Annotated in this window: 54 protein-coding genes and 1 tRNA gene (2 of these 55 running past the window's edge); 29 read left to right on the top strand and 26 right to left on the bottom strand. The window is 58.3% G+C overall.

Features of this window, described 5'->3' with window-relative positions; genetic code table 11:
• Positions 1 to 23, bottom strand: the beginning of a protein-coding gene (locus J7394_RS02465) for a MoxR family ATPase (RefSeq protein WP_170483861.1). Its footprint begins 886 nt before the window's first position; only the first 23 of its 909 coding nucleotides appear in the window; its start codon is at positions 21 to 23; the stop codon falls past the left edge of the window.
• A 135-nt stretch (positions 24 to 158) separates the two neighbouring features.
• Here J7394_RS02465 and pyrC point away from each other — a divergent pair, with 135 nt between their 5' ends.
• The gene (gene pyrC / locus J7394_RS02460; protein WP_209250677.1) at positions 159 to 1,196 is read left to right on the top strand and encodes a dihydroorotase; all 1,038 of its coding nucleotides are present in this window, start codon (positions 159 to 161) and stop codon (positions 1,194 to 1,196) included.
• Here pyrC and J7394_RS02455 read toward each other — a convergent pair.
• Positions 1,193 to 2,488: an MmgE/PrpD family protein gene (locus J7394_RS02455; protein ID WP_209250675.1), complete on the bottom strand. Its 1,296-nt coding sequence runs from the start codon at positions 2,486 to 2,488 to the stop codon at positions 1,193 to 1,195. The two genes, pyrC and J7394_RS02455, sit on opposite strands and share 4 nt — an antisense overlap.
• A 38-nt stretch (positions 2,489 to 2,526) precedes the next feature.
• Positions 2,527 to 2,973: a type II toxin-antitoxin system RatA family toxin gene (locus tag J7394_RS02450; protein ID WP_170458056.1), complete on the bottom strand. Its 447-nt coding sequence runs from the start codon at positions 2,971 to 2,973 to the stop codon at positions 2,527 to 2,529.
• A gap of 73 nt (positions 2,974 to 3,046) precedes the next feature.
• On the opposite strand from J7394_RS02450, the gene hpt reads away from it, so the two are divergent.
• The gene (gene hpt, locus J7394_RS02445) at positions 3,047 to 3,583 is read left to right on the top strand and encodes a hypoxanthine phosphoribosyltransferase (RefSeq protein ID WP_170642023.1); all 537 of its coding nucleotides are present in this window, start codon (positions 3,047 to 3,049) and stop codon (positions 3,581 to 3,583) included.
• Positions 3,584 to 3,591: 8 nt separating this feature from the next.
• On the opposite strand, the gene J7394_RS02440 is transcribed toward hpt, so the two are convergent.
• Positions 3,592 to 4,734: an amidohydrolase gene (locus J7394_RS02440; protein WP_209250673.1), complete on the bottom strand. Its 1,143-nt coding sequence runs from the start codon at positions 4,732 to 4,734 to the stop codon at positions 3,592 to 3,594.
• Positions 4,731 to 5,681 carry a lipoyl synthase gene (gene lipA / locus J7394_RS02435; protein ID WP_209250671.1) on the bottom strand — a complete coding sequence of 317 codons (951 nt, stop codon included), beginning with the start codon at positions 5,679 to 5,681 and terminating at the stop codon, positions 4,731 to 4,733. Before lipA ends, J7394_RS02440 begins: the two co-directional genes overlap by 4 nt.
• 262 nt (positions 5,682 to 5,943) lie before the next feature.
• Between lipA and J7394_RS02430 the strand changes: the two genes are divergently transcribed.
• Entirely contained in the window at positions 5,944 to 6,492 is a 549-nt protein-coding gene (locus J7394_RS02430; protein ID WP_209250669.1) for a peroxiredoxin, read from the top strand.
• A 47-nt stretch (positions 6,493 to 6,539) separates the two neighbouring features.
• On the opposite strand, the gene J7394_RS02425 is transcribed toward J7394_RS02430, so the two are convergent.
• Positions 6,540 to 7,463 (bottom strand): LysR substrate-binding domain-containing protein, encoded by a 924-nt coding sequence (locus J7394_RS02425; RefSeq protein WP_209250667.1) that lies wholly within the window; start codon positions 7,461 to 7,463, stop codon positions 6,540 to 6,542.
• A gap of 47 nt (positions 7,464 to 7,510) precedes the next feature.
• Positions 7,511 to 8,593, bottom strand: coding sequence for a DUF6456 domain-containing protein (locus J7394_RS02420; protein ID WP_209250720.1), 1,083 nt, complete (start codon positions 8,591 to 8,593; stop codon positions 7,511 to 7,513).
• A 241-nt stretch (positions 8,594 to 8,834) separates the two neighbouring features.
• Between J7394_RS02420 and J7394_RS02415 the strand changes: the two genes are divergently transcribed.
• Entirely contained in the window at positions 8,835 to 9,134 is a 300-nt protein-coding gene (locus tag J7394_RS02415) for a DUF6477 family protein (protein WP_209250666.1), read from the top strand.
• Here J7394_RS02415 and J7394_RS02410 read toward each other — a convergent pair whose 3' ends face one another.
• A complete protein-coding gene (locus J7394_RS02410) occupies positions 9,135 to 10,679 on the bottom strand; it encodes a trimethylamine methyltransferase family protein (protein ID WP_209250665.1) in 1,545 nt (514 codons plus the stop codon).
• A 135-nt stretch (positions 10,680 to 10,814) separates the two neighbouring features.
• On the bottom strand, positions 10,815 to 11,513 hold the full coding sequence (locus J7394_RS02405; RefSeq protein WP_247747991.1) for an MgtC/SapB family protein: 699 nt from the start codon (positions 11,511 to 11,513) through the stop codon (positions 10,815 to 10,817).
• Positions 11,514 to 11,683: 170 nt separating this feature from the next.
• Here J7394_RS02405 and guaA point away from each other — a divergent pair, with 170 nt between their 5' ends.
• The 10 genes from guaA (at position 11,684) to J7394_RS02355 (ending at position 21,646) form a co-directional block, all read left to right on the top strand.
• Complete coding sequence (gene guaA / locus J7394_RS02400; RefSeq protein ID WP_209250663.1) at positions 11,684 to 13,243, top strand: glutamine-hydrolyzing GMP synthase; 1,560 nt, start codon at positions 11,684 to 11,686, stop codon at positions 13,241 to 13,243.
• Positions 13,244 to 13,332: 89 nt separating this feature from the next.
• Positions 13,333 to 14,004 carry a methyltransferase domain-containing protein gene (locus J7394_RS02395; protein ID WP_209250662.1) on the top strand — a complete coding sequence of 224 codons (672 nt, stop codon included), beginning with the start codon at positions 13,333 to 13,335 and terminating at the stop codon, positions 14,002 to 14,004.
• 29 nt (positions 14,005 to 14,033) lie between these two features.
• Positions 14,034 to 14,939, top strand: a complete 906-nt coding sequence (locus tag J7394_RS02390; RefSeq protein WP_256439768.1) for a DMT family transporter — start codon at positions 14,034 to 14,036, stop codon at positions 14,937 to 14,939.
• A 127-nt stretch (positions 14,940 to 15,066) separates the two neighbouring features.
• A complete protein-coding gene (locus J7394_RS02385) occupies positions 15,067 to 16,179 on the top strand; it encodes an OmpP1/FadL family transporter (protein WP_209250661.1) in 1,113 nt (370 codons plus the stop codon).
• Between the two features lie 103 nt (positions 16,180 to 16,282).
• The gene (locus tag J7394_RS02380) at positions 16,283 to 17,179 is read left to right on the top strand and encodes a DMT family transporter (RefSeq protein WP_209250659.1); all 897 of its coding nucleotides are present in this window, start codon (positions 16,283 to 16,285) and stop codon (positions 17,177 to 17,179) included.
• A 50-nt stretch (positions 17,180 to 17,229) separates the two neighbouring features.
• Positions 17,230 to 18,102: an ATPase gene (locus J7394_RS02375; RefSeq protein ID WP_209250658.1), complete on the top strand. Its 873-nt coding sequence runs from the start codon at positions 17,230 to 17,232 to the stop codon at positions 18,100 to 18,102.
• A gap of 35 nt (positions 18,103 to 18,137) precedes the next feature.
• Entirely contained in the window at positions 18,138 to 19,055 is a 918-nt protein-coding gene (gene metA, locus J7394_RS02370; protein WP_209250657.1) for a homoserine O-succinyltransferase, read from the top strand.
• Entirely contained in the window at positions 19,045 to 19,998 is a 954-nt protein-coding gene (locus tag J7394_RS02365; RefSeq protein WP_209250656.1) for an alpha/beta fold hydrolase, read from the top strand. The genes metA and J7394_RS02365 overlap by 11 nt, the downstream gene beginning before the upstream one ends.
• A 49-nt stretch (positions 19,999 to 20,047) precedes the next feature.
• Entirely contained in the window at positions 20,048 to 20,917 is an 870-nt protein-coding gene (gene ppk2 / locus J7394_RS02360) for a polyphosphate kinase 2 (protein WP_209250655.1), read from the top strand.
• A gap of 111 nt (positions 20,918 to 21,028) precedes the next feature.
• Positions 21,029 to 21,646, top strand: a complete 618-nt coding sequence (locus tag J7394_RS02355; protein WP_170487400.1) for a TetR/AcrR family transcriptional regulator — start codon at positions 21,029 to 21,031, stop codon at positions 21,644 to 21,646.
• A 3-nt stretch (positions 21,647 to 21,649) separates the two neighbouring features.
• On the opposite strand, the gene J7394_RS02350 is transcribed toward J7394_RS02355, so the two are convergent.
• From J7394_RS02350 to pyrH, 14 genes are all read right to left on the bottom strand, one after another.
• Entirely contained in the window at positions 21,650 to 22,708 is a 1,059-nt protein-coding gene (locus J7394_RS02350; protein ID WP_209250654.1) for an adenylate/guanylate cyclase domain-containing protein, read from the bottom strand.
• Positions 22,705 to 23,073 carry a group 1 truncated hemoglobin gene (locus J7394_RS02345; protein ID WP_170376778.1) on the bottom strand — a complete coding sequence of 123 codons (369 nt, stop codon included), beginning with the start codon at positions 23,071 to 23,073 and terminating at the stop codon, positions 22,705 to 22,707. Before J7394_RS02345 ends, J7394_RS02350 begins: the two co-directional genes overlap by 4 nt.
• A gap of 125 nt (positions 23,074 to 23,198) precedes the next feature.
• On the bottom strand, positions 23,199 to 24,038 hold the full coding sequence (locus J7394_RS02340; RefSeq protein ID WP_209250653.1) for a glycosyltransferase family 25 protein: 840 nt from the start codon (positions 24,036 to 24,038) through the stop codon (positions 23,199 to 23,201).
• A gap of 21 nt (positions 24,039 to 24,059) precedes the next feature.
• On the bottom strand, positions 24,060 to 24,923 hold the full coding sequence (locus J7394_RS02335; RefSeq protein ID WP_209250651.1) for a DUF1989 domain-containing protein: 864 nt from the start codon (positions 24,921 to 24,923) through the stop codon (positions 24,060 to 24,062).
• A 102-nt stretch (positions 24,924 to 25,025) separates the two neighbouring features.
• A complete protein-coding gene (locus tag J7394_RS02330) occupies positions 25,026 to 25,616 on the bottom strand; it encodes a YrbL family protein (RefSeq protein WP_209250648.1) in 591 nt (196 codons plus the stop codon).
• 137 nt (positions 25,617 to 25,753) lie between these two features.
• Positions 25,754 to 25,843: transfer RNA gene (locus tag J7394_RS02325), tRNA-Ser, on the bottom strand.
• A 108-nt stretch (positions 25,844 to 25,951) separates the two neighbouring features.
• Positions 25,952 to 28,366: a DUF3772 domain-containing protein gene (locus J7394_RS02320; RefSeq protein WP_209250646.1), complete on the bottom strand. Its 2,415-nt coding sequence runs from the start codon at positions 28,364 to 28,366 to the stop codon at positions 25,952 to 25,954.
• Entirely contained in the window at positions 28,366 to 29,400 is a 1,035-nt protein-coding gene (locus J7394_RS02315) for a cysteine synthase A (RefSeq protein ID WP_170478711.1), read from the bottom strand. The genes J7394_RS02320 and J7394_RS02315 overlap by 1 nt, the downstream gene beginning before the upstream one ends.
• Before the next feature lie 68 nt (positions 29,401 to 29,468).
• Complete coding sequence (locus tag J7394_RS02310) at positions 29,469 to 30,584, bottom strand: NUDIX domain-containing protein (RefSeq protein WP_209250644.1); 1,116 nt, start codon at positions 30,582 to 30,584, stop codon at positions 29,469 to 29,471.
• Positions 30,585 to 30,615: 31 nt separating this feature from the next.
• Positions 30,616 to 31,056 (bottom strand): TrgA family protein, encoded by a 441-nt coding sequence (locus J7394_RS02305; protein WP_209250642.1) that lies wholly within the window; start codon positions 31,054 to 31,056, stop codon positions 30,616 to 30,618.
• Between the two features lie 16 nt (positions 31,057 to 31,072).
• Positions 31,073 to 32,281, bottom strand: coding sequence for a cyclopropane-fatty-acyl-phospholipid synthase family protein (locus tag J7394_RS02300; RefSeq protein WP_209250640.1), 1,209 nt, complete (start codon positions 32,279 to 32,281; stop codon positions 31,073 to 31,075).
• Between the two features lie 69 nt (positions 32,282 to 32,350).
• Positions 32,351 to 33,775: a deoxyribodipyrimidine photo-lyase gene (locus J7394_RS02295; protein WP_209250638.1), complete on the bottom strand. Its 1,425-nt coding sequence runs from the start codon at positions 33,773 to 33,775 to the stop codon at positions 32,351 to 32,353.
• Between the two features lie 48 nt (positions 33,776 to 33,823).
• A complete protein-coding gene (locus tag J7394_RS02290; RefSeq protein WP_209250635.1) occupies positions 33,824 to 35,050 on the bottom strand; it encodes an aminotransferase class V-fold PLP-dependent enzyme in 1,227 nt (408 codons plus the stop codon).
• 48 nt (positions 35,051 to 35,098) lie between these two features.
• Positions 35,099 to 35,842 carry a UMP kinase gene (pyrH, locus tag J7394_RS02285; protein WP_170458028.1) on the bottom strand — a complete coding sequence of 248 codons (744 nt, stop codon included), beginning with the start codon at positions 35,840 to 35,842 and terminating at the stop codon, positions 35,099 to 35,101.
• 85 nt (positions 35,843 to 35,927) lie between these two features.
• Between pyrH and miaA the strand changes: the two genes are divergently transcribed.
• From miaA to J7394_RS02260, 5 genes are all read left to right on the top strand, one after another.
• Complete coding sequence (gene miaA / locus J7394_RS02280; RefSeq protein ID WP_209250633.1) at positions 35,928 to 36,821, top strand: tRNA (adenosine(37)-N6)-dimethylallyltransferase MiaA; 894 nt, start codon at positions 35,928 to 35,930, stop codon at positions 36,819 to 36,821.
• Between the two features lie 350 nt (positions 36,822 to 37,171).
• Positions 37,172 to 38,842 (top strand): ABC transporter substrate-binding protein, encoded by a 1,671-nt coding sequence (locus tag J7394_RS02275; RefSeq protein WP_209250631.1) that lies wholly within the window; start codon positions 37,172 to 37,174, stop codon positions 38,840 to 38,842.
• A 122-nt stretch (positions 38,843 to 38,964) separates the two neighbouring features.
• Complete coding sequence (locus J7394_RS02270; RefSeq protein WP_170376750.1) at positions 38,965 to 40,011, top strand: ABC transporter permease; 1,047 nt, start codon at positions 38,965 to 38,967, stop codon at positions 40,009 to 40,011.
• Positions 40,012 to 40,025: 14 nt separating this feature from the next.
• On the top strand, positions 40,026 to 41,489 hold the full coding sequence (locus J7394_RS02265) for an ABC transporter permease (protein ID WP_209250630.1): 1,464 nt from the start codon (positions 40,026 to 40,028) through the stop codon (positions 41,487 to 41,489).
• Positions 41,490 to 41,581: 92 nt separating this feature from the next.
• Entirely contained in the window at positions 41,582 to 43,669 is a 2,088-nt protein-coding gene (locus J7394_RS02260; protein ID WP_209250628.1) for an ABC transporter ATP-binding protein, read from the top strand.
• Between the two features lie 72 nt (positions 43,670 to 43,741).
• Here the strand turns inward: J7394_RS02260 and J7394_RS02255 are convergent, their stop codons facing one another.
• On the bottom strand, positions 43,742 to 44,320 hold the full coding sequence (locus J7394_RS02255; protein WP_209250627.1) for a lytic transglycosylase domain-containing protein: 579 nt from the start codon (positions 44,318 to 44,320) through the stop codon (positions 43,742 to 43,744).
• Between the two features lie 203 nt (positions 44,321 to 44,523).
• Here J7394_RS02255 and ssb point away from each other — a divergent pair, with 203 nt between their 5' ends.
• Together ssb and J7394_RS02245 are read left to right on the top strand one after the other, a co-directional pair.
• On the top strand, positions 44,524 to 45,030 hold the full coding sequence (gene ssb / locus J7394_RS02250) for a single-stranded DNA-binding protein (RefSeq protein ID WP_170700753.1): 507 nt from the start codon (positions 44,524 to 44,526) through the stop codon (positions 45,028 to 45,030).
• An 18-nt stretch (positions 45,031 to 45,048) separates the two neighbouring features.
• Entirely contained in the window at positions 45,049 to 46,119 is a 1,071-nt protein-coding gene (locus J7394_RS02245) for a site-2 protease family protein (protein WP_209250626.1), read from the top strand.
• An 8-nt stretch (positions 46,120 to 46,127) separates the two neighbouring features.
• Here J7394_RS02245 and aroB read toward each other — a convergent pair whose 3' ends face one another.
• Entirely contained in the window at positions 46,128 to 47,240 is a 1,113-nt protein-coding gene (gene aroB, locus J7394_RS02240; RefSeq protein WP_209250625.1) for a 3-dehydroquinate synthase, read from the bottom strand.
• Complete coding sequence (locus tag J7394_RS02235) at positions 47,241 to 47,828, bottom strand: shikimate kinase (RefSeq protein ID WP_209250624.1); 588 nt, start codon at positions 47,826 to 47,828, stop codon at positions 47,241 to 47,243.
• Positions 47,829 to 47,907: 79 nt separating this feature from the next.
• Between J7394_RS02235 and J7394_RS02230 the strand changes: the two genes are divergently transcribed.
• The 8 genes from J7394_RS02230 to J7394_RS02195 all read left to right on the top strand — a co-directional run.
• Positions 47,908 to 48,057, top strand: a complete 150-nt coding sequence (locus J7394_RS02230) for a hypothetical protein (protein ID WP_170376734.1) — start codon at positions 47,908 to 47,910, stop codon at positions 48,055 to 48,057.
• Entirely contained in the window at positions 48,047 to 49,570 is a 1,524-nt protein-coding gene (locus J7394_RS02225; RefSeq protein WP_209250623.1) for a hypothetical protein, read from the top strand. The genes J7394_RS02230 and J7394_RS02225 overlap by 11 nt, the downstream gene beginning before the upstream one ends.
• Complete coding sequence (locus J7394_RS02220; protein ID WP_209250622.1) at positions 49,570 to 50,523, top strand: tyrosine recombinase; 954 nt, start codon at positions 49,570 to 49,572, stop codon at positions 50,521 to 50,523. The genes J7394_RS02225 and J7394_RS02220 overlap by 1 nt, the downstream gene beginning before the upstream one ends.
• 63 nt (positions 50,524 to 50,586) lie before the next feature.
• Positions 50,587 to 51,894: an HlyC/CorC family transporter gene (locus J7394_RS02215; protein WP_170376728.1), complete on the top strand. Its 1,308-nt coding sequence runs from the start codon at positions 50,587 to 50,589 to the stop codon at positions 51,892 to 51,894.
• 92 nt (positions 51,895 to 51,986) lie between these two features.
• Complete coding sequence (locus tag J7394_RS02210; protein ID WP_209250621.1) at positions 51,987 to 54,404, top strand: FAD-dependent oxidoreductase; 2,418 nt, start codon at positions 51,987 to 51,989, stop codon at positions 54,402 to 54,404.
• A gap of 31 nt (positions 54,405 to 54,435) precedes the next feature.
• Positions 54,436 to 55,035 carry an NTP transferase domain-containing protein gene (locus tag J7394_RS02205; RefSeq protein WP_209250620.1) on the top strand — a complete coding sequence of 200 codons (600 nt, stop codon included), beginning with the start codon at positions 54,436 to 54,438 and terminating at the stop codon, positions 55,033 to 55,035.
• Positions 55,036 to 55,784: 749 nt separating this feature from the next.
• On the top strand, positions 55,785 to 57,221 hold the full coding sequence (locus J7394_RS02200; protein WP_209250619.1) for a DegQ family serine endoprotease: 1,437 nt from the start codon (positions 55,785 to 55,787) through the stop codon (positions 57,219 to 57,221).
• Between the two features lie 180 nt (positions 57,222 to 57,401).
• Positions 57,402 to 57,671 carry the 5' end (the start) of a response regulator transcription factor gene (locus J7394_RS02195; protein ID WP_209250618.1) on the top strand. The gene runs 411 nt beyond the window's last position, so 270 of the gene's 681 nt are visible here — the first part of the coding sequence; its start codon is at positions 57,402 to 57,404; its stop codon lies beyond the right edge, outside the window.

Raw genomic sequence — 57,671 nt, 5'->3', positions numbered from 1 at the left:
TCTATGGAATCTGGCTGTGTCATGTGCTGAATTCTCCCTTGCCACAAAAGGTCATGGCCGCGCCTGTGCGTCAAGGCCATCACCCGTTTCTGAGCTACGACGTTCGAACGAGTTGACAAGGGCTTTTACGGCGGCGGCCTCTGTGTTAGCGGAGGCGCATGACCGATAGCATCACGATCCGCCGCCCCGACGACTGGCATCTGCACCTGCGCGATGGCGCGATGTTGCAGGCCGTCCTTCCCGAAACCGCCCGCCATTTTGGCCGTGCGATCATCATGCCCAATCTGGTGCCCCCGGTGGTGACCGGCGCGCACGCCGCCGCCTATCGCGAGCGTATCATGGCTGCGCTGCCCGAAGGGATGACGTTCGAGCCGCTGATGACCCTGTATCTGACCGAAGATACGGATCCAGAAGACCTCGCCGCTGCGCATGCAAGTGGTTTGGTCAAGGCGGTCAAGCTCTACCCGGCAGGTGCAACGACCAATTCGCATTCGGGTGTTCGGAATTTCGACAATGTGCGCCCGGTGCTGGAGAGGATGGCCGAGATCGGCCTGCCCCTGTGTGTTCATGGCGAGGTCACCGATTCCGAGATCGACATCTTCGACCGTGAGGCTGTGTTCATCGACCGCGTTCTGGATCCGATCCGTATGGCAACCCCCGGCCTGCGCGTTGTGATGGAGCATATTACGACCCGCGACGGGGTTCAGTATGTTGCGGCCAACGAGACCGATCTGGGCGCAACGATCACCGCGCACCATCTGATCATCAACCGCAACCACATTCTGGTCGGCGGGATCAAACCGCACTACTACTGCCTGCCCGTCGCCAAGCGTGAAGAGCATCGGTTGGAGCTGCTGAAGGCCGCGACCTCGGGCGATCCGCGCTATTTCCTGGGCACGGACAGCGCGCCTCATACGGATGACAACAAGGAAATGGCCTGTGGCTGTGCGGGATGTTTCACGGCAACAAACACCATGTCCTTGGTAGCCGAGATGTTCGACCGCGAAGGTGCCCTAGACAAGCTGGAAGGGTTCGTGTCGTTGAATGGTCCGGCCTTCTATCGCCTCCCGGTGAACGAAAGTTCGATCACGCTGATCAAGGGTGACCCGGTCGAATACCCGTCGAAGATCGAAAGTGGCGACGGCCCCGTCACCGTATTCGACCCCGGCTTCCCCCTGCACTGGCGCGTGGTTTAACCCGCCAGTTTTGCAGCCAGATCGCGGGCGCGACCTCCGGTGCGCAGCATTGACCAGATCGCGTCCGCCTCTGCCCCTCCAATCAGTTTCGACGCTTTGGCCCGGACACGGTCTTCCCGATCCGCCAGAGACATCGGAGCCATCAGATCATGGGTAACCTCGCGTCGCACGCCGTCGCGCCGCAGAAGCTCTAGGCGGGCCTGGGTCTCGGTGCGGGTTTCATCCGCCTCGACCGTGATGCGGTCTCGCAAAGAGCGAATGCGAGGATCAGCGCAGACCTTTTCGGTGTAACTGCTTGGCAAAGTGGTGTCGTAGCCGAGCGCCTGCATGGTGATCACCGTGCGATAGGAAAACTTCGCCCCCAACCCCGTGGTCGGAGACATCTGGTTGCAGACACTCATCCAGCGCGGATGGGTTTTGACCTTGATTTCAGCCACTTCAGGTTCGGCAATATCAAGACGCAGAGCAGCCTCAAGCGCGGCGTGCAAACCGTGGCAGCACGCGTGGAACTTGTGACTGACCGATTCGAACAGCCACTCCTCCCCCAACCCGTCCAGCGCTGCTGATGTATCCGCCACGCCCTGATGGGTTGCACCAAAGCCATACGGGCCCTCTAACGCACTTGCATTGGGCTCAAAGCCCCGTTTAATCAGCAACGCGGCCTCGATCCCGGCTGATGCGGTCAATCCTGCATTGTAGGGTTTACCCATGGTACCGAACTGAGCTTTCAGACCGGCCGCGCGCGTGGCCGTCAAGCCCAGAACTTGCTGCATCTGGTTGGCATCGAACCCAAGCACCCGACCCGCTGCTACCGCCGCCCCAAAGGCCCCCGCAGTCGCCGTTTGGTGAAACCCGGCCTGATAGTGATCTCGGCCGAGCCAGAGGCCGATCCGGATCGAAACCTCCATCCCGATCAGGGCCGCCTCCAGCAGATCAACGAGGATACGGTCATCCCATTCCGAAACCGCCAAGGCCGCAGGAAGGATGGCAACGGACGGATGTCCGATATGGGCGAAATGGGTGTCGTCATAGTCCAGCGCGTGAGACACCGTTCCATTGACCAGCGCCGCCGCGCGCAAGGGCGCTGCCCCGCCGCCGAAAAGATGGGCCTGCGCTGCTCCGCCCTCCTCCTGCACCATGTCCCGAACGGCGACCGACACGGGCTCGGACACACCGGCACGACCCACGGCAATCCAGTCGAGAACAGACAAAGACGTAACGGCCCGCGCCTGCGCGGTTGTGTTGACGGGGCTGGCGGCAAAACTCGCAAGCGTTGAGGTGAATCCAGACATAGCGCGCAGTCTAGCGCGCGTCGGTCGTTGGTAAAGCCTTAGCTGTAAAGCTCGGCGGCGCGGGCCTCGAATGCGCGCACGATGCGCTGCATGGCCTCGTTGAAGACGACACCAATGATCCCTTGCAGGATGGCGTTCTTGAACTCGAAATCGACGTGGAACGAAACGTTGCACCCACCTTCGGGGGCGTCTTCAAACTGCCAGTCCGATTTCATGTATTTGAACGGGCCGTCCAGATATTCAGTGTCTATCTTCTTTTGACCGGCAAACAAGGTCACCCGACTTCCGAACCGTTCGCGAAACACCTTGAACGAGATCACCAGATCCGCCTCCATCACCTCGGCCTCGCCAGCCGCATAGGTCCGACGGATACGCGCGGCAGCACACCAAGGCAGGAACTTGGGATAGCTCGCCACGTCAGCAACCAGATCATACATCTGCTGGGCCGTATAAGGCAGGTGACGGGTTTCCGAGTGGATAGGCATGGCAATCCGGCATTAGAAGGTGACAATGGCGCGTCATGTCGTATGTTGCGCGCCAAAGATCAAGGGGGCTGCGATGACTGACCGCGCTTATGTGATAGATGAGATGATCTCGGCCAAGGCAATTGCAGCCAGAATCGAAGAGCTTTGCCGCGAAATTACCGAAGAATTCGGCAATACTGACAAGCTGGTCGTCGTTGGCCTGCTGCGTGGCTCTTTCGTGTTCATCGCTGATCTGGTCCGCGAGCTGGACCTGCCGATCGAGGTCGATTTCCTCGAGGCTTCCTCTTACGGTGACGCGATGGAGAGCAGCCGGGAAGTTCGTATTCTCAAAGACTTGCGCGGCGCGATTGAAGGTCGCGATGTGCTGGTGGTCGAAGATATCGTCGATACGGGCCATACGCTGAACCACGTCACCAACCTGCTGCGCAGTCGTGAGCCGAAACGGCTCAAGTCCATTGCACTGCTGGACAAACCCAGCCGACGCGAGGTTGATTTTCGTTCAGATTGGATCGGGTTCGAAATCCCTGACGAGTTCGTCGTGGGCTACGGAATCGACTACGCACAGCGCAATCGCAACTTGCCGTTCATCGGCAAGGTTCGGTTTACCTGAACGCGGCCTCAGCCCAATACCTGCCGGATCGCCGCCAAAAAGACGCCCGTACCAATTGGGATCAGCTCGTCTGGGAAATCATAGTCGGGATTGTGAAGTTGGGGGTGATCTTGCCCTGCTCCCAACCAGAACATCGCCGATTTTGCGCTTTTGCCGAACTGGCCGAAGTCTTCTGAGAACCTCTGCGGCTCATTGGTCAACTTGCATGGAACGGCTTGATCCGCACAGGCCTCGGCCAGAATAGTCACCGCTTCAGCGTTATTGGTGCAGGCCTCGAAGACATCCTCATAGGTGATCTCGGCACTCAAGTTTTCGGACTTGGCGACCTGCTGAACCAAGGCTTCAGAATCGGCAATGAGCTTTGCCATCCGGTCGTCTGACACGGTGCGCAATGTCACCCACAGCTCAGCCTGTCCGGGGGCGACGCCAAAGGTCTGCTCTCCGAGGCTGGCATGTGTAATCGTGGTCAACGCGTAGTCGGCGTTCAGCGCGCCTGCCGTGCCAAGCCGGGTGAGTTCCGGGATCAATGCGGACAAAGCGCCCGCCGGAGAAACCCCATCCTGCGGCGCGGCGGCATGAGAGGTCTTTCCGGTCAATGCAATCCGCATACCGCGAGAGGCGCAGTTGGTTGGCCCCTGACACAGCTCAACCTCGCCCAGTTCCAGCCCCGGCAAATTGTGCAAGGAGAAAACAAAGTCCGGGGCAAGATGCGCGAATTGGGGATCGTCGCGGACCGCCTTGGCCCCCTGCCCGGTTTCTTCGGCAGGTTGGAAAATCAGAACCACCCGTCCGCGCGTTGGGCGCTGTTCCTGCAACGCAAGCGCGACGCCGAAAACCATAGACATATGGCCATCATGCCCGCACAGATGCCCTTTACCCGGCACGGTCGACACATACGGCAGGTCCGAGAGTTCGTTGATCGGCAAGCCATCCAGCTCGCACCGAATGGCGACGATGGGACCGGTTGTACCGCTGTCGAATACCGCCGCGACTCCGTGCCCGCCGAGGTCGGTCAGTACGGTATCCGCCCCTGCGCGACGCAGCTCATCAGCCATGCGCGCGGCGGTTTCACGCTCTTGCCCAGAAAGTTCGGGATGTTGATGCAAACTGTGGCGCAGCGCTGTCAGCTGCGCCAATCTATCAGGCGTCACGCCTGCCCCAGCTTCGCCTGCCGTGCCGCACGCAAACGCGCGAAATCATCCCCCGCGTGGTAGGACGAACGCGTCAGCGGAGTGGCCGAGACCATCAGGAAGCCCTTGCCATAAGCCGCTTTTTCATAGGAAGCGAACTCCTCCGGCGTCACGAAACGGTCCACCGCGTGGTGCTTGGGCGTCGGTTGCAGATACTGACCAATGGTCAGGAAATCTATGTCAGCGGCGCGCATATCATCCATGACCTGGCCGACTTGCTGCTTGTCCTCACCCAGACCGACCATGATGCCGGATTTGGTGAAAATCGACGGGTCCAGTTCCTTCACGCGCTGCAACAGGCGCAGAGAATGGAAATAGCGCGCGCCGGGGCGAACCTCGGGATAGAGGCCCGGTACGGTTTCGAGATTGTGGTTGAATACATCCGGCTTGGCCTCGACTACGGTCTCAAGCACTTCGGGTTCACATTTCAGGAAGTCCGGCGTCAGAATCTCGATCGTGGTCTTCGGCGAGCGGTGGCGAACGGCGCGTATGGTCTGCGCGAAATGCTCTGCCCCGCCATCTTTCAAATCATCCCGGTCAACCGAGGTGATCACAACGTGGTTCAGACCCAATTTTTGCACCGCATGCGCCACACGACCCGGTTCAAACGCGTCCAGCGAGTCCGGACGTCCCGTGGCGATGTTGCAGAAGGTACAGCCGCGAGTACAAATCTCGCCCATGATCATCATGGTGGCGTGACCCTGGCTCCAGCACTCGCCCACGTTGGGGCATCCGGCCTCTTCGCAAACCGTCACCAAATTGTTTTCACGCATGATCTTATGCGTCTCGGCATAGCCCTTGCCGCCGGGCGCCTTCACCCTGATCCATTTTGGCTTCTTAGGCTGGGCGTTGTCCGGGCGATGCGCCTTTTCGGGGTGACGTTGTTCTGGGATTTTCAGATCGCGCACGGGCAGTTTTCCTAACTTTGGGTCAACTTTGTGTACCCATAACATAAAACACTCACGCCTGTTACACCAGCGACGCATAGCCGCTATGCACATATCTCGCGAATGTCAAATTAGTTTAACATTAAACTATATTTTTCACCCGAAAAATCAACCACCAAATCCACCAAACCTATCTTGCAGATGCAGCATTTCATGGATTGCAGGCAATTTAGAACTGATTTAAATCGCCAGAAAGTCACAACTGAATCACAGGAACTTGAACATGAAGACCGGAGCAAAACTGCCCGATGTGACCTTTCACACGCGCGTCCGCGACGAGGCCGTCGAAGGCCCCAACCCGTTCCGCTGGGAAGACAAGACAACCGCCGACTACTTCGCTGGCAAACGGGTTATCCTGTTCTCGCTGCCCGGCGCTTTCACCCCCACATGTTCGACCTACCAGCTGCCCGGATTTGAAAACGGCTACTCCGATTTCACCGCCAAGGGTATCGACGAGATCTACTGCATGTCCGTCAATGACAGCTTTGTCATGAACAAATGGGCGCAGGATCAAGGCCTGAAAAACGTCAAGGTCATCCCTGATGGTTCGGGTGAGTTCACCCGCAAGATGGGCATGCTGGTCGACAAGGACAACCTGGGCTTTGGCATGCGCTCGTGGCGTTATGCAGCCATCATCAATGACGGCGTCGTCGAAGCCTGGTTCGAAGAGCCCGGCCTGATGGATAACTGCCCCGAAGACCCGTATGGCGTGTCCTCGCCCGAAACTTTGATCCAGCATCTGGAAGCTGCTGCCGAACCGGCGTTGGCGTAAGTCCGGTGCATAGGCGCTGAAAACCGGCCCGCCACTGGCGGGCCTTTTCATGTCCGCGTGGCCGAAACGATCTGCTCCCCCACGTCCCGGATCACCTGGGCCAAACGATCCACCCAGCCATCATCCGTTGTTGACGCACGCCGGACCAACCCCACCGTGCGCGCCGGTTGCGGGGCACCAAAACGCAAGAGCTTCATGCCCGGAACCGCCTCTGATTCCGATTTCGCGGCCAGCTCGGGCATCAGGGTTAGGCCGAACCCCTCGGCAACCAGCCGGGAGAGCGTCGCAAGCGAGGAGGCCCCCATGTTGATCTGCCCACTGCCCCGATCCTGCCCGCAGACCTCCAACGCTTGATCCGTCAGGCAGTGGCCATCCTCCAACAACATCAACTGTGCCGATTGCAGATCCAGAGGACGCAGCATTTCGGGGCTGGTGTTCACACGTTGCAGCCGCGCGGCGCTGCCTGCCAGCAGGAAGTGATCCTGGAACAATGGCGTTTCGCGGAATTCCGAGCCGCCCGCCGGCAGGGCCAGAACTGCAGCGTCGATCTCACCTTCGCGGAGCAAAGACAGCAACCGTTCGGTCCTCGCCTCGCGGATCTGCACACGCAGCGAAACATCCGCGGCGCGTAGCCCCCCCAGAACGCCGGGCAGAAGGTACGGTGCAATTGTCGGGATGATCCCGATCGACAACGACCGATGCCCGCCAGAGTGATCCCGCGCGAACTGGTCCAGCCGCACAGCTGCCCCCAGCACCTGACGCGCATGTTCAAGAACGTCTCGCCCCAGTGGCGTCAGCAGGATATCCCGCGCCTGACGCTCGAACAGAATACCGCCCAGCGTTTCCTCAAGCGATTTTATCTGAACAGACAGCGCAGGTTGCGACACATTGCAAACCTGCGCAGCGCGGCCGAAATTGCGCTGCTCGGCCACGGCCTGAAAGTACTGCAACTGTTTGAGTGTGAAATTCATAGCCCTTGATTATCACCAAGGGCTGAAACCACAAGAGAGACTTATCCCTAGCCAATCATGCGATCTTGCCCAGAGAGGTCCTCATAGTGTCGTTTCAGGCGCTGCAACGCGATACGCAGAACGATCTTGCCCGAACGCGCCGACCAGCCCATGCGCTTTTCGGCCAGCTCCAGCCCCTCAAGATAGCAACAACAGCGCAGCGCAACGTCGCTGAGCCCCGGACCAAGGTCCGACAACGCGCGCGCCACACGGTCTTTCGCGTCCGAGGCCCCGCGCCCTCCGTGAGATTCACTGTCGAAATTGCCGCGCCCGCCCCCGGTCAGAAAGCGATCCCAGTTCTGCGCAACTTGCGGACCGATCTGCGCAAGTTCAAAGTCTTCGCGCAAACGTTCCCCTGCACGGACAAGCGTTTCATCGAGAAAGGGTTTGCCGTCTCGGTCCCGCCGCCGCGCCAAGGCGATCAAAGGGCTTTCCGCAGCACTGTAGCGCATACGTCGGGCGCGTTCCGGGACGTCTCCGTTCGACTTCGGCTGAAACGCTGCCTGTGCTTCGGCCATGCCGAATTCATTGCGCGACCGCGCCTTGTTTTCCGCCTCGGCCACCAATCGGTTGAGCGCCGCGCGCCCCGATGTCGAGATCCGGTATCGGGAAATACGGCCCGGATTGTCGCAAGTAATCCAGTCCTGCAAGGCAAGCGCCTGTGCGATCTTGCAATCAACAACGGCCGTCCTTGTCGTTCCGGCCTCGCCGGTGTCACGCACGACCACGGCCTTGTCCATATCCTCGGCCACCGCCAGAACCGATCCGGTCTCACACAGTCGCCGCAGCACACGCAGCGCTTCGCCCTCGAATGAGCCGTCCTCTTGCTCGTCCTGTCCGCTTACGTCAAAGCGGCGCGTCCGATCCGAGACCGAGAAATGCGTCTCGGCCAGCGATTGCAGGGCGGCATCTACCAAGGGGTCATCGCGGCGCATTTCGACCCGTCGGATTTGTCTGAGAATGGTCGAGGCATGGCAACCGGCCGATCTTGCGATATCACGGATCGACTGACCGGTTTCCGTGTGCGCAAGGTAGCGCTGCGCCCCCTCGGGAACCCATGCCGGAATAGAGAATGCCACGTTGTTTTCCATGTTCATTTGCCCTCGTCGACAAAACAGACTGCCACTTTTGCCCCCCGAAATTAAAGTTAACCAAATCTAACTAGAGGTGGTTTCGTTACTCGTTCGTTAACCCCGAAGCGCAGCAACCAGATTTGATTCAAAAAGATAAACAGTCGTGAAACCAACGTTCGGGGCGACCTTGAAGAGCGCAACACCCGCTTAGGTTGTGTGACAAACAGGGCGTCAATTATCCGAACAAGAGGCACCTGAAATGCAAGACCTGATGACCATGATCACGACCCTGCGCCGCCCTCGTCTACTAGCGCGCGCTGCAAAATTCGGAGCTCAGGATTACAACCGTGACCGGCATCTTCAACGCATCCTGGGCTATGGTCGACTGCCCGGAAACGGGGCCGCTCTGATGCGGCTTATGGATATGGAGAGAGAGCAAAATATGCTGCGAAAAGAAGAGGATGCCGCCTATTCTCTGGTCAGGCACCTTGATCTTCTTATTGCGCTTTTGGGTGAGGCGCAGCTGTATCAAGCCAGCCGCGCCGCACAGTTTGAGTGATCAGGTAAATGCGTCCGGCATCGAGGCTTTCTTGTCGGCAATATAAGCCTCGAGCGCCTCTTTGGTGGCCGGGTCCATCTGCGGCTGCTGGTAATTGGCCAGCAGATGCTCGACCCGTGACGAAGCCAGCTGACGCGTATCGCGCGAACCTTCGTCCTGCCAGGTCTCGAACGGTTTGTAGTCCAGCACCTCGGTCTTCCAGAAGGCTTCCTTGAAGTTGGCCTGCGTGTGCTCGCAGCCAAGATAGTGACCGCCCGGCCCCACTTCGCGGATCGCACCCATCGCCTGCGCGTTCTCATCATAGGCGACGCCTTTGGCCAGCCCGTGCAGAACACCAAGTTGATCGGCATCCATCACGAACTTTTCAAAGTCGGCAACCAGACCGCCTTCGAGCCAGCCGCACGAGTGCAGCATGAAGTTCACACCCGACATCAGCCCCATATTCAGCGAGTTCGCGGTCTCATAAGCCGCCTGAGCGTCCGGCAGTTTCGAACCACAGAACGAGCCTGCAGAACGGAAAGGCAGATTCAGGCGGCGGGCCAGCTGACCTGCGCCATATGTGATATGCGCAGCCTCAGGTGTACCAAAGGTCGGCGCGCCCGAGTTCATGTCGATCGAAGTCACAAACGCACCAAAAATCACAGGTGCACCCGGACGGATGATCTGGCTATAGGCGATACCCGCCAGAACCTCGGCCAGAACCTGCGTGAGCGTCCCTGCAACCGACACCGGCGCCATCGCACCGCCGACGATGAATGGCGAGACAATGCAAGCCTGATTGTTCTTCGCGTAGACTTCCAGCGCGCCCATCATCACATCGTCGAAGGTCATCGGCGAGTTGATGTTGGTCAGCGAGGTCATCACGGTGTTGTTCTGAACGAAGTCCTTGCCGAACAGAATCTCGCACATCTCGACCGAATCCTGCGCCCGGCTGGGGTCGGTCACGGAACCCATGAAGGGTTTGTCAGACAGCGTCATGTGCGCCATCAGCATATCGAGGTGGCGTTTGTTCACCGGGATATCGGTCGGTTCGCAAACGGTACCGCCCGAGTGGTGCAGCCACTTGGACATGTAGGCCAGCTTCACGAACTTGTTGAAGTCATCCATGGTCGCATAGCGACGACCACCCTGCGCATCACGCACAAACGGAGGGCCATAGACAGGCGCCAGAACCAGGTTACGGCCACCGATCACCACCGATTTCTCAGGGTTGCGGGCGTGCTGAGTGAACTGGCTTGGGGCTGTTTTGATCAGCTGACGCGCCAGACCACGCGGAATGCGCACGCGTTCGCCATCAACATCTGCACCTGCATTGCGCCAACGCTCCAGCGCGGCGGGATTGTCGACAAAGTTGACGCCAACCTCTTCCAGAATCGTTTCCGCGTTGTACTCGATGATCTCCAACGCTTCTTCGTTGAGGACCTCAAAGTTCGGAATGTTCCGCTCAATGTACTTTGCGGTGTCGATCCGAACCGCAGTGCGTTCTGCCCGGCGGGCGGCTCCGCCACCACCGCGACCTCGACGACGTGCTGATGCTTCAGCCATTTTTCCTCACCATACTTTGGATGTCTTGATTGGGTCTCTATCTAGCCCGCCAACACTCGCTACTATTGGAAGATAACGGCTATTGGCACATAAAAGCGACATTACGCCGCGACGGGACCCTTTAAAACAGCGGGTTCAAGTCTCGTTCGCGTCTTCCCATTCGACACTCAGAATCCCCGGCTCAAGAATAAGGGGCGCCGCAATTTTGTGTTGCACATTTTCTGGATGATCTTCGGTGGAAACGAGAATTTCCAGTGTTTGCAGACCTTTGTCGTCTGCATCTCCCTTTTGAAACCCGACAATGCGCACCCCGTTTTGCGCCAAAGCCTGTAGTGCCGCCGCACGGACCTCTGCCTGCGCATCTGCTGCGCACTGAACGAGGATGCGGAATTCCTGCGTCAAGGGAACCCCAGCGCGTGTCGTTTTTTTTAACCACTTCACCAATGGCCGCAGCCCCAGATTCACAAAAATGACGAAACCCGTCATCATGATTGCAAAGATCCAGGCTCCACTTCCGGCCATCATCCCCACAGCCGCCGAACACCACAAGGTCGCCGCCGTGTTCAAGCCGTGAATGGTGAACCCGTGCCGAAAGATGATGCCTGCCCCAAGAAACCCGATCCCCGAAACGACCTGAGCGGCCACGCGTGTCGGACTCACCTCATCCGGATAGAGCGCCGAGAACACCACAAAAGCTGCGGCGCTCAGGGCTACCAGCGGATTGGTTCGCAAACCTGCCATGCGTTGGCGTACCTGACGCTCGGACCCGATCAGCGCCCCGCAGAACATGGCCAAAGCCAGATTCAAAGCGGCAAGTTCAACAGCTATGGGCAAACGCATCTCTCCTATTCGGGTGTCCGCATGATGCAGACGGAAAGATCGTCATATTTTTGTTACAAAACTTTTACAATAGCCGAAACACAGTTTCCCTGAAATGCGGGTATCCGCCCTTCAGCAAAGACCTTTCTCTTGCGAATTTGTCACGCTTGGCCTATGGCCCGCACATGAGTGATACATCCCACGACCGCCTTCTGATCATCGACTTCGGCAGCCAGGTGACGCAGCTGATTGCACGCCGTCTGCGCGAGCTGAATGTCTATTGCGAAATCCACCCCTACCAGAATGTCACCATGGAATTTGTGCGCGAAATGGCGCCCAAAGCGGTGATCTTTTCGGGTGGGCCGGACAGTGTCACGCGCGAGGGTTCTCCGCGCGCACCGCAAGAGATTTTCGACTATGGCGTTCCGATCCTTGGTATCTGTTATGGCCAGCAAGTGATGATGCACCAACTGGGCGGCAAGGTCGAAAGTGGCCATGGCACTGCCGAGTTTGGCCGCGCCTTTGTTACTCCGAAAGGTCAGTTGGATATCCTGAAAGACTGGTTCTCGGATGGTGATGAACAGGTCTGGATGAGCCACGGCGACCATGTCAGCGAAATCGCTCCGGGGTTTGAGGTTTACGGCACCTCCCCCAACGCGCCGTTTGCCATCACGGCTGACAGCAAGCGCCATTTCTACGCTGTGCAGTTCCACCCCGAGGTGCATCACACCCCCAAGGGCGCGAAACTATACGAAAATTTTGTGAAGCTCGCCGGGTTCAGCGGCGACTGGACCATGGGTGCCTATCGCGAGCAGATGATCGAGAAGATCCGCGAACAGGTCGGTGACAAGAAGGTCATCTGCGGCCTGTCCGGCGGCGTCGACAGCTCGGTCGCAGCGATCCTGATCCATGAGGCGATCGGCGATCAGCTCACCTGTGTCTTTGTCGACCACGGTCTGCTGCGCAAGAACGAGGCGCAGGAAGTCGTCGGCATGTTCCGCGACAACTACAACATTCAGCTGATCCACGCGGATGAGAGCGATCTGTTCCTGGGCGAGTTGGACGGTCAAAGCGACCCCGAGACCAAGCGCAAGATCATCGGCAAACTGTTCATCGACGTGTTCCAGAAACACGCCGATACCATCGACGGGGCCGAATTCCTGGCCCAAGGCACGCTCTACCCTGACGTCATCGAGTCCGTCTCGATCAGCGGAGGCCCTTCGGTCACGATCAAATCGCACCACAATGTTGGTGGCCTGCCCGAGAAGATGGGTCTGAAGCTGGTCGAACCTCTGCGTGAGCTGTTCAAGGATGAAGTCCGCGCGCTGGGTCGCGAACTGGGCCTGCCCGACAGCTTCATCGGCCGCCACCCCTTCCCCGGACCAGGCCTCGCCATTCGCTGCCCAGGTGAGATCACCCGCGAGAAGCTGGAAATCCTGCGCGAAGCCGATGCGGTTTACATCGACCAGATTCGCAAACACGGCCTCTATGACGAAATCTGGCAGGCTTTCGTGGCGATTCTCCCCGTCCGCACCGTCGGAGTCATGGGCGATGGCCGCACATACGACTACGCCTGCGCACTGCGTGCCGTGACGTCAGTTGATGGCATGACCGCCGACTATTACCCTTTCAGCCACGAGTTCCTGGGCGAAACCGCCACGCGGATCATCAATGAGGTCAAGGGTATCAACCGATGCACCTACGATATCACCTCGAAACCTCCGGGAACGATCGAGTGGGAATAGTCCGATTGAGCGGATGCCTGTGGGCTTTGAATACGTAAACATATAAATCAAGTGGTCAGTCGCGGGATTCGCGACGCGCCGCTAGAACAATGAAATGGTTGCTAAAAATGTCAAATTCCGACTCCCAGTATTCGCAGAGTTTTCGGATAACAACGCGCATGATTTCCTGGAATAAGCCTAGGATCGGCAAGACAATTGCGTCCTGGAAGCAATGGCGGGCCTTAAAGCAACAAAGAGACATCAAACTGGAATTGGGTTCCGGAGAGAAAAACGGAACAAATGGTTGGACAACCGTAGATACCGCGCCCTGCGACTTTCGCTATGATTTGCGCAATGGCATCCCGCTTCCAGACAACTCAGTTTCTGCGCTCTATGCGTCTCACTTCCTGGAACACCTGAGCTACAAAGATCTCTGCACGTTCATTCCCGAATGCCACCGCGTTCTGAAATCCGGAGGTACTTTCTCGGTCTGCGTTCCCAATTTCCGCCTCTTCATCGAGGCCTACATGGAGAACCGGGAGTTTGAGCCCAAAGAAGGTCAGTTTCAGCCTGCCGTCGTCTCAACAGGGTCCAACATGGATCAGATAAACTACATTGCTTACATGAACGACGAACATAAGTATATGTTTGATCAGGAAAACCTATTGGCTATCCTCAAGAAAGGCGGTTTCGAAACTGTCGAAAAACGGGGGTTCGATCCAGAGCTTGATCTTGCCGAAAGGGACTATCAGTCCATCTACGCCCTCGCCACAAAAGCCTAAGATGTCCGTCGTAAATAGAAGGAAAGAGATTGAGGGAAGCGTCTGGCTCGATTGGGAAAGCCGCCCTGTGGATGACCGGCGCTATTGCCTCATTTTCCTCAATGGCCGTCGCCGGGCGAGAGCTGAGCCTGCATCACGATACGTTCGAGATCATGATGTATCGCAGTTTTGTCGGCGTGATCATCGTGGCGCTGGTACTGACGGCGACCCGCAAATGGCATCAGGTCACGACCGAGCGTCTTGGTTTGCACGCGATCCGCAACACGTTCCATTTCACCGGCCAAAACCTCTGGTTCTATGCGGTCGGAGTGGCTCCTCTGGCACAGGTTTTCGCGCTTGAATTCACCCAGCCGATCTGGGTAATCCTGCTCTCTCCGCTTCTGCTAAAAGAGCGCCTGACCGCGATCCGCATGACCTCTGCACTGATTGCGTTTGCCGGTGTTCTGATGGTGACAAGACCCGGAACCTCAAGCCTATCTCTGGGTATTGTCATGGCGGCTGGAAGTGCGATTTTCTTTGCATTTACAACGATCACGACGAAACAACTCACGCGTCATGCCAGCATCGGTTGTATCGTATTCTGGCTAACCGTGATGCAAGCTGTTCTGGGCACGATAGCGGCAGGGATAGACCAGCAAATCGCTTTGCCAACGCTGCAAACGGCACCCTTTTTGTTGCTGGTTGGTTTGGCCGGTCTTCTGGCGCATTTCTGTATCACAAACGCACTGGCAATCGCCCCCGCGACCGTGGTGGTACCATTCGACTTTGCCCGCCTGCCGACGATCGCAGTCGTCGGTATGCTTCTTTACCATGAACCACTGGATCATTGGACGCTGCTCGGAGCAGCCGTGATCTTTTCAGGTATCTTTCTAAATGTTTGGTCCGAAAATCGTAACAGTTTAGCAACAGTTCGCGCTGACACTCACAAGAAGTAACGCACGGTCACTAGTTGACGATAAAACTGTCACCAAGCCAGTATCGGGCATCATTAACGAGCGGGTCAGCATCTTACACTCACACAGATGCAATACAGGCCTTCGAGGGACAGTAAGGGAGGAATACATGAAGAAAGCGCTACTATCAGCGTGCGCAGTTTGCGTGGGGGCAACGGCTGGCTACGCTGGCGGTCTGGACCGCAGCGGTCAGGGGATCAACCTGATTTTCGAAGAAGGATCGGTTGTGCAATTTCGTCTCGGGTACACGGACCCGAGCGTCAGCGGAACAATGCCAAACATATTCGGGTCGTTGGAGCCGATAGACTCCGGAAACGTCGCAAATGACTTCTTTACCCCTCACTTGGGGTACAAAACGTCGCTGACCGATCAGCTTGATTTCGCGATTATGTATGACCAGCCGTTTGGTGCAGATATCGCGTACTCGCCTGATTACCCGCTATCTCAGGGTGGTACAGCGAACGACGTATTGAGAGCGACAGCGGACACTGACGCAATAACCGCTTTGTTTCGATACAAGTTCGACAACGGTTTCAGTGCTATTGGCGGGGTCAGGGCACAACGGGTAGAGGCAAATGTTGGAGTACCCATCGCAGGTAACTACACTGTCAGTACTGATGCCGAGATTGATTTCGGCTATGTTGTTGGCGTTGCGTGGGAAAAGCCTGAGATTGCTGCGCGGGTGGCACTGACTTACAACTCAAAGATTTCCCACGATCTTTCCCAGACTGAAACCATCGGCGGAACAGCGGTTGAATCCTCGTCAGAGATTGAAACACCTCAATCTGTAAACTTGGATTTTCAAACCGGCGTGGCCCCAAAGACTCTGTTGTTTGGCTCGATTCGCTGGGTTGACTGGCCGCAACTGGTCTACAATCCGCCAAACTACCCTCCGACTTCGCCGCTCGTAGACTACGACAACGCCACTTACACGTACACGCTGGGACTGGGCTACCAATTTTCGGAAGAATTTTCTGGTGCTGTAACTCTCGGCTACGAGACTGACGAAGGCGAACCAGTTTCCAATTTGGGACCGACTGATGGTTTTTGGAGCATTGGGGTCGGCGGGACATACTCGCTTGAAAAAGCCAAAATCTCAGCTGGTGTTCGATACACTGATATTGGGGATGCTACCGCAGATGGCGCTGGTGGTGTGACTGCTGACTTCACCGGCAACAGCGCTTGGAGCGTCGGCTTCCAGATCACCTACGCTCTGGACTAATCGCCCCACACAAAAACCAAACAGACCCCGCCGTTTCGGTGGGGTCTTTTGTTTCCGCATCTTTCGGGTCGCCGCATGAACTCAAAGCTGCCACAACCTGTTCATGGAACACCAAAAACACCTATCCCCCCGCGCATGGGCTGAGCTTTCGTTGCTGGGCATCATCTGGGGTGCTTCATTCGTTTCAATTCGGATTGCGCTGGACACGATACCAGTGATGACCTCGGTGCTGCATCGAACATTCTGGGCAATGCTGGCCTTGTGGTTGGTGGTTTGGCTCAGGGGTCTGAGCGTCCCGAGCTCACCTCGCCTCTGGTTGGGTTTTCTGGTCATGGGACTGCTCAACAACGTGATTCCGTTCTCGCTGATGGCGTGGGGGCAGTTATACATTGACACAGGCCTTACGGCGATTTTGAACGCGGCAACGGCTATCTTCGGCGTTCTCGTTGCTGCCCTCTTCTTTTCCGACGAGAGGTTGACATCACCGCGCCTTCTCGGCGCTGGACTGGGCTTTTTTGGCGTTTCAATCGCGATCGGGGTCGGCAACCTCACCAGCTTCAGCCTGCAAAACACAGCTCAACTTGCCATCCTCGCGGGCACTATCTCCTACGCATTTGCCGGCGTTTGGGCGCGCAAACATCTAAGCTCCCTCCCGCCGATTGTCGCCGCCGCCGGGATGCTGACCGGCTCGACCCTGTTCATGATCCCGATTGCCCTTATGACGGACGGCATCCCAAGCCTCAGCCTGCCCGCGGTCACATGGGCGGCAATCGCGTATTATTCCCTGATCGCGACGGCGGGTGCATATCTTCTCTACTACCGGGTCCTTTCGATGGCGGGCAGTGGCAATCTATTGCTCGTGACCCTCATCATCCCACCTGTCGCAATCGTTTTGGGCGCTTTGCTGCGAGACGAGGCACTGGATCCTCGCGCCTATATAGGCTTTGCCGTGCTGGCCGCGGGACTATTGATCCTCAACCGAGCCGCCCCACGCGATTGACGCCGCCGCCTGCCCGATTTAGCAAAGGCAAAAACAAGGGACAGCGCAAGATGATCTACAGCTCGGCAAGAGATTGGCGTGGGGCTGCACGCAAGAAGGTGCTGTTTTTCGGCATGTCGGGGCTTGGCAAGACCTATGTATCCAACATCCTGCGGGACAGCGGCGGCTGGTTTCACTACTCCGTCGACTATCGGATCGGCACCCGCTACATGGGCGAATACATTGCCGATAACGCCAAGGCCGAGGCGATGAAAGTCCCATTTCTGAGGGACCTGCTGTTGTCGGATTCGATCTATATCGGCTCGAACATCTCGTTCGAGAACCTGACCCCTGTTGCATCCTACCTTGGCAAACCCGGCAATCCGGCGCTTGGCGGTTTGGAGATGTCCGAGTATCGCCGTCGGCAGGAACAATTCCGACTGGCCGAGATTCACGCCCTTCTGGACACCGAATATTTCGTGGACCGGGCAGAGCGTCTCTATGGCTATCCGCATTTCATCTGCGACACCGGCGGGTCGATTTGCGAGTGGGTCGACCCGGATGACCCAGCGGATCAACTGATGTCTGAGCTATCAAAACAGGCGCTGATGATCTGGCTGCAGGGTGATGAAGACCACACGGCCGAGCTGGTCCGACGCTTTGACAAGGCCCCAAAGCCGATGTCCTATCAGGCTGAATTCCTGACCCGCGTCTGGACCGAATATCTGGATCAAAACGGCTGTTCTGAGGCTGACGTGAACCCGGACGCGTTCATCCGATGGACCTACGCTCAGGCGCTTGCCCATCGTCAGCCCCGATACGAAGCGATGGCGAAAAACTGGGGCGTTACGATAACGGCCAAAGACATCGGAGAAGTGCGCGATGCGGCCGATTTCGATGAGTTGATCGAACGCACCCTTGAGACCGGGCGCGATCGCGCCTAACTACCTCCTCCTAACCTATTCAGAAGTCTGACCCGATGCCGATCAAAATCCCATCCGAACTGCCCGCCTTTGACGTCCTGACCCAGGAAGGCGTCATGGTCATGGCTGCGGATCAGGCAATGCGTCAGGATATTCGCCCCCTGCGGATCGGGCTGCTGAACCTGATGCCCAAGAAGATCCAGACCGAGAACCAGTTCGCGCGTCTGATCGGGGCAACTCCGCTGCAGATTGACCTGTCTCTGATCCGCATGACCGAGCATCGGACCAAGAACACCGCCGCTGCGCATATGGCCGAGTTCTATCAGCCGTTCAAGGTCGTGAAGGACCAGAAGTTCGACGGCCTGATCATCACCGGTGCGCCGATCGAGCATCTGGAATTCGATGATGTCACCTATTGGGAAGAACTCCGAGAGGTGTTTGAGTGGACCCAGACCAACGTCCATTCCACCTTCGGGGTCTGCTGGGGCGGCATGGCGATGATCAATCACTTCCACGGCGTGAAAAAACACATGCTGGACGCCAAGGCCTTTGGCTGTTTCCGGCATCGGAATCTGCTCCCGTCGTCTCCGTTTTTGCGGGGATTCTCGGATGATTGCGTTATTCCCGTCAGCCGCTGGACCGAGATGAAGCAGGCCGAGATTGACGCCGCGGACGGCCTTGTCACGTTGCTTGGCAGCGATGAAGCAGGTCCTTGCCTTGTCGAGGACCCGGCGCATCGTGCGCTCTATATCTTCAACCATTTCGAATATGACAGCGATACGTTGAAGCAGGAATATGATCGGGACATCGCCAATGGCACACCGATCAATGTGCCAATGAATTATTATCCGGATGACGATCCGACACAGGTGCCGCAGAACCGGTGGCGCAGCCATGCGCATCTGCTCTATGGTAACTGGATCAATGAAATCTATCAGTCCACCCCCTTTGATATGAGTGAAATTGGCCGCTAAGATCTGGATACTCCTGACGCTGGGCCTGATCGGCTTTGCAGCGTTTACCCTGTGGCGCGCCGCCCAGAGCGAGGCCCGCGCCGAGCAGGTGTTTCCGCCCGAAGGTCAGATACTCGATGTGGATGGGATTGCCGTGCATGCGGTTGTCATGGGGGATGGCCCTGACGTGGTCTTGATCCATGGCTCCAGCGGCAATACCCGCGACATGACCTTCGCCTTGGCCCCTATTCTGGCCGAAAACTACCGCGTGATCGTGTTTGACCGTCCCGGCCTTGGCTATTCGGACAGCTTCAATCCCGATGGTGAAACCATTCAAGAGCAGGCGGATATTCTGCAGCGTGCAGCCGCCCAACTTGGCGCAGAGAAACCCATCGTCGCGGGACAAAGCCTTGGAGGGTCGGTGGCGCTGGCCTGGGCCGTAACCCGTCCCAACAATCTCTCGGCCCTTGTGCTGATCGCTCCGGCCGCGATCCCGTGGGAGACGCCGCTGGACAATTTCAACCGATTGGCCGCGACCGGGCTTGGCAATGCGCTTGCCCTGCCCCTGATCACCTCTTACGTGCCGGAATCTTATGTCGAAACCGCCCTCGACAAGGTATTCGCGCCACAAACTGCGCCCGAAGGCTATGCCGAGCATTTCGGCCCCGCCCTGACAATGCGCCGCGCCTCGATGCATGCCAACGCAAAACAACGGGTTCGGCTGCTGGAAGAGGTTGAGCGTCTGCAGCCCCGATACGGTGAGATCTCTGTACCCACCGAAATCATTCACGGCACGGCAGACACGACGGTCAAGCTGGATTGGCATTCGACCCGCTTGATCGAACAGATCCCCGGTGCCGAGCTGATCGAACTGCCGGGCATCGGCCATATGCCCCAGGTCGTTGCAGCCGATGAAGTCGCCGCCGCCATCGACCGCGCCGCGCAACGGGCGGGTTTGCGTTAGGCCAGCACCTAATTCATAGTAAGATATGGATTTTATCGCGAGGTAGCGCATGGCCCGGTCAGAAAAAGGTTCCATCGAACAGTACTTTCAAAAGAAAGCGCCCGGCGACGTGCGCAAAATGATCGAAAAGGCAAACAAGGGCGACATCCTGAACCCGAGCTATCCTTACGCCGAAAAAATGAAGACCAAGGAATATGAGACGCAGATCGAGGCGCTGCAAATCGAACTGGTTAAAATGCAATCCTGGGTCAAAGAAACCGGCCAACGGGTCGCGATCATCTTTGAAGGCAGAGATGCGGCGGGAAAAGGTGGCACCATCAAGCGGTTCCGCGAGAACCTGAACCCACGCGGAGCGCGGAATGTCGCGCTCAGTAAGCCCTCGGATTCCGAGCGCAGCCAGTGGTATTTCCAACGCTACATCCAGCACCTTCCCTCGGCCGGTGAGATCGTGTTTTTCGACCGCAGCTGGTACAATCGAGGTGTCGTAGAAAACGTCTTTGGGTTCTGTAATCAGGAGGAACGCGAACGGTTCTTCCGTCAGGTGTTGCCGCTGGAAACCGGGTTCGTGAACGACGGGATAAGTCTGTTCAAGTTCTGGCTGAATGTCGGCCGGGCGGAACAGCTGAACCGCTTTTTGGCGCGTGAGACGGATCCGCTCAAACAGTGGAAACTCAGCCCAATCGATATCGCCGGATTGGAAAAATGGGATGAATACACTCAGTCGATTTCTGAAACTCTGACCCGATCACATTCGGAAAACTGTCCTTGGACCATCGTGCGGTCTGACGACAAGAAACGCGCGCGCCTTGCAGCGATCCGAACGGTGCTGCTGGCTTTGGATTACGATGAAAAAGACGAAAAAGCCATCGGCGAGAATGATCCGAATATCTGCGGTGGACCGGATGTTTGGGAGTCCTGACGTAAATAGAAGGGTGGCCAAGAATTGATCGCCTGGGCGTTGGACCATTGGCTGAAATTGGACTATCTCTTGGCATCCGAACACGTGAAAAACCAATAACCTGAGGCCGGAATGACGAAGCGCGGGTATCACCACGGAAACCTGAAGCAGGCCTTGATCGAGGCCGCGCTGTCGTTGATCGAAGAGAAAGGCCCCACCGGTTTTACCCTGTCCGAGGCCGCCAAGACCGCCGGGGTGACTCCGGCTGCTGTCTACCGGCACTATCACGGGCGTGAGGACCTGATCGCCGAAGCTGCCCGCCAAGGGTTTGAGATGTTCGCCGACCTGATGCAATATGCCTATGACGAGGGCCAGCCATCCGCTTTGGCCGCGTTTGAGGCCACCGGGCGCGCCTATCTGGCCTTTGCCCGCAAGCATCCCGGCCACTACATCGCCATGTTCGAAAGTGGGATTTCCCCGAACCGCACGCCCGAGCTGTCGTTAGCGTCAAACCGGGCCAAAACGGTTCTGGAGAAGGCAGCTGCGGACCTGTCGCAACATATCCCACCGGAAAAGCGGCCTCCCGCGTCCATGTTCTCGGCCCATATTTGGGCAATGAGTCACGGTGTGGTCGAACTCTATGCGCGTAACGCGACCGGTGCGACCTCGCCCTTTTCGCCCGAGGACCTTCTCGAAAGCGGGATTGGGATTTACCTGCGCGGGCTGGGTCTGGTGCCGCAGGATGACTGATCCTCAGAACAATCGGCTTCCCTGATTAGCGCTGAGGCCTGACGAGACGTTGATCAGATCCATCTCCCCCATCCCCTTGATCTCGACCCGTCCCAGATCCGAGACCTGAAACTCGTCGATTAACGCATATTTCATCGCCTCCGGCGCGACGATGTTCATCGGGTTTGCAAAGACTTGCAGGCGCGCGGCGATGTTCACGGCTGGGCCAAACACGTCATACACATATTTCTGAATGCCCACGACCGACCCGACAGCCGGCCCCATGCCCAAGCCGATCCGGGCCTGCCATTTGTGCGGGTGGCTTTCGTTACGCCGCTCGAGATACCGCAGGAAGCGCACTGCGCAATGGGCGACCGCCGTGGCATGGTCGGGCGTCGCATCCGGCATGCCAGAGACGGCCAGATAGGCGTCCCCAATCGTTTTGATCCGCTCGCAACCGTATTGCTCGACGATCCGGTCGAAGGCCGTGAAGATATCATTCAACTCGCTCAAGGTGACCGTCGGGTCGGTTTTGGCAGCAAAATCCGTGAACCCGACGAAATCCAACATCACCACCGAGACTTCGTCGAACAGCTGAGGGGTCACGACGCCAAACGTCTTGAACTCTTCATACACCGCGCGGGGCATCACGTTCAGCAGAAGACGTTCAACCCGCTCTTTCTCGCGCTCCAGTTCGCGCGTGTTGCGCTCGACCATGGTCGAGTAGCTATCGATCATGCTCTCAAGCTCGCGAATGCGCGTGATATTCTGGCATTCCACGATCAGCACCTGTTCCGACAACCCACTGGCCAGTGAGACGGTGACCGCAAAGATCAGCGTCCGGCGCTTGGGTTTGATCTGAAGCTCGACCGAATACCGCAGGCCGGATTGCTTGACGTCCTCCAGCTCTTTGATGTCGAGATCCGGCAAGATATCCAACAGAGACTGCTTTTTCTCAGGCTTGCCAAACCATTCGGCGAAGGGGCTGTTATGAAAGACGAATTTCAGATCCGAGGCCCGCACAACGGCAACACCAACGCCGATGGCCCGCAGAAGTTGTTCGTTGATGGCAAGGATGCTCATGCCGCGTCACGGCTGACGATGATCGAGCGTTTGCCTTCAATCGCGCCAAGGGCCGTTTTGATATCGCGCTCGGACATGCCATGCATCTCGAGCGCTTCGCCGAATAGCTCTGCCATGACATCGAAATGATCATGTGAAATGCCTAGGTGCCGATGAACGGCTTCGATCCTATCGTCGCTGAACGCCGCAGGACCACCAACCAAAGACGAGACAAACTTGGTCTGATGGTCAATCAGGCGCGGCATGTCGATATCTTCAAAGAAATGCCCGATCTCGTCGGACTCAAGCGCTATTTCGTAGAAACTCATCACCACACGGCTGATGGTTTTGAAGCCGCCGTATTTCTCGTAAAGCGTTTGTGACACCCCAACACCCAGTCAATAACTAGAAATAACGTCACAAGCTTATATCAAATTGGTATTTTTGTTAATGCTTTTGAAAACTTGAGGTCTTAGGCGCCGGTTTACCTCTGCGCGGGTCGAAACAGGCGTCAGACCCGAAGGTCCGTGTCAACCGGAATGAACCCAACAAACCCACCCTGATCGAGCAGTTTCTTCTGACCTCCAAAGCGCCAACCAAGCTTGCGTTTTGCTGCCAATAGCTCACGTCGCGCGCGGAACCAGAACGGGCCTTTGTCCAAGCTGGTATTGGTGGATTGATCCCCTTCCCGCTCACTGGTCTTGACCTGTTCAAGATCGTGCTGTTGCTTCGACCAGATCATCTGCACACCCACGGCCGGGAAGGCCTGGAACATTCGCCAGTCTGGCCGGGGGATCGATACGAAATCATCCAGATGGTCGGAATACTGCTGAGACCATGCCAGCAGTTTGCGACACCCTTCCTGCGACAGAACATAGGCCGCGGCACTTGGGGCCATTTCCAGCATTGGGCGAACTGTGACGCCGCCTATCTCCGCCTCCGCTCCAAAGCGCAGGCTGCGCGGCGAGTAGTCCATCTTGGCAAAATCGAACCTGTCCGCATTCTGTGCAAGGCTGTCAATCACCTGCCCCAGTCGAGACGACATCTCGACATCATCTTCGAAAATCGCCACCGCCTTCAGGTCTTGATCCACCACTTGCTGCCAGACGGCGCGATGACTCTCAAAACAGGCGATCTCGCTTTGTTTCAAACCCCAGCGAGAGCCAACGCCCGGCACATACCCATTCCCCTCCAAAGCATCCGCCTGACGCGCATCAACCGCGCTGAAACGGATCGGGTCGGTCACGCCAGCTTTTGCGAACTGCGCCTCCATAAACGCGCGGCGTTCGGGAACCCGGTCAAGGTTTATGTAGAATACAGCTGTCTCCAGCTGCTTGTCCGCTTGCGTCACGCGTTTTCCTTTCGCTGCCTTCTATGCGCCATGCGACCGGTCATAGGCCGAAACACTGGGCTGAACATGCGACTGCCGCACGGCCTCGCCCGGATCGAAGACCTCGATCAGCAACGGATAGCATGCAGCGGTGTCCGAGGAATGCTCAGAGGAGCAGTCCCCACCCGGACAGGCTGAGAGGCCGACGATCAGGTCGATCTCGGCGTGGAATTCAAGATAGTCACCCGGACGCACCGGGCTGGCCTTCATAAAATACTGGCCGGTATCGCACGTGAACCCGGTACACATGAAGACATTCAGAACGTCATGCACATGGGTCTCCGCCTCGTGCAGAGGCAGATCGCAATGCTGCGCCAAGGCTCGGGTCAGGTTCGAATGACAGCAATAGTGGTAATCATCCCCCGACAGCAACCGTCCGGTATACGGGTCGCAGCGGGTGCCGATCACGTCATGAACGGAGCCCCCAAAGGCGTCAAAGCCGTACCAGTCCAGCGTATCAGCCGTGATCGTCGCCATTGGCCGCATATTTGGGAAACTCGACCACATGCGGTCTCCGGTCGAAAGATGCGTTCCGTGCAGGGCGCGGGTTTTACCGGAGTAGAACCGTTCAGTCAGATCGTGTTTGTTCCACAGGTTCAGATCGCCAACCTGCGCGCCTTCGACGGATGTGATGCGGAAGAAAGCACCGGCTGGCACGTCAATACAGGAGGCGTCTCGCGGCGCAGCGGTGACCTCGGCAGTTTTCACGGACGCACCTCGCAAGCGAGTCAGCCCATCCAGATCGGGGCTGGGCAGAGTCTCTGGCGGGTAGCAGATAACAGGGCGGATGGCCTTGCGGTCCTCGGCATCAGTTGGGGCCGGGAAATTTGGGGTTGAGAGTTTCACTTAGCACCTCCGCCAATTTGGGCTGTCTTGCACCTAACATCGCCAGACATAAAGCAAATACAAGACGGCGGCCAATGCTCAAATCGGTCCATTCTGACGTAACTAACTCGCCATGCGCGCACGCCGCCGCGCCATGGATTTGCGAAACGCCCAATCGCTGAACAGTGTCAGAGGCAACAGGACCCTCTCACCCAACCCGTCAATGACAACTAGTCTGCCACCACGCTCCTGCGCGCGCACGATGTTTCCGATCCCCATGTCACCAACGATGATGCGTCCGCGCTCCAGATCATCCAGCAACTCCAGCAAGTCGCCCCGCAGCTTCTGAAGCACATCTGGGTCACCATTCGCAGCAACCATCTCGGCATGCAGGGACGGCGCGAGATCCCCATCCGGGCCGGTCATTTTTTCCACCACGATTGCAGGCCCCCGCGAAGTTGGTGCATAGCCCATGAACTTCGCAAGACGCTTGATCTCGGGGCAGCCGCGGTGCAGCGCCGCAAGGTATTCGTTTGCCTCGCGGTTCCACTGTCGCAAATTACCGTATCGCCATTCCGCATAGCGCGGGATGAGGTGGTTTCGCTTCGGCTCATCCACGCGGACTTTCAGCAGGGCGCCATCCATTTCTGGGTGCTGGAAGATTTCATAATTCTGGCTTGTACGCAGAGGCACCCGCCCGGTCAGGTCTATCATGTTCGTCCGTCTGTTCTGTGCAGAAAATTCGCGTCGACCGGCACTATATGGCTGTCATGGAACTGATACAATGCAACCAGATCTCGCCACACAGAACGCTCATATCTAGGTGCGACATAGACTGATCGGGGGGATTGTGGCGGAGAGACAGGGATTCGAACCCTGGAGACGGTTTCCCGCCTACACACTTTCCAGGCGTGCGCCTTCGACCACTCGGCCACCTCTCCGTGAGCGCGATATGTGACGCAATGCAAAAGGATTTGCAAGGCCCCAATTCCGTGAATTCACACCCGTTTGCACATTAGTTTGCGGACCATTCCCTACGCGAGCAAAGGTCAGACTTCGTCGCCTCCGTCGCCGTCCAGATCTCCCTCGGTCATGGCTGCGGGTTCGGTGCTGGGTGCTCGTTGCTCCGAGGCTGTCGCGGTTGGGTCTTGTGCTTCAGAGCGCAGAGCCTCTGGATTGCGAAGCCAAACGTCGCGTTGTGCGAACGGGATCTCGATCCCCTCTTCCACGAACCGGCGATTGATTTCGTGGTTCATATCGGACTTGACCGACAGAACCCAATTGACGTCGCGCAGAATACCCCGAATTTCAAAGTCCAGCGAATCCGCGCCAAAGCCCTGAAACACGACGCTGGGGGCTGGGTTCGCCAAGACCATGGGATGAGAATTCGCGATCTCGCCTAGAATAGCCTCGACCTTGCGCGTGTCGGTTCCGTATGCCACGCCCACAGGCACGATCACCCGGCCAATCGTGTTGCCTCGGGTATAGTTGGTGACCACGCCGCTGATCAGATCCGAGTTCGGAACAATGACATCCGTCCGGTCAAACGTCTCAATCCGCGTGGATCGGACCGAGATATCGCGGACATAGCCCATCATTCCGTTCACATCGATCCAATCCCCTTTCGAGATCGGCCTCTCGACCAGAAGAATGATCCCCGAAACGAAATTTGAAACGATGGTCTGCAGACCAAAACCGATCCCGACGGACAGGGCACCGGCGACAATCGCCAGCGATGAGAGGTCAAAGCCGGCCACTGTGATCGCAACCAACGCGGCAAGGAAAATGCCGACGTATCCAGTGCCCGACACGATCGCGTTTTGCCCGCCTGGATCAATGCTCGTCTTGGGCAGCAGCGAATTGCGCAAGCCCCCCTGTAGCAGTCGTGTCAGGCCATAACCGATGGCAAACACGGCAACAAAAGTCAGGAAGTTGGACGGAGAGATTGTGACCCCGCCCAAGCTGAATCCTTGCAGGATCTGCGACCAGATCTCACTGAGATCCGCTTCGCGCGCGCCCCAGAAAAGGGCCAGGATAGGGATCGAAACCAAGGCCAGGAAGAACCCCACCAGAACCGCGAACAGAGAATCGCGGGCGTTGTCCCCCTGCCCTGTAAACCAGCCGTAAAGCGAGCTGATAAAGCGCTGTACGATCACAAGAATGGCGATCAGGATCAGCGTATTGACTGCAGGAAACACAATCGCTTCGGCCGCGTTGGTGTAGCCCAACAAGGCCAAAATGGGCGCGCTGACCCCCAGCATGAACACGATGCGCCGGACAACCTCGACAACCTGCGAAAATCCACTGGCGCGGGGCGGCTCGCCGCCCTCGGTTGGTGGATCTGATCGTCTGATCTGGCGGATCCGAAGCAGCAAAAGAGAGGTGACGACAATAACCGGAAAGATAACAACGGCGCGGGTAGAATCCGCGATGTTCTCGATCTTCTCAAACAGGCCGATCAGGTCATGCAGGATCAGCATCACCGCCAGAATATCGACATAGATGCGAATCTCGGTGATCTGTCCCGCCGAAAGGCGCCGGAAGTTCTGCGCCGAGGCCATCAGGTAGACTTGCCGCCCGACCCAGTCAAAGACGAACAGGATCGCCGCCCAATATGGCACTTGCTGCAGCAAAAGCGTGCCGCGCAATCCAAGCACTCCGGTCAGGTCAATCGCGGCCGTCAGAGCCACCACGCCAACCCAGGGCAGGATGATGCGCAGCAAGGAAATGACAAAGGTCCAGGCCCCGGTCCCACGGCCACCGAAACGGCGGAGGTAGTCGCCGCCACGCTCGGACCATTTGCGACCGTAGACCAGCAGGATCACGCCAAGGGCCAGTAAGGCCAGAATCGCCGGGGCCTGATTCTGCACGCGTTCTTTGGTGACGGCCGAGCTCAAATTGGCCGATGTCTCGTTGAACAGCCCCAGCAGGGCCTCGCGGATATCCGACCACGCGGCGGGCCATGTCGACAGGTTCAGCGGCGATGGACCACGTTCCAGAAACTGTTTTCTCTGACGTTCTCGCAGGATACGGTCAATTTCGCTGATCAGACCGTTAGCGCGACTAAAGGCCTCTTCGGAGATGATCCGCGGCACCCGCAGGGTGTTGAGCTGTTGGTCCAGATGCTCGCGGAGCTGCGCGATATCCTCCGGTTCCGTAACCCCGTCTTCGGGCTTGGGACCCAGCGCGTTGACCTGGCTTTCCAGCGTCTGGATGCGGTCGGCATTGGCATTGCGGGCCGTATTGAATGTATTGCGATAGCCGTCGATCTCAGAGCGCAACTGCTCCATCGCGGCGTCCGAAGCCCTGTCAGCTGCAACTACACTTTCGGCACGGTCCGCAGTGCTGAGCCAGCCCTTGTAGAACTCGCTTTGCCGGTCGGTCAGCTGGGCCGAGGCCGCCCCCGCCAATCCGACAAAGATCAGCGCAGCGAGGGCCAGAAACAGGCGGACCTGTCGCAGCATCAGACGTCCTCGAACACGCCCGGTATCTTGCGCGGGGCGTCTGTCATCCAATCCGGTACCGGCAGTTCTTTTTCGCGCAGGAACTCGGGATTGAACAGTTTGGACTGGTAACGCGTACCGTAGTCACACAGGATGGTTACAATCGTGTGCCCCGGCCCAAGGTCCTTGGCCAAACGCACCGCACCAGCCATGTTGATCGCGGTCGAACCGCCCATGACCAGACCTTCTTCACGCAGCAGGTCAAAGATGTACGGCAACGCTTCATTGTCGGTCGCTTGATAGGTGTAGTCCGGTGTGAATCCTTCAAGGTTCTTGGTGATCCGCACCTGTCCGATACCTTCCGCGATCGAGCCACCCTCCATCGCGATTTCGCCGGTTGTGTAGTAGGAATACAGCCCCGCACCCATCGGATCGACCAGCCCGATCTTCACGCCTTTGGGTTGCAGCGCATCGGCCACGCCTGCAAGCGTTCCGCCCGAGCCGACCGCGCAGACAAAGCCGTCAACCTTACCGTCGGTCTGTTCCCAAATCTCTGGCCCGGTAGTTTCCACATGGGCCTGACGGTTGGCGACATTGTCGAACTGGTTGGCCCAGATCGCACCATTGGGCTCGGTCTGCGCCAGTTCCTCGGCCAGACGGCGCGAGTAGTGAACGAAGTTGTTGGGGTTACGATACGGTGCCGCCGGAACCTGAACCAACTGCGCGCCCGCAAGCCGCAGCATGTCTTTTTTCTCTTCAGACTGGGTTTCCGGGATCACGATCACCGTTTTGAAGCCCATCGACGCGCCGACCAGAGCCAGACCGATGCCGGTATTGCCTGCGGTGCCTTCCACAATGGTGCCACCGGGCTTCAACTCACCCCGCGCAACGGCGTCGCGGATGATATAGAGCGCGGCGCGGTCCTTGACCGACTGGCCGGGGTTCATGAATTCCGCCTTGCCAAGGATCTCGCACCCGGTTTCTTCACTGATGCGCTTCAACCGGATCAGCGGCGTTTTTCCGACTGCGTCGGCAAGATCTCGTGCAATGCGCATGGCACCCTCATTTCATTTCGTAACACTGCAGATTTACAGCCGCTCTGCGCCAACCACAAGCGCGATAGTCACCCGCGCAGGCGGTCGCGATGGCGCGCCAGCCAATGGGCCAGGTTCAACAGTTGCAAGTCTTTGAAAACATGGCGATCCACCATGTCTATGAAGGTCTCAAACGGAAGGATCTGAGAGCGGATATCTTCGCCCTCGGTCTCCAACCCTCCGGCCATTGTCGTCTCGGTCAGCGAGGCCAGACCCACATAGAAATACAGATAGCCCGTCGAGGAGCCGCTGGAAGAATAGCCTCCACCGGCATAGTGCAACGCGTCGAACGTAATCCCTGCTTCTTCCATCCCCTCGCGATGGGCTGCCTGCTCAGGGGTTTCGCCAGGGTCGATCATTCCGGCCACGGCCTCCCACAGCCAGGGTTCGGGGTCTTCCAGCAAAAAAACAGGCGGACGGAATTGTTCGACCAGCAGAACCGTATCGCGCACGGGATCGTAGGGCAAAATGGCCACGGCGCTGCCCTGCATCAGGCTGGCCCGGCGCAGAACGGGCCCCATGGTTCCGTCATGCTGGCGGTGTTGCAGGTCGATCTCTTCCATCGCGAAGTAGTTGACATAGGCCCGGTGATGGCGATGCACGATCACATCTTTGGATACATCGCGCGCATCCCCCGTTTGCCGCTGCCGCGCGAAGAGTTTTGCCCAGGCCCGCGTCTGAATCGCCGGCATGCTGCGCGCCATATCCGACGGCGCAACCCGCCCGAAATAGCCCATCTCCTCTTCGGCGGCGAGCGCGGTGACGTCACCGAGGTGTTCAACCCACGCGTCCAGAGACCAAGGGCCATCCGGCACCCAGGCCGTAGGTTCGGGAAAAAACACCTGAGCCTGCGCTTCGGTTCCATCCTCTAGCGTTACAGTCAACGGCCTCAGATCATAGTCGAACCCGCCCTCGTAGTAGGCCAGTCGATCCAGATCCGCTTGCGACAGACCTTGTACAAACAATCCTGCGGCCTGTTCACCATCTGCCTCTTGGATCATCGGGAAATCCTGTCCCTGAACCGCAGAAACGATGTGGTTTGGCAGAATGGCAGATGTCAGCGACAGCTCAGAAGACGAGCGCCCGAGAACGGCCTCCAACAGCGGCACATGCCGCAGAGTTCCATAGAAGAACAAATCGGACACGAGAGGACTGGCTTTCGTTAAGCGTTCACATTCAGCGCCAGCGGCGGCTTGCTATTTCTGTCAACAAACCGGTGGCAACGGCCCCAACACCCAAGGTGATCAGGATTTCGGGCGCGAGCAACTGTTCGCCGAATTCGACGCTAATCTTGAAGATGGCTATCAGCGCCTCGAAGGGACCGTCATAGCGGTGGCGCATGGCCAGCCGGAACATCTCATAGGTGCCCTGAACGAAAAGGCCCCAAAACACCAGTGAGGCCACGCCGGTCAGGCCGTTGTTGATCCCCGCCGTCCAGCCTCGGCCAGCGCGCTTGCCCATGATTTTCCACCCGCAAATCCAACCCAAGGCGATATTGACCACGGTAAAATACCCGTAGTCCTTCCCCTCTTCTCCGTTTGCGATAACCATGCTGGACACGATGAACGCCACCACCACAAGACAAGCGGCGGCGACAAGGCGACTGGCGGTGGGCATGTATGACTTCCGTTCGTTAACTAGGCTTTGCTATGGTGATCTGTGTCACATCGCAATTGCCCGTGTCAAAGGCTGCGCCACAAGCCGTCAAATAATAATTCCACATGCGGCGGAAACGCTCATCAAATCCCATCTCCGAGATCTGGTCCCATTTGTCGTTGAACGTATCAAACCATCGCCGCAAGGTCAGGTCATAACTCTTGCCGAACTCCTTCGAGCGCACAACACTAAGCCCCGCCTGATCAATCTGCTGTCGCAAGATCGTGGGCGATGGCAGCATCCCCCCTGGAAAGATGTATTTCTGAATGAAATCAACGCCGTTCTTGTAGTAGTCCCAACGATGATCGCCCACGGTGATGATCTGCAACGTGGCCTGCGCCCCCGGTTTCAACCGATCCCGCACAGTATCGAAATAAACAGGCCAATATTTCTGTCCCACGGCCTCAAACATCTCGATCGAGGCAATGCCGTCGTATTGCCCTTGTTCGTCGCGATAGTCTTGAAGTTTCAGATCAACCAGATCCGATATACCAGCCTTCTCAATGCGTTGTTGCGCGAACTTCAGCTGCTCTTGGCTGATGGTCAGACCCGTTACACGCAGGCCACGCTCTTTCGCGGCATATTCCGCGAAGCCACCCCAGCCACAGCCGATCTCTAGCACGTGATCGCCGGGTTTGACGCCCATCTCATCGACCATGCTTGCGTATTTGGCGGTCTGCGCCTTCTCGAGGCTTTCCTGCCCTGTCTCGAAAATGGCACTGGAATACGTCATCGTCTCGTCAAGCCAGAGCGCGTAAAAATCGTTCCCCAGATCGTAGTGATACGAGATATTTTTCTTGGCCTGTTTACGATTGTTCCGATGCAGCCAAAACCGAAGACGCTCATAGGCCTGCACGAGAAACTTGCCTGTGAACCCATCATAGGCCGTTTCACTGCCCATATGGACCAAATCCATGAAGGCGCGCAAATCAGGCGTGCTCCAATGGCCTTCCAGATAAGCGTCGGAGAAGCCAAGCTCACCTTCCCGGATCAGGCGAGCGAACACGTCGGGATCGTGAATCGTGACCTCGGCAACCGGGCCTGGCTTTGCGCCCTCAACACGGAAGGTCCGGCCGTCGGACAAAGTAATATCCAAGCGCCCGGCTTCCATTTTGCTCAGCATCTTGAAAACCTGCGCGAAATATCTGGGCAGACCTTTCTGGCCTTCGGTCGTTGTCAAGATCATCCGCTCTCCCCTCTGCGGTCGTTGATGCAGGCTAGGACGCAATTGTGTTTGTGGCAAGTTTTCAGTTCCTTACTGGTTTTTTCGGAGTTCATACGCGGCCAGCGCACGGGCTCGCCCTGTCGGCAGTTCGACCACCGGTGGCGGGTAATCCAACTTGGGGTTCAAACCCCAGGACCGGGGCGTGGCTTCAAAGTAGGACAAGGCCGTCTCGGACGGGTTCGGCCTGCCTTCTGCGATCCATTGCTTTATATACGCCCCCTTGGGGTCGAATTTTTCCTGCTGTGTAACGGGATTGAAAATGCGGAAGAATGGAGACGCATCCGGGCCGGACCCCGCGACCCATTGCCAGCCCATCGCATTGCAGGCCGGGTCCCAGTCGATCAGGCAATCCTCGAACCATTTCATCCCGATTTTCCAATGGGTCATCAGATGCTTCGTCAGGTAACTTGCCACAATCATCCGGGCACGATTGTGCATCCGCCCAGTCACATACATCTGCCGCAGACCCGCATCCACAACCGGTATGCCGGTTCTGGCTTGCAGCCAAGCCTGCACCTCGGGCGCATCTCGGGCCTCGTTCCACGGAAAAGCGTCCCATTCTGGCTTCCAGTTGCCCGACACAAGCTGAGGCGTGTGGTACATCAGATGATAGGCGAACTCGCGCCAGACAAGCTGTCGTAGAAATGAACCCGTGCCTTGGATTCCTTCGAAAGCCGCACGTTGCACGCGATGCCAGGCGGTACGCGGACCGATTTCACCCAATGAGAGGTATTCGGACAGGTTGGATGTCCCGTCCAGATCCAGTCTGTCACGGTCAGCGCCGTAGTCTGCGACCCGGTTCAGGAACCCCTCCAGATGATCAAGCGCCGCTTGTTCGCCCGGTTGCACATAGGGTCTGACGACCGCCGCCCCTCGGTTCATCGCCGCGCCAAGGTGCCAGGTCGCCAAATCGTCCGACGCGGGCCAGTGCGCGGGGGCGGTTAGCCGGGTCGGCTCGGCCTCGGGCGGAGGGACTTCGCGCCCCTGCACGGCACGCCACATCGGGGTGAAAACGCGAAACGGCTGACCAGCCTTGGTCGAAACCGTCCAGGGTTCGAACAGAAGGTGACCGGCAAAGGATTTAGCCTCGATCCCCTGCTCTTTCAGCGCCGATTTGATCTTAGTGTCCCGCGCAATTGAGGCGGGATCGTAGGCGCGCGACCAATATACGTCCGTCGCGCCGGTTTCAGAGATCAGCAGCTGCAACTGTGCCAACGCTTCGCCCTGTCGCAGGATCAGACGGCTGCCAATGTCGTTAAGCGCGCGTTCAAAGACCTCAAGCCCCAGCCCAAGCCGCCATTTCGGGGCCGCGCCGAGGGTTTGCACCAGATCATCGCACAGGAAAACCGGCACAACAGGACGCCCCGTCGCGAGTGCCGCGGCAAGCGCCGGATGATCGCTTAGCCGCAGGTCACGCCTGAACCACAAAATGATCGGAGGTTGCCCGTCTTCCATATTCGCCCCGCCGTTTTCTTTCCACTACGGAGCATATCGAAAACTGGATCACAAAACCCGGTCAAGTGCATTCAATAACTGATCAATTTCCTGTTGGGAGGTGTAGTGCGTGAAGCTGACCCGCAATACGCCTTGATCCGGATCGACCCCCATTGCTTGCAATGCGCGTACGGCATAGAAATCACCGCCGCCGGCCATGACGCCATACTCTGCCAGCTCAGCCGCCACAGCAACAGCCGACCGACCCAAAGCCAAGGCAACGGTTGGCGCGCGCCGTGTTGCCTCGGACGGGCCAAGCAGTCGAACTGCGTTTCGGTTTTTGACGGTATCCATCACCGGTTGCAGCAGCGCGACCTCGTGATTGCGCATCAGGTCATGGGCGAAAGCGCCTTGCGCGGCAGCACCATAAGTTGGGCCGCCATGGTGGGTACTGAGCAGCGAGATGTAATCCGCCATCCCCGCGCTGGCAGCGATTTGCGCATGGTCCGGCCCTGCCGGGGTGAACCGTTTGTACAGAGTATCGCTGTTGAAATAGTGCGCCTGATTGGGCAGCAACTCACCCAGAGCGCGCCGGATGACCATGCAACCTTGATGCGGGCCGTAGGTTTTGTAGGCTGAAAACAGATAGATATCCGGCCCCAGATCACCCACATTCGGAAACCCGTGCGGCGCGTAGGACACGCCGTCCACGCACACAAAAGCACCTGCGGCATGGGCAATGGCGGTGATCTCGGTCACCGGGTTGATCTCACCCACCACGTTCGAGCAATGCGGGAAGCAGACCAGCCGAGTTTTTTCATCCAGCAGGTTTTCCAGTTCCTGCGGGTTCAGCGATCCCGTTTCGGGATCAATTTTCCACTCGCGTACTTCGATCCCGGCTTCGACAAGGCGTCTCCACGGGCCGGAATTGGCCTCATGATCCTGATTGGTGACAATGATCGCTTCGCCGGGGCTCATCCATTGCCGGAAAGCCTGCGCAAGAACATAGGTGTTCTGGGTGGTCGACGGGCCAAAACTCAATTCGTCAGTCTCAACCCCCAGAATAGCGGCCATCCGGGCGCGGGCTTCATCCATTTCGGCCCCCGCAAGGCGGCTGGCCTCGTAGGGCGCATAGGGCTGCACCTTACGTTGAGTGTAAAACCGCGTCAGCCGGTCGATCACTGGCTGGCAGGTGTACGACCCGCCCGCGTTCTCGAAAAAGGCCTGCCCCTGAAGGCTGGGTTCGGCAAAGGCCGGAAACTGAGCCCGAACGAAATCAATATCCAACGCAGTCATGGCCAAGCCTTTCGATGAGTGGAGAACAGTAATAGCTAAGTGCGCGCCTCAGCCTTCAACCTTGGTATAGGTCCCCTCACCGGCCAGAATGCCCCGGAAACCACCCGGTTCATCCAGACCAAACACGATCAGCGGCAAGTTGTTGTCACGTGCCAGTGCAATTGCGGAGGCATCCATGACCCGTAGCCGTTTGGCCAGTACGTCGTCATAGGACACCGTGTCATAGCGAACCGCATCGGCATGTTCTTTCGGGTCCTTGTCATACACCCCGTCCACACCGTTTTTGCCCATGAAGATTGCCTGGCAAGCCATCTCATTCGCGCGCAGGGTGGCGGCTGTATCGGTGGTAAAATACGGGTTGCCCGTACCTGCAGCAAAGATACAAACCCGTTTCTTTTCAAGGTGCCGCACGGCGCGGCGGCGGATATACGGCTCGCAGACCTCATCCATACGGATGGCCGAGATCACGCGGGTAAATACCCCGATCTCTTCCAACGCCGACTGCATCCCGAGCGCGTTCATCACGGTCGCCAGCATCCCCATATAATCCGCCGTGGTCCGCTCCATCCCCTGGGCCGAGCCGCTGAGGCCGCGGAAGATATTGCCACCCCCGATCACCATGCAGATCTCGACACCCAGATCGTGGACCGATTTCACCTCCTGCGCGATGCGCTGGACGGTGGGCGGATGCAGGCCGAATCCCTGATCACCCATCAACGCCTCGCCGGAAATCTTCAGCATCACGCGATCATATTTGGGTTTTTGGGTGTCGGGGGACGAGGTCAGGCTCATATTGCGCTCCGGGCTGGCACGGGTTTATTTTCCGGCGCAAAATGAAGCAAAACGACCGCAGGTTCAATGCGGATACTGAGGGACCATGACCAATCACCCCACCGCATCGATTTGGGACCGGATCCCCGAGATACCAGAGGGCAAGCCGGTTCTGATCGCTGGCCCCACAGCCTCGGGCAAATCCGAGCTGGCGCTGCGCATTGCCGAAAGGTTCGGAGGGGTGATCGTCAACGCCGATGCCAGTCAGGTTTACGACTGCTGGCAGGTGATCTCGGCCCGCCCCTCGCCGGATGAGGAATCCCGCGCCCCGCATCGCCTCTATGGTCATGTCGCCTTTGATCAGGAGTATTCCACCGGCCACTGGCTGCGTGAGGTCACACCGCTGTTGTCGGACAGCCAGCGCCCGATCATCGTCGGTGGCACCGGGCTGTATTTCACTGCTCTTACAGAAGGAATGGCCGAGATACCGCCGACACCCCCGCATGTGCGTCAGGATGCCGATCAGATGGATATGGCCCAGTTGATGGCTGGCGTGGATGCTGAAACCCTTTCCCGGTTGGACACCAACAATCGCGCCCGCGTTCAGCGCGCGTGGGAGGTTGAGCAGGCAACCGGGCGCAGCCTTGCATCCTGGCAAGACGACACTCCGCCGCCTGTGCTGGCCCTGCAGGACGCGGTGCCCATTGTCTTTGACGTCGACAAATCATGGCTGCTGGACCGTATCACCCGGCGGTTCGATCACATGTTGGAGAGCGGCGCTCTGGACGAGGTTGAGGCCATGCGCGACCGCTATGACACGTCGCTGCCCGCCTGCAAGGCCATCGGGGTGCCGGAACTCATAGCCTATCTGGATGGCACAATGACATTGGAGCAAGCGCGCGAACGGGCCACGATCTCGACCCGTCAGTTTGCCAAACGTCAGCGCACATGGTTTCGCGCACGAATGAAGGCGTGGAATCACCTCGATTTATCAAACTGATACGAAACGCGGTTGATTCCCTTAGTCTAAACTGGCCACCCATCGAAATGAGCCAATATTCCTAGAACAAATGGCGTTTGGTTGCCTTGAGTTGGCGTCAGGCCTCACAAGGGGAATCGATAAGAAACACTGGGCGAATAGCGCGCAACAACCGCCCAGACATGTCGTTTTTTTGCTCTTCATGACGCATTCGAACATTGACGTTCCTCGGATTCTGTTGCCGAATACCGACATGGGGAATTCCAATGTTCAAAAAACCGAACCCTCCGACCTTTGCCTTGGCCTGAAAAGCGCCAGCTAGGTTCGTCCATTCAACATAAAAAACAAATATGTCACAGGGAGAGACATTCATGACCATCCATACATCAAAGGGAACGTCGGTACACTGGGCCGCAGAGATGCACGCCCAGGAATACCGCGACGGCACTCTGAGCCGCCGCGAGTTTCTGGCCCGCGTCACCGCACTGGGCGTTGCCGCTCCGGTCGCCTACGGCATGATCGGTCTGCAATCACCCGCAGCCGCAGCTGAACCGCAGCAAGGCGGCACCATCCGGTATCAGATGGAAGTCCGCGCTCTGAAAGACCCGCGCACCTATGACTGGACGCAGATTGCGACCTTCACGGCGGGCTGGCTGGAGTACCTTGTCGAGTACAACAACGACGGTACGTTCAAGCCTATGTTGCTGGAAAGCTGGGAAGCCAATGATGACGCCACCGAATACACGCTAAACGTCCGCAAAGGCGTCAAGTGGAACAACGGTGACGATTTCACTGCAGAAGATGTGGCACGCAACATCGAAGGCTGGTGCGATGCGTCGCTGGAAGGCAACTCGATGGCCTCGCGTATGGCGTCGCTGATCGATGAGAGCACCCAGAAAGCCGCTGACGGCGCTATTACCGTGGTCGATTCACACACCGTCAAACTGAAGTGCAACGCGCCTGACATCACCATCATCCCCGGCATGGCGGACTATCCGGGTGCTATCGTCCATAGCAGCTTTGACGCAAATGACATGCTGTCGAACCCGGTGGGCACGGGCTTCATGATCCCCGAAAGCCACGAGGTTGGCGTGAAGGGCGTTCTGGTCCGCAACGAGGGCTTCGACTGGTGGGGCTATGAAGCGGGCAAAGGCGGTTACATCGACCGTATCGAATTCATCGACTACGGCACCGACCCTGCCGCCTTCCTGGCCGCTTATGAGGCCGAAGAGATCGACATGAACTGGGAGTCGGTCGGTGAATTCGTCGACATCTTTGACGGTATCGGCCTTGTCCGCTCGGAAATCCCGTCGGGCTTTACCATCGTCATCCGCCCGAACCAGTTGGCTGAAGATGCGGACGGCAACAAGATTTACGGCGACAAGCGAGTCCGTCAGGCCCTTGCCATGGCCGTGGACAACAATGTCTGCCTTGAACTTGGCATGTCCGGCTACGGCATTCCTGCCGACAACTGCCATGTGGGCCCGATGCACCCCGAGCATGACTCGGCTGTGACCCGCCTGCCCTACGATCCGGCTGGCGCGAAAGCGCTCATGGACGAAGCGGGCATGGGTGATTTCGAACATGAAGTGCAGTCCATCGACGATGACTGGCGCCGGAATACCACTGCGGCGGTTGTCGCTCAGCTGAACGACGCGGGAATTAAGGCCAAGCACACAGTTCTGCCGGGCTCGACCTTCTGGAATGACTGGACAAAGTACCCGTATTCCTCGACCAACTGGAACCACCGCCCGCTGGGCACTCAGGTTCTGGCGCTGGCTTACAAGTCGGGTGTTGCGTGGAACGAATCCGGCTTTGCCAATGAAGAGTTCGACAAGCTGCTGGCCGAGGCAAACTCGCTCGCTGATGTCGACATGCGCCGCGAGGTAATGGCGAAGCTGCAGGCGATCATGATCGACGAAGGTGTTGTCATTCAGCCGTACTGGCGGACTGCAATGCGCCACCATCGCGACAACATGGTCGGCGTCGAAAAGCACATCGCGGACCTGCCGCAGCTTTACAAGTTCGGCCTGACCTCCTGATCCAAAACACAAAAAGGGCCGCGCCGTACTGGCGCGGCCCTTCGTCCTCAATACGGCGACCATAAGAATAGCAACGCGTGAGGCGGAATGCCGTCCACGCCAGCCGACCAACAGGGGCTAACATGGGACTTTTCATCTTAAGGCGTGTGGGGATAATGCTGCTGACAGCATTGTGCCTGACATTCCTGGTTTTTTTCCTCACCAACCTTTACCCGAACCTGGAAAAGCTAGCGAAAACGCAGGGCAATTTCCGGATGTCGGATGAGCAGGTCGAGAGCTTTTTGGAAAAAGGCGGATACCTTCAGTCGACGCCCATAAAATACGGTGAATGGCTGGGCGTTCTGCCCTCATACCGGCACACGAATGAGGACGGCACCGTTCAGGGCCGATGCATTCTACCGGGCAAAACCGCCGAAGAGTCTCCCAATTTCTGCGGAATCCTTCAGGGCTACTGGGGGTATTCGACGGTCTTCAAAGAAGAAGTCGGGACTGTTGTCGGCACCCGGCTGGCGTTGACAGGCCGGCTTATGTTCTGGGTGATGCTGCTGATGGTCCCCTCGGCCCTGATCCTTGGTATCCTGGCTGGAATGAAAGAGGGGTCGGCCACGGACCGGACGCTTTCGACCTTTGCTATTACAACCACTGCGACGCCGGAATACGTCTCGGGCGTGATCTTCATCGCCATCTTCACGTCATCCGCTGTGGGCCTAAAGTGGTTCAAGGGCACGGCGACGCAAGCGATGGAGAACCCGACGTTTGAGAACTTCTTCTTACCGGTGCTTACAATTGCGCTTTATGGGATGGGCTATATCGCCCGCATGACCCGCGCCTCGATGACCGAGGTGATGACGGCGCAATATATCCGCACCGCGCGCCTCAAAGGTGTCTCGTTCCCGAATATCGTCATGAAACACGCGCTGCGGAACGCTCTGATCGCGCCGTTCACCGTCATCATGTTGCAGTTCCCATGGCTGCTGAATGGCGTGGTGATCGTCGAGACCCTGTTTAACTACAAGGGTTTTGGCTGGGCGCTGGTGCAGGCGGCGGGGAACAATGACATCCAGCTGTTGTTGGCGATCTCGGTCGTGTCGGTGTTCGTGGTGCTGGTGACGCAGCTGATCTCGGATATCGGCTACGTCTACCTCAACCCGCGCATTCGCATTTCTTAAGGGAGGGTCAGATCATGGAACCACTTACCTGGACCGGCTCTATCGCCTTCCTCAACCCGCTACTCGCACTGGCGCTGGGTGTCATGGCCCTGTCCATCGTCGTCTGGATGCTGGCCAGCATTGTGCTGCCCGAGGATCAGATGACGGTGAACCCTGACGGTACGCTGACCTCAAGCTCGGGCCTGCGGAACATGATACAGGCCGCGCTGCGCTATAGCTTTATGGCCAGCGTGGCGATCGGGGTCGCCTATGTCGTGCTGGGCATCCTGATGGGTACCAGCGCCGGGATCATTGGTGCGATTTCGCAGCAGTTCCTGCCCGTCTGGCTGTCACTGATCATCCTGTATGCGATGTCAATCGCGTTCAAACGCAAGCTAGGTCTTTACGGCAAGCTTTTCGACAGCCCCATCGGCATGATCGGCTTTGGCCTTGTGATGTTCTGGGTTTTCACCGGCATCTTTGGCGCGCTCGACCTGATCGTGACCCATGACCCGCTGGCACAAATCTCGGGCATGAAAAACAAGGTTCCCGGCACACCTCTGCCCAATCTGGAGGACGGCCAATACGCCTGGTATCTTCTGGGCGGAGACAATCTGGCCCGCGACGTATTCAGCCGAATGGTCAAGGGCGCGTGGATTGTGGTTCAGATCGCGCCGCTTGCCACGATGTTTGCCTTTATGGTCGGGATCACGCTGGGCCTGCCTGCCGGGTACTATGGTGGTCGCCTGGATACGCTGTTGTCGTTCCTGGCAAACCTGATCCTCGCCTTCCCTGTGATCCTGCTGTTCTACCTGTTGGTGACGCCTGAGATCGTAGCGACCGGTGTGCCGAACTATATGGCGGCCATCCTGTTTGTCTTCCCGATCATCTTCCTCGGTGTCCTGCTGAATTCGCGCTACTACACGCGTCCGAATTTCCGGACACCTCTGCTGATCGGGGTTCTGGGCGTGGCGCTGTGGTTCTACCTGTCGCTGATTTCGACCGGAGGCTACATTATCAACACCGACAGCTACCGCATCTGGGGTCTGCCGACCTATCTGGATTTGTTCGACATTCCCGGCGGTATTCTGGTCGTGTTCGTTTCGGTGGTCTTTGTGAACTCTCCCACGGTGTTCCGCATCGTACGCGGGCTGGCGCTGGATATCAAAACCCGAGACTACGTGGCAGCGGCCCAAACGCGTGGTGAGGGTCCGTGGTACATCATGCTGTGGGAAATCCTGCCCAACGCGCGTGGTCCGCTGATCGTCGATTTCTGTCTGCGGATTGGCTATACCACCATCCTTCTGGGGACCTTGGGTTTCTTCGGGCTGGGCTTGCCGCCCGAAAGCCCGGACTGGGGCTCGACGATCAACGAAGGGCGCAAACTGCTCTCGATCTATCTGCACCCTGCCCTTCCGCCTGCTTTGGCCCTGTTGTCACTGGTTCTGGGTTTGAACCTGCTGGCAGACGGTCTGCGCGAAGAAAGTCTGAAGGACTGATGTGATCAAGGCCGGGGGCTCTGCCCCCGGACCCCCGAGGTATTTTTAGCCAGATGAAGGGGATCCCCCGGACTCTCGCGAGGAGTAACAAGATGAACAAACTGGCGGACTATGACGGGCCTATTCTGGAGATCGACAAGCTTTCGATCTCGTTTTTCACCCGGCTGAGGGAAATTCCCGCCGTTATGGATTTCTCGGTCAGCGTGCAGCCAGGCGAGGCTGTCGGGCTGGTGGGTGAATCCGGCTGCGGCAAGTCTACAGTGGCGCTGGGTGTCATGCAGGATCTGGGCAAGAACGGGCGCATCGTTGGCGGCTCGATCAAGTTCAAAGGGCGTGATCTGGGTGAGATGACCACCGAGGAACTGCGCGACATTCGCGGCAATGAGATCGCAATGATCTATCAGGAGCCGATGGCCTCTCTGAACCCGGCAATGAAGATCGGCAAGCAGTTGATGGAAGTGCCGATGATCCATGAGGGCGTTGGTCAGGAAGAGGCTTATGCGCGTGCATTGGAGGTCGTCACTGATGTGCGCCTGCCTGACCCTGAGCGGATGCTGAACTCTTTCCCGCACCAGCTTTCAGGCGGTCAGCAGCAGCGGATCGTTATTGCAATGGCGTTGATGTCGAAACCCGCCCTGTTGATTTTGGACGAACCCACCACGGCTCTGGACGTGACCGTTGAGGCCGCCGTGGTCGAACTGGTCAAGGATCTGGGTAAGAAATACGGCACCTCAATGCTGTTCATCTCGCACAATCTGGGGCTGGTACTGGAAACCTGCGACCGGCTGTGCGTGATGTATTCCGGCGAAGCGGTCGAGCGCGGCTCGATCAAGGATGTGTTCGACGAGATGCAGCACCCATATACACAGGCGCTGTTCCGGTCGATCCCCCTGCCTGGTGCCGACAAGAACGCGCGTCCGCTGGTGGCCATTCCGGGGAACTTCCCTCTGCCGCATGAACGCCCGCCGGGATGTAACTTTGGCCCGCGCTGCGACTATTTCGAAGAAGGTCGCTGTGACGCTCAGAACATCCTGATGGAGGCTGTGCCCGGCAATGATCGCCACCATACGCGCTGTCTGAAGTTCCAAGAGATCGACTGGAACGCGCCGATCACCGTTGGCGAACAAAAGGAAAAGGGCGAGATCGGACGGACCGTTCTGAAGATGGACAACCTCAAGAAATATTATGAGGTGGCGGCCAACGCCCTGTTCGGAGGCGGGACGACCAAAGTGGTAAAGGCCAACGAGACGCTGAGTTTCGAGGCTCATGAGTCCGAGACGTTGGCCATCGTCGGGGAATCCGGTTGCGGTAAATCCACCTTCGCCAAGGTTCTGATGGGGCTTGAAACGGCGACCGACGGGCAAATCCTGTTGGACAACCGCAACATCGAGGCCGTTCCGATCGAGGAACGCGACGCTAAGACCGTGGGTGAAGTGCAGATGGTTTTCCAGAACCCGTTTGACACGCTGAACCCGTCGATGACTGTCGGGCGTCAGATCATCCGCGCACTGGAAATCTTCGGGGTTGGCAACTCCGAGGCCGAGCGCAAGAAGCGCATGCTGGAACTGTTGGATCTGGTGAAACTGCCCCGCGCCTTCGCGGACCGGATGCCGCGACAGCTTTCGGGTGGTCAGAAACAGCGTGTCGGTATCGCGCGCGCCTTTGCGGGTGATGCACGGATCGTGGTTGCGGATGAGCCGGTCTCGGCCTTGGATGTGTCCGTTCAGGCGGCTGTGACCGATCTGCTGATGGAGATCCAGCGCGAACACAAGACCACCTTGCTGTTCATCAGCCATGATTTGTCGATCGTGCGCTATCTCAGCGACCGTGTGATGGTGATGTATCTCGGCCACGTGGTCGAACTGGGAACGACCGATCAGGTCTTCTCGCCCCCGTATCACCCCTACACCGAAGCGCTGCTGAGCGCGGTTCCGATTGCTGATACCTCGATCGAGAAACAGCATATCGTGCTGGAAGGCGATATTCCGTCGGCCATGAACCCACCGCCGGGTTGCCCGTTCCAGACGCGTTGCCGTTGGAAATCCGAGGTGCCGGATGGACGTTGTGAATCCGATGTCCCGCCTGTGAAGACCCTGGCCGACGGGCATCAGGTCAAATGCCATTTGGCCGAAGATGTTCTGGCTCGTATGGAGCCTGTGATAAAAATCGCCGCGGAATAGGCGTTTGTACGAACTTGAAAGGCCGGTCATTGACCGGCCTTTTTTGAGTTCCTGAGTTCGCCGTTCTGCGCCTTAGCCGCCCCAGATCACCTTCACGTAATTCTGGGTTTCCTTGTACGGCGGAATGCCACCGTGTTTCTCAACGGCCTTTGGACCCGCATTGTAAGCCGCCAGCGCCAAAGGCCACGACTTGAACTTGCGGTATTGCCATGACAGATACCGCGCGCCGCCTTCCAGGTTTTGCTTGGGGTCATGGGGATTTACACCCAAAAGCTGGGCCGTTTGCGGCATCAGCTGCGCCAGACCCAAAGCCCCTTTGTGAGATTTCGCTGTGGGGTTCCAGCCGCTTTCCTGCTGTACCAGACGCAAAAACAGCTCTTCCGGGATGTTGTGCTGGCGAGCGGCTTGGCGGGCAAGCGTCAGGTATTCTCCACGGTACTTTCCAGTATAGCGCTTGTCGAACCGGCCCTGCGCTACTTTCGGCTTAAGCCGCTCGGACCCGCGATATTGCGTCGCCGCGCGCGAGTCCAACACTTTGGATTGCTTGAGGAAAATGTCTTTTCTATTCTTGGTAGACAGTGTCTGAGCCTGCACCGGGGCCGTGGTCAGCAGCAGACACACACCGACAAAACCTAAAACCAAAGACCGCATGAATGCCTATCCTGCCCGATCCGAAAACAGGCAGAGTATATGTCGACCGCGCCTGAATGAAAAGCGTGCAGGACGGGGCAGGCAGATTCTAATCCGACACTGTGTCATCAACGTGTTTTCACCCTGATGCTGGCCGTATAGGGTCTCTGGCATATTCAGCGCCAGATTCGGCGCATTCAAGTGAGAACAAAGCGGGGAACTACATGGCGGGTTCAGTAAATAAGGTCATTCTGGTCGGAAATCTCGGCCGCGATCCCGAGGTTCGGTCGTTTCAGAACGGCGGTAAAGTGTGCAACCTGCGGATTGCGACGTCAGAGAACTGGAAAGACCGCAACACGGGCGAACGCCGGGAACGGACCGAGTGGCACTCGGTCGCGATCTTCTCGGAACCTCTGGCCCGCATTGCCGAGCAATACCTGCGCAAAGGCAGCAAGGTCTACATCGAAGGCCAGTTGGAAACGCGCAAATGGCAGGACCAGTCCGGCCAGGATCGTTACTCGACCGAGGTTGTTTTGCGCCCTTACCGTGGTGAGCTGACCCTGCTGGACAGCCGCGGCGAAGGTGGCGGCGGTGGCGGTTACGGCGGTGGCCAATCGGGCAGCTATGGCGGCGGACAGGCTGGCGGCGGCTACGGCGATCCTTATGGCGCCCCGTCCGGCTCACCTGCCCCGGCATCCGGCGGAATCGACGACGACGAGATTCCGTTCTAAACGAAACGGAGACACAACATGGCATGGTCCTTCGCTCTCGGCCGACTTCTCGGGTCCGAACTGAGGGTCCATGTCACCTTTTTCCTGCTGCTGGCTTGGGTCGGATTCGCGGCCTATTCCAGCGGAGGTTGGCCCGCCGCGATCGAGAACCTGATCTTCGTGCTGGCCCTGTTTGCCTGCGTTGTGGCGCATGAGTTCGGCCACGCCCTGATGGCGCGTCGCTTCGGCATCAAAACCCCTGACATCACCCTGTTGCCCATCGGCGGTCTGGCCCGGTTGGAGCGTATGCCGGAAAAACCGATGCAAGAGGTCTGGGTGGCCCTCGCCGGTCCGGCCGTCAATGTCGCGATCTGGTTGGTTCTGATGGGGTTTGGCGCTGGGATGCCCTTTGAGACGATCAGCCAGATCGATTCCGCAAATATCGGGATGCTGGACCGTCTCGCCTATATCAATCTTCTGCTGGCCGCGTTCAACATGATCCCTGCCTTCCCGATGGATGGAGGTCGCGTTTTCCGTGCCCTCCTCTGCCTTCGTCTGGACCGCGTCACAGCCACGCGCATCGCAGCGGCGAGCGGTCAGATGCTTGCTGTGGGGCTCGGGTTCTATGGGCTCAGCTCGGGCAACCCGATCCTCGTCGTGATTGCTGTTTTCGTGTTCTTCGCAGCCAATGCAGAAAGTCAGGATGTGGCGCTGCGCTCGGCCACGCGGCATGTTTTAGCGCGCGACGCGATGATTACAGAATTCCACGCGCTGTCACCTCAGGACACATTGAATACAGCTGCGCAGGCCGTGATCCATACAACGCAACATGAGTTTCCGGTTCTGGACGACAAAGGCCACCTTCAGGGCTTCATGACCCGAGATCACTTGTTCAAGGCACTGGCCGGCGATCACCCACGCTCTGACCCCGCCGTTTCGATCATGGAGCGTAACATCCCGCAGGTCGGCTTGACTGCTGGATTGGCAAAGGTTTTGGACGGGTTGCACAAAGGCGCGCCGGCGGTCGCCGTGATCAATCGCACCGGGCTTATGATAGGCTATATCACCCGTGAAAACATCGGTGAGTTGATGGTGATTCGCGGGCGCTGACCGTCTCGTCAGGCGGTTGCCAACGCATCCTCTAGCACCGACAGGACGGCCTCACGCGGGACATCCGAAGTCACAAAGGCCTGACCGATCCCTCGCGCCAGAATGAAACGCAACTGACCGTCGATCACCTTTTTGTCCTGCGCCATCAGGTCCACCAAGGCCTCGGCTCCGGGAAGATCACCGGGAATATCAGCCAGATCGGTTTTCATCCCCATAGCCTTCAAATGCGCCCGCACTCGGCTTGGGTCTTCCTGCGAACACAGGCCCAGTCGTGCCGACAATTCAAAGGCCAGCGCGCAGCCGATGGCAACGCCTTCGCCATGCAACAGCCGGTCGGAATACCCTGTCGCGGCCTCCAACGCGTGACAGAACGTGTGCCCGAGGTTCAAAAGCGCGCGATCCCCCTGCTCGGTCTCGTCGCGCGCGACGATATCGGCTTTCATCTGGACCGATCGCGTGACAGCACGCACCCGCGCGGCCATATCGCCCGAGGAGACATCGGTTCCGTTACCTTCAAGCCATTCGAAGAATTCGGCGTCGCCGAGCAGGCCGTATTTGACCACCTCTCCATAGCCCGACAGGAAATCACGCTGGGTCATGGTACCCAGAACCGAGGTATCGGCCAGCACCAAAGAGGGTTGATGAAACGCGCCGATCAGGTTTTTGCCCTGAGGCGCGTTGATCCCAGTTTTGCCTCCGACCGAACTGTCGACCTGCGCCAGCAACGAGGTCGGGATTTGAACGAAACGCACGCCACGGCGCAGCACAGCGGCAGCGAAACCTGCGAGGTCCCCGATCACTCCACCGCCAAAGGCGATGACGATGTCCCGACGCTCGACCTTTTCGGCCAGCAGCCACTCCACAGCTCGCTCAAAATGCGGCCAGCTTTTGGTCGCTTCTCCTGCAGGCAAGGCCAGTGAGGACATCTCGATCCCCGCGCTCGCAAGCCCATCGCGCAGGGCCTCCAGATGAAGGGCGGCGACGTTCTCGTCAGTCAGAACCGCAACTTTCGGACGGCGCAGCAAAGGCGCGATCCGAGCGCCGGATTGCGCCAGCAGGTCCGGGCCAATCTCGACATCATACGAGCGTTCGCCCAATTCCACATGTACGGTCTGATGCATCTATTTTCGTTCCAAAACATCGGGTCGGGCCAGCAGGGCGTCGACCACGCGGTCTACCATATTGTCGATCGAGGTCTCACCATCCGAAGCCACCGTCAAATCGGCCTCGGCATAGACGGGCACGCGCGCCTCGTACAGCGCCTTCAACGTCGCATAAGGATCGTCCGTCCTCAGCAACGGGCGGGTATCCTTGTGGCGCACCCGGCTCCACAACACATCAAGATCCGCACGCAACCAGACCGAGGCACCCCGTTCGGTGATCATGTCGCGGTTGCCCTCGGACAGAAACGCGCCGCCACCCGTCGATAGAATACCTTTCTGCTCATCCAGCAAGCGACCAATCACTTGGGTTTCCTTGGCGCGAAAAAACGGCTCTCCGTCACGCTGGAAAATCTCGGGGATGGTCATATTGGCGGCTGATTCGATCTCGGCGTCGCTATCGAGGAAAGGAACACCCAGCCGCGCCGCCAATGCGCGGCCAACAGCGGTCTTTCCGGCCCCCATCATGCCCACAAGAACAACGGTTTTGTGCAGATCAAACCGGCCCTGTGTGCCTGCCGCGTGTGTGTTATGCTTAATTTCGCTCATTTAACCGTGAATGACGTGATCTTAAGAAAAATGCCAGTTATAACTTGGTCAAAACCAAAAATTGAGGCAGCGTGGCGCCATGGGCCGTCTGATCAAGTTCCTGATATATATTGTTTGCCTGGCCTTCATCGGGCTGGTGGCCTACGCCTATGTGGGTCCTTATTTCGGTGCCGATTTCTCGGCCCCGCAAAGCGAAATCCGTGAACCGGTCACGTTGGATGTCGATTAAGCATGTGTTGGTCGCGCTGTCTCTGGCCGGAGCAGCGCAGGCGCAGCAGCCGCTGACCGCGATTGATTGGCTGAACGACCCGCCCGAGAACCTGCCGGGCACGGTGCTGCTGGAGCCTCCGGTCACGCAGAACGGAGGCCAGCCTGCAGTTGAGGTCACACCACTGGACGCGCTGTCGCAGCCGATAGGTCTGGTGTCGTCGAGTGTAACCGGGCTACCCGTCGACCTCTGGCATGGCAGCGACCCCGAGCGGATTTCAGAACTGATTGCTCGCATCCCGGTCAAGCACAACCCGGCCATGCAACGGCTGCTATTCACCCTTCTGCTGTCCGAGGCCCGCGCGCCCGGCGGTGCGTCTGGGGAAGAGACGCTGTTGCTGGCGCGTCTGGACCGACTGATGCAGCTCGGCGCGGCAGACCCGGCGCAGGCGCTGGTGCAACTCGCCGGTCCAACGGACACGCAGGCCCGGTTCGAACGCTGGTTTGATGCGACGCTCTTGACTGGAGACGAAGATCGCAGCTGCACTGCCCTGATCGCTCAGCCAAACCTGTCCAAAGACTATGCGGCCCAGATCTTCTGCAAGGCCCGCCGGGGGGATTGGCCCTCTGCCGCTTTGACGCTTGAGGCCGCCCACGCGCTAGAGCTGTTGCCGCCCGAGGAACTGGACCTCCTCGACCGTTTCCTCAATCCCGACATTTTTGAGGACGCGCCCTACCTGCCGCAGCCCGAGGACCCGGATCCACTGAGCTTCAGGTTGTTTGAGGCTATCGGAGAGCGTTTGCCCTCGGCCCCTCTGCCGCGGGCCTTCGCCAATGCCGACCTGCGCGATGTGGCCGGATGGAAGGCGCAGATCGAAGCCGCCGAGCGCCTGACCCGCATCGGCGCGCTGACCCCGAACCAGTTGCTTGGTCTTTACACCGAGCGTTCTCCGGCGGCTTCGGGTGCCGTTTGGGATCGGGTGGCCGCTGTGCAGCAGTTCGAGACCGCCCTGGAAACCGGTAATGTCGAGGCGATCAGCAAGACCCTCCCCCTCGTCTGGAAACAAATGCGCAGCGTCGGGCTTGAAGTGCCCTTTGCCGATCTCTTCGCCGAACGCCTCTATGGGGTCGAATTGCAGGGGGCCGATGTGGAAGTCCTGCGCTGGCGTATCCTGATGCTCTCGGACTTCTATGAACGCGCCGCAATGCAAGCGCCGGACACAGCGGTTGAGACGCAGTTCTTGGCAGCTTTGGCGCAGGGTGATCCGGGCCGCGCTGTTTCGCCGTCGCCCTTGGCTGATGCGGTCGCGCAAGGGTTCGCCTGGGCCGCGCCGGTGCCGTCGGATATCGCGGCCTTACTGGACAACGGTCAACTCGGTGAGGCGATTTTGGAGGCGATGCAGTTGTTCGCCCACGGTGCCCGCGGCAATCTGGTGGATATGACCGCAGCCATCGCGACCTTCCGTCGTGTCGGGCTGGAGGAAACCGCCCGCCGTGCAGCGCTGAACCTATTGATCCTGAACGAGCGCGGATGATGAGCGGCCCGGCATCAGATGAGCTGTGGATTTCAACCTTCCTGCAGGCGCAGGCCGCCGAATTGGGCGCGGCCACCAACACTCTGTTGGCTTATGGTCGCGACCTGAAGGATTTCGCCGCGTGGCTGGAACATCGTAAAACCAGTTTCGAGCAAGCAGATCGGGATCGGATCGAAGCCTATCTGATCGACTGCGATGCGCAGGGCCTCTCCCGCGCGACCCGCGCCCGCCGGTTGTCGGCGATCAAACAACTCTACCGGTTCGCGTTCGAAGAAGGCTGGCGCGAAGCGAACCCGGCCATTCAGATCAAAGGTCCGGGCCGCAAGAAGCAACTGCCCAAAACGCTGGACGTCCCCGAGGTCGACCGCTTGTTGGAGGCCGCTCGCCAGACCGGACGCAGCCCGGCCGACCGTATTCGCAACACCTGCCTGATGGAGCTTCTCTACGCGACCGGTATGCGGGTGACGGAGCTGGTCTCCCTGCCCGTCTCGTCGGCGCGCGGCGATCCCCGCATGTTGCTGGTGCTGGGCAAGGGCGGCAAAGAGAGGATGGTTCCCTTGTCTCCTCCGGCCCGCGATGCACTGGCCATTTGGCTTGAGGAACGAGACAAGGCCGAGGATGCAAGTGTTGAAAAAGGTGGCAGCCGATCAAAATTCCTGTTCCCGTCACGGGGCAAATCCGGGCACCTGACCCGGCACAGGTTCTTTCTGCTGGTCAAAGAGCTGGCGGTTCAGGGCGGTGTCTCGCCCGAAAAGGTCACACCGCATACGTTGCGCCATGCCTTCGCCACCCATCTGCTGGCAAACGGGGCCGACCTGAGATCAATCCAGACCCTACTGGGCCACGCAGACATCGCGACGACCGAGATCTACACCCATGTGTTGGATGAACGGCTGTCAGAACTGGTGCTGGAACATCACCCGCTGGCGAAAGACAAGGGTAGCAAGGGCTAACCCCTTGATTGCAAGGGTCCGCATCCCCATAACGGGTGCAGAAACACGAACAACCAAGGACCGATGGAACCCACATCCTCTCTGATCGACGGCGCATTCTGGTTTACCACTGGCGCTATCCTGCTTTTGCTTGTCCTTTCGGGCTTTTTCTCAGGCTCAGAAACAGCGCTGACCGCATCGTCCCGAGGGAAGCTGAGGGCACAGGCCGACAAAGGCTCTCGTGGGGCGCAAAAAGCGCTCGATATCACCGATGACAATGAGAGGCTGATCGGCTCGGTCCTGCTGGGCAACAACTTGGTGAACATCCTTGCGGCCTCGTTGGCGACGGCCCTGTTCACCCGACTGTTCGGAGAAAGCGGCGTGGCGCTGGCCACACTGGTCATGACCCTGCTGGTTCTGATCTTTGCCGAAGTTCTGCCCAAGACCTATGCCATCACCAATTCGGAAAAAGCCGCCTCTGCCGTGGCCCCGATCATCAGCGTCGTCGTCACCGTTTTCTCACCCATCGTGGCCGCGGTACGCCTGTTGGTGCGCGGCGTCTTGCGCATTTTCGGTGTCCAGATCGACCCCGATAGCAACATCCTCGCCGTGCGCGAGGAAATCGCAGGCGCGTTGCAGCTGGGCCATTCCGAAGGCGTGGTCGAGAAAGAAGACCGCGACCGCATTCTAGGCGCATTGGATCTGGGGGATCGCGCGGTTGAGGAGATCATGCTCCACCGTTCGAACATCGAGATGATCGACGCCGATGCGGAGCCGGATGCCATTCTGGAACAATGCCTGCAAAGCCGTCACACCCGCCTGCCCGTCTTCCGTGACGAGCCCGAAAACATCATCGGCGTGGTTCATGCCAAAGACCTGTTCCGTGCGATGTATGCTCAGGTCGGCGGATCCGAGAGCAATTCGGACCGTTTGGCCGGGTTCGACATCACCAAAGTGGCAAACGATCCCTATTTCGTGCCGGAAACCACCACTCTGGACGACCAGATGCGAGAGTTCCTGCGCATTCGCAGCCACTTTGCCCTGGTGGTCGACGAATATGGATCGCTGCGCGGCCTGATCACGCTTGAGGATATTCTCGAAGAAATCGTTGGTGAAATCGCCGACGAGTTCGACATTGAGGAAGAGGTTCCCGTCACCCGAACCGAGGACGGCCAGTTCCTGGTCGAAGGGGCCATGACCATCCGCGACGTCAACCGTGCCCTTGACTGGTCCCTGCCGGATGAAGAGGCGAACACCGTCGCTGGCCTTGTGATACATGAGGCACAGATGATCCCCGTGGTCGGTCAGGTGTTTTCCTTCCACGGGTTCCGGTTCGAGGTTACCGCGCGCGAGGGCAACCGGGTGACGGAGCTGAAGATCAGACCTCTCTAAGCGCGGGATGACGTGCGCGACATTATTTGTCGTTTTTACACTTGCACCCCCGGAGCCTCCGGTCAGACTTCCAGAAAATCTGGGAGTCTTTCATGAAACTGCAAACCCGCGTGGCGGTCATAGGGGGCGGCGTTGTTGGCTGCTCGGTTCTGTATCACCTGACCAAACTGGGGTGGTCCGATGTGATGCTGCTTGAACGGTCCGAGCTGACTTCGGGCTCGACCTGGCACGCGGCGGGCGGGTTTCATACTCTGAACGGCGACACCAACATGGCGGCGCTGCAGGGCTATACGATCCGGCTGTATAAAGAGTTGGAAGAGATCACCGGCATGTCCTGCGGGCTGCACCATGTAGGCGGCGTAACCCTGGCAGACAATCAGGATCGGTTCGACATGCTGCTGGCCGAACGCGCCAAGCATCGGTTCATGGGGCTCGAAACCGAAATCGTCGGCCCGGATGAGATCAAGAAAATCGCGCCGATCACCAATACCGACGGCATTATCGGCGCGCTCTATGATCCGCTGGACGGGCACCTGGACCCATCGGGCACGACCCATGCCTATGCCAAGGCTGCGCGGATGGGTGGGGCCACGATCGAGACGCATTGTATGGTGCGCGAAACCAACCAACGCGCGGATGGCACCTGGGATGTGGTCACCGACAAGGGCACGATCCATGCCGAGCATATCGTCAACGCGGGAGGCCTCTGGGCGCGTGAGGTCGGTGCAATGGCGGGTGTCTATTTCCCGCTACATCCGATGGAGCATCAATATCTGGTCACCGACTCGATCCCTCAGATCGAGACCATCATCAACGCGGGCGGAGAGCATCCACACGTGATGGACCCTGCTGGTGAGAGCTACCTTCGACAGGAAGGGCGCGGCCTGTGCATTGGGTTCTACGAACAACCCTGCAAGCCTTGGGCCGTGGACGGAACGCCGTGGGAATTCGGGCATGAGCTGCTGCCCGATGACTATGACAAGATCACCGACAGTATCGAGTTCGCCTATTACCGCTTCCCTGTTCTGGCCGAGGCCGGGGTGAAATCGGTGATCCACGGCCCGTTCACATTTGCGCCGGACGGGAACCCTCTGGTCGGGCCGGTGCCCGGGATGCGCAACTATTGGTCTGCTTGCGGTGTCATGGCCGGGTTCAGCCAGGGTGGCGGCGTTGGCCTGACACTGGCGCAGTGGATGATCGAAGGCGAGCCGGAGCGCGATGTGTTCGCCATGGATGTGGCGCGGTTCGGCGACTGGATCAGCCCCGGCTATACCCGCCCGAAGGTCATCGAGAACTATCAGAAACGATTCAGCGTCGCCTACCCGAACGAGGAACTGCCCGCCGCGCGACCCAACCGCACCACGCCGATGTATGACATTTTCAGTGATCTCGGCGCAGTCTGGGGTCAGCAATATGGGCTGGAGGTGCCGAACTACTTCGCGCAAGGCGATGAGGCGAGTTATGAAACCCCCTCCTTCCGACGCTCGGACGCGTTTGACGCCACGGGGCGCGAGGTCCGCGCTGTCCGCGAAGGTGTGGGTATCAACGAGGTCCACAATTTCGGCAAGTACCGCATCTTGGGACCGAATGCCCGCGCGTGGCTGGATCGGATCATGGCGGGACGTATCCCACAACCGGGCCGTGTCTCCCTGACCCCAATGCTGTCATCGAGAGGCAAGCTGATCGGCGATTTTACCGTGTCTTGCCTGAGTGAGACTGACTTCCGCCTGACCGCCTCATACGGCAGCCAAGCCTACCACATGCGTTGGTTCCAGCAGAACGCAGCTGAGGACGTCTCAATCAGCAATATCAGCGACCAGCTGAATGGCTTCCAAATCGCGGGCCCTAGAGCAACCGAGGTTCTTGCCGCCTGCACGCGCGAGGATGTCTCGACCCTCCGGTTCCTTGACGTGCGTCCGATGACGATCGGCATGACGGATTGCCTCGTGCAGCGGGTCAGCTACACCGGCGATCTGGGCTATGAGATCTATTGCGATCCAATGGCGCAACGACAGCTCTGGTGGACCTTGTGGGAGGCCGGACAGCCCCACGGGATGGTGCCTTTCGGAATGCGCGCCATGATGTCCTTGCGTCTGGACAAGTTCTTCGGCTCGTGGATGCGTGAATTTTCTCCGGACTACACAGCCGCAGAAACGGGGCTGGACCGGTTCATTTCGTTCTCCAAAAACACCGACTTCATTGGTCGAGCAACGGCCGAGGCAGAGCGGCAAAGCGGTACGGCGCGCAAACTGGTCGCCTTCGAGGTCGAGGCTGAAGATGCGGATGTGAACGCTTACGAGCCGATCTGGCTAGACGGAGAGGTCGTCGGTTTTTGCACCTCAGGCGGCTATTCCCACTATGCCCAAACCTCGGTCGCGATGGGGTTCCTTCCGACGGACCGCATTAAGGACGGGCTGGAGGTTCGGATCGAAATCCTCGGTCAGATGCGGACCGCGCGGGTGATCTCGACTCCGCTATTTGATCCTGAGGGCGACCGAATGAGGGGCTGACAACGCTGCAACCGGACGGCATGTTGCCCCCATGACAGACATACCCATCATACTGCTTGCGGCAGGGCAATCTCGACGCATGCGCGGTGCAGACAAGCTGCTGCAGGCGGTCGACGGCATGCCCCTTTTGCGGCGATCTGCCATGACGGCCTTGGAGGTCGGACCGGTGATCGTTGCGCTCCCTCCCCGCCCTCATGCGCGCTACGATGCGCTGGACGGTTTGGATGTGCAGAAGGTCCCAATTGCGGATGCGGCAGAAGGCATGAACGCCAGTCTGCGCGGCGCGCTGGCCCAAGTGCATAACGCTGCGCCGGCCGTCATGGTGCTGCTGGCGGATTTACCTGAGCTGACCGCGAACGACCTGCGCACTGTGCAGAACGCCAGACGCGCCAATCCCGACCATCTGATCTGGCGCGGGGCGACATCGGCTGGCAAACCCGGTCATCCCGTGATCTTTGATCGCCAGCTTTTTCCCGAACTTCGGAACCTGACCGGAGATCAAGGCGCCCAATCCGTCATTCGCGCGCATAAGGACAAGGCCCACCTGACACGTCTTCCCGGTGAAAACGCCCTGCTTGACCTCGACACACCCGAGGCATGGGCGGACTGGCTCAGAAAACGAGGGTCGTAAACGAACACGACCCGGTCGTTAAAGACCGGGTCGTGTGCCCAAAACAGGACTACCACTTTCAGCAATCAATAAAGCTAAACCAAAACACCTATACAGGTGGTCAGGCGTACAGCAGCTAAAACCTAAACAAGACCCCCTCGTTAACATGCCACCAGCGCTTTAAGACTGAGCAAGCCACGGGCACCCCCTAGTGCCTTTGGCTCCCCCTCACTTGGGCAGGTCCATATTTGCTGATCCGATGCTTCGAAACAACGTAAAATTGGAAGAAACGGTTAACTAGGGACGTCTCAGTTTGGTTTTTAGGCAACATCTCGTTGCGTCAAGATCAACCTTAAGGGGATTTCCGCTGGACGGGATATTGAAAACAACCCCATTAAACATAGTCTTATTCTTTAATAACCACGCAATTGCAAGAAATTAGCTGTTGTCTTCTGAGTTCTCTCCGGCCACCTTCTACCTTAGGTAGAGTGCCCAAAAACAATGCCAAACGGCTCGCCGTTTGTTCATGCTCAATATTCAATTCAATCAAATTCAAAGTTTGACAGCCAATTCAGCAACAATCCTCCGATTCGCGGCGCGCCAGCAGGCCTGAATTCGCGAATCCAGACTGCGTTCCGACGACACGGAACATGTGCTTTGTGGCAAAATTAAGTTTTCTTAATTCATCAGTCAGGAAAGACACAGATTGAGGGCTCATTTGCTGTTTCAACGCGCGCCTTAATTCGCGCGACGTGAACAGGAGACAAAAAATGAGCATCCGTAAATCCTCACTATTATTGCCAAGCAAATCCAGCTGGGTTGGCGCCAGTGCCTTGGGCGCAGCCCTGCTGGCCACAACGGCCCTGCCCTCGATGGCTGATGAAGCGCTGGCCGATCTGGTCGAGACGGTCTCGCCTTCGGTCGTGACCATTATTGCCGAACAGGACGCGGTCGCGACGCCCGCTCGGGGTCCGGAATTTGATCTGGAAAACCACCCCTTTGGTGAGTTCTTCAAAAGGTTCGGAGCGCCCGAAGGCTTCGACATGCCACAGCGCGGTCCGGCCCAGGGACTGGGATCCGGTTTTGTCCTGGATGCCGAGGGCTACATCGTCACGAACCATCACGTGGTCGACAATGCCTCAACCATCACAGTCCGTCTGAGCGACGATCGCACATATGACGCTAAGGTCGTCGGTACCGACCCGTTGACCGATATCGCCGTCCTGAAGATCGAGCCAGAGGCTGAGCTGCAAGCAGTGACTCTGGGTGACAGCGACGTGATCCGCGTCGGTGAAGACGTCGTGGCCATCGGCAACCCCTTCGGTCTGAGTTCCACCGTCACCACCGGCATCGTGTCCGCCAAAGGGCGCAATATTTCGCAAGGACCATACGCCGAATTCATCCAGACCGATGCCGCCATCAACAAAGGCAATTCGGGTGGCCCGCTGTTCAACATGGAGGGCGAGGTTATCGGCGTGAATTCAGCCATTTACTCACCAAGCGGCGGTTCGGTCGGGTTGGGTTTCGCCGTTACATCCAACATCGTGGATCACATCACGACCGATCTGCGCGATGATGGAGAGATCAGCCGCGGATGGCTGGGTGTTTCGATCCAGAATGTCAGCCCTGAATTGGCAGCTGCGTTGGGCATCGACGCTTCAACCGGCGCGCTGGTGTCCGATGTCGTGACTGACAGCCCGGCGGATGGTGTTTTGCAGCAAGGCGATGTGATCCTGAGCTTCAACAATGAACCCGTGGACAACAGCAGCGACCTGCCTCTCCTTGTGGGCACCACCAAAGTAGGCACCGACAGCGTTCTGACTGTCCTGCGGGATGGCACCGAGCAGCAGCTGGAGCTGACCATCGGCCAACACCAGACGGCGTCTGCCCAGACGGACGCGCCGGTCGAAGCCGAGGTCTCGGGCACATCGCTCGGCGTCACCGTTACCCCACTGACCGAGGCCGCACGCGCAGAAATGGGTGTTGGCGAAGGGATCGACGGGGTCGTCGTGACCGATCTGAAGCCCGACAGCCCTGCAGCCAAGGCCGGTCTGCAGCGGGGCGATGTGATCGTCAAACTGGGTAGCCAGGAAACCGCATCGCCGGATGCCCTCAAGGCGGCTTTGGACAGCGAGAAGACGGACCCTGCCCTCGTGCTGATCAACCGCGGAGGCAACCAGATCTTCGTGGCGGTTGAAATCGTCTGACCTCAGGCCCGCGCGCGCCACATGATGGGGAGATCTGGTGCGCGCCTCCTGGCGGATTGGTTTGTCCGCAATTCGCCGGGCGTGCCGGGTGCGCAAGGACGCACCCGGCTCGTGTTTTCCTCAGGCCATGTGCTTTGGCCATAAATTGTGTTTAAATTCGAATAGAAAGGAGCCTCCCTCATGAGCAGACGCCTGCTGATCGTCGAAGATGACGCAGATACACGGGACTTCATCGCGAAGGGATTCAGCGAAGAAGGCTATGTGGTCGAGGTTGCCGCAGATGGCCGCGAAGGGCTGTATCACGCCACTGACGGAGGTTTTGACGCTATTGTTCTGGACCGGATGCTGCCCGGATTGGATGGCTTGTCCCTGATCAAATCCATGCGCGCTGCCGGGCTGAAAACGCCGGTACTGATGCTAACTGCCATGAGCGCCGTTGACGAACGCGTC

This window comes from Ruegeria sp. R13_0 (genome assembly GCF_017743995.1).
GTDB lineage: Bacteria > Pseudomonadota > Alphaproteobacteria > Rhodobacterales > Rhodobacteraceae > Ruegeria.
Note: the sequence above shows the minus strand (reverse complement) of the source record. Positions and strands in the feature narration are given on the sequence as shown.

Excerpts from the sequence above, each read along its gene's own strand:
- pyrC (WP_209250677.1), top strand. The coding sequence starts at position 159 with ATGACCGATAGCATCACGATCCGCCGCCCCGACGACTGGCATCTGCAC.
- J7394_RS02455 (WP_209250675.1), bottom strand. The coding sequence starts at position 2,488 with ATGTCTGGATTCACCTCAACGCTTGCGAGTTTTGCCGCCAGCCCCGTC.
- J7394_RS02450 (WP_170458056.1), bottom strand. The coding sequence starts at position 2,973 with ATGCCTATCCACTCGGAAACCCGTCACCTGCCTTATACGGCCCAGCAG.
- hpt (WP_170642023.1), top strand. The coding sequence starts at position 3,047 with ATGACTGACCGCGCTTATGTGATAGATGAGATGATCTCGGCCAAGGCA.
- J7394_RS02430 (WP_209250669.1), top strand. The coding sequence starts at position 5,944 with ATGAAGACCGGAGCAAAACTGCCCGATGTGACCTTTCACACGCGCGTC.
- J7394_RS02425 (WP_209250667.1), bottom strand. The coding sequence starts at position 7,463 with ATGAATTTCACACTCAAACAGTTGCAGTACTTTCAGGCCGTGGCCGAG.
- J7394_RS02420 (WP_209250720.1), bottom strand. The coding sequence starts at position 8,593 with ATGGAAAACAACGTGGCATTCTCTATTCCGGCATGGGTTCCCGAGGGG.
- J7394_RS02415 (WP_209250666.1), top strand. The coding sequence starts at position 8,835 with ATGCAAGACCTGATGACCATGATCACGACCCTGCGCCGCCCTCGTCTA.
- J7394_RS02410 (WP_209250665.1), bottom strand. The coding sequence starts at position 10,679 with ATGGCTGAAGCATCAGCACGTCGTCGAGGTCGCGGTGGTGGCGGAGCC.
- guaA (WP_209250663.1), top strand. The coding sequence starts at position 11,684 with ATGAGTGATACATCCCACGACCGCCTTCTGATCATCGACTTCGGCAGC.
- J7394_RS02395 (WP_209250662.1), top strand. The coding sequence starts at position 13,333 with ATGAAATGGTTGCTAAAAATGTCAAATTCCGACTCCCAGTATTCGCAG.
- J7394_RS02385 (WP_209250661.1), top strand. The coding sequence starts at position 15,067 with ATGAAGAAAGCGCTACTATCAGCGTGCGCAGTTTGCGTGGGGGCAACG.
- J7394_RS02380 (WP_209250659.1), top strand. The coding sequence starts at position 16,283 with ATGGAACACCAAAAACACCTATCCCCCCGCGCATGGGCTGAGCTTTCG.
- J7394_RS02375 (WP_209250658.1), top strand. The coding sequence starts at position 17,230 with ATGATCTACAGCTCGGCAAGAGATTGGCGTGGGGCTGCACGCAAGAAG.
- metA (WP_209250657.1), top strand. The coding sequence starts at position 18,138 with ATGCCGATCAAAATCCCATCCGAACTGCCCGCCTTTGACGTCCTGACC.
- ppk2 (WP_209250655.1), top strand. The coding sequence starts at position 20,048 with ATGGCCCGGTCAGAAAAAGGTTCCATCGAACAGTACTTTCAAAAGAAA.
- J7394_RS02355 (WP_170487400.1), top strand. The coding sequence starts at position 21,029 with ATGACGAAGCGCGGGTATCACCACGGAAACCTGAAGCAGGCCTTGATC.
- J7394_RS02350 (WP_209250654.1), bottom strand. The coding sequence starts at position 22,708 with ATGAGCATCCTTGCCATCAACGAACAACTTCTGCGGGCCATCGGCGTT.
- J7394_RS02330 (WP_209250648.1), bottom strand. The coding sequence starts at position 25,616 with ATGATAGACCTGACCGGGCGGGTGCCTCTGCGTACAAGCCAGAATTAT.
- J7394_RS02320 (WP_209250646.1), bottom strand. The coding sequence starts at position 28,366 with ATGCTGCGACAGGTCCGCCTGTTTCTGGCCCTCGCTGCGCTGATCTTT.
- J7394_RS02315 (WP_170478711.1), bottom strand. The coding sequence starts at position 29,400 with ATGCGCATTGCACGAGATCTTGCCGACGCAGTCGGAAAAACGCCGCTG.
- J7394_RS02305 (WP_209250642.1), bottom strand. The coding sequence starts at position 31,056 with ATGCCCACCGCCAGTCGCCTTGTCGCCGCCGCTTGTCTTGTGGTGGTG.
- J7394_RS02300 (WP_209250640.1), bottom strand. The coding sequence starts at position 32,281 with ATGATCTTGACAACGACCGAAGGCCAGAAAGGTCTGCCCAGATATTTC.
- J7394_RS02295 (WP_209250638.1), bottom strand. The coding sequence starts at position 33,775 with ATGGAAGACGGGCAACCTCCGATCATTTTGTGGTTCAGGCGTGACCTG.
- J7394_RS02290 (WP_209250635.1), bottom strand. The coding sequence starts at position 35,050 with ATGACTGCGTTGGATATTGATTTCGTTCGGGCTCAGTTTCCGGCCTTT.
- pyrH (WP_170458028.1), bottom strand. The coding sequence starts at position 35,842 with ATGAGCCTGACCTCGTCCCCCGACACCCAAAAACCCAAATATGATCGC.
- miaA (WP_209250633.1), top strand. The coding sequence starts at position 35,928 with ATGACCAATCACCCCACCGCATCGATTTGGGACCGGATCCCCGAGATA.
- J7394_RS02275 (WP_209250631.1), top strand. The coding sequence starts at position 37,172 with ATGACCATCCATACATCAAAGGGAACGTCGGTACACTGGGCCGCAGAG.
- J7394_RS02270 (WP_170376750.1), top strand. The coding sequence starts at position 38,965 with ATGGGACTTTTCATCTTAAGGCGTGTGGGGATAATGCTGCTGACAGCA.
- J7394_RS02265 (WP_209250630.1), top strand. The coding sequence starts at position 40,026 with ATGGAACCACTTACCTGGACCGGCTCTATCGCCTTCCTCAACCCGCTA.
- J7394_RS02260 (WP_209250628.1), top strand. The coding sequence starts at position 41,582 with ATGAACAAACTGGCGGACTATGACGGGCCTATTCTGGAGATCGACAAG.
- J7394_RS02255 (WP_209250627.1), bottom strand. The coding sequence starts at position 44,320 with ATGCGGTCTTTGGTTTTAGGTTTTGTCGGTGTGTGTCTGCTGCTGACC.
- ssb (WP_170700753.1), top strand. The coding sequence starts at position 44,524 with ATGGCGGGTTCAGTAAATAAGGTCATTCTGGTCGGAAATCTCGGCCGC.
- J7394_RS02245 (WP_209250626.1), top strand. The coding sequence starts at position 45,049 with ATGGCATGGTCCTTCGCTCTCGGCCGACTTCTCGGGTCCGAACTGAGG.
- aroB (WP_209250625.1), bottom strand. The coding sequence starts at position 47,240 with ATGCATCAGACCGTACATGTGGAATTGGGCGAACGCTCGTATGATGTC.
- J7394_RS02235 (WP_209250624.1), bottom strand. The coding sequence starts at position 47,828 with ATGAGCGAAATTAAGCATAACACACACGCGGCAGGCACACAGGGCCGG.
- J7394_RS02230 (WP_170376734.1), top strand. The coding sequence starts at position 47,908 with ATGGGCCGTCTGATCAAGTTCCTGATATATATTGTTTGCCTGGCCTTC.
- J7394_RS02225 (WP_209250623.1), top strand. The coding sequence starts at position 48,047 with ATGTCGATTAAGCATGTGTTGGTCGCGCTGTCTCTGGCCGGAGCAGCG.
- J7394_RS02220 (WP_209250622.1), top strand. The coding sequence starts at position 49,570 with ATGAGCGGCCCGGCATCAGATGAGCTGTGGATTTCAACCTTCCTGCAG.
- J7394_RS02215 (WP_170376728.1), top strand. The coding sequence starts at position 50,587 with ATGGAACCCACATCCTCTCTGATCGACGGCGCATTCTGGTTTACCACT.
- J7394_RS02210 (WP_209250621.1), top strand. The coding sequence starts at position 51,987 with ATGAAACTGCAAACCCGCGTGGCGGTCATAGGGGGCGGCGTTGTTGGC.
- J7394_RS02205 (WP_209250620.1), top strand. The coding sequence starts at position 54,436 with ATGACAGACATACCCATCATACTGCTTGCGGCAGGGCAATCTCGACGC.
- J7394_RS02200 (WP_209250619.1), top strand. The coding sequence starts at position 55,785 with ATGAGCATCCGTAAATCCTCACTATTATTGCCAAGCAAATCCAGCTGG.